56 protein-coding genes and 1 pseudogene (1 of these 57 running past the window's edge) are annotated in these 55,054 nt (G+C 59.0%); 30 read left to right on the plus strand and 27 right to left on the minus strand.

The annotated features are described in order from the left end of the window. On the minus strand, nucleotides 1-196 hold the beginning of the coding sequence (locus AC19YQ_RS00290; protein WP_133074997.1) for a PA0061/PA0062 family lipoprotein. It extends 221 nt beyond the left edge of the window; 196 of the gene's 417 nt are visible here — the first part of the coding sequence; it begins with the start codon at nucleotides 194-196; its stop codon lies beyond the left edge, outside the window. A gap of 169 nt (nucleotides 197-365) precedes the next feature. On the opposite strand from AC19YQ_RS00290, the gene AC19YQ_RS00295 reads away from it, so the two are divergent. After that, nucleotides 366-1,415 carry an aminopeptidase gene (locus AC19YQ_RS00295; RefSeq protein ID WP_500594350.1) on the plus strand — a complete coding sequence of 350 codons (1,050 nt, stop codon included), beginning with the start codon at nucleotides 366-368 and terminating at the stop codon, nucleotides 1,413-1,415. Here AC19YQ_RS00295 and AC19YQ_RS00300 read toward each other — a convergent pair whose 3' ends face one another. After that, complete coding sequence (locus AC19YQ_RS00300) at nucleotides 1,416-2,051, minus strand: dual specificity protein phosphatase family protein (protein ID WP_339475029.1); 636 nt, start codon at nucleotides 2,049-2,051, stop codon at nucleotides 1,416-1,418. Between the two features lie 289 nt (nucleotides 2,052-2,340). On the opposite strand from AC19YQ_RS00300, the gene AC19YQ_RS00305 reads away from it, so the two are divergent. From AC19YQ_RS00305 to AC19YQ_RS00315, 3 genes are read left to right on the plus strand one after another with little or no spacing between them, the layout of a single operon-like run. Further along, on the plus strand, nucleotides 2,341-3,078 hold the full coding sequence (locus AC19YQ_RS00305; RefSeq protein WP_133075000.1) for a gluconate 2-dehydrogenase subunit 3 family protein: 738 nt from the start codon (nucleotides 2,341-2,343) through the stop codon (nucleotides 3,076-3,078). Nucleotides 3,079-3,080: 2 nt separating this feature from the next. Next, nucleotides 3,081-4,865, plus strand: a complete 1,785-nt coding sequence (locus tag AC19YQ_RS00310) for a GMC family oxidoreductase (RefSeq protein ID WP_133075001.1) — start codon at nucleotides 3,081-3,083, stop codon at nucleotides 4,863-4,865. A gap of 12 nt (nucleotides 4,866-4,877) precedes the next feature. After that, nucleotides 4,878-6,134 carry a c-type cytochrome gene (locus AC19YQ_RS00315; RefSeq protein ID WP_500594351.1) on the plus strand — a complete coding sequence of 419 codons (1,257 nt, stop codon included), beginning with the start codon at nucleotides 4,878-4,880 and terminating at the stop codon, nucleotides 6,132-6,134. Nucleotides 6,135-6,235: 101 nt separating this feature from the next. Here the strand turns inward: AC19YQ_RS00315 and AC19YQ_RS00320 are convergent, their stop codons facing one another. Next, nucleotides 6,236-6,877, minus strand: coding sequence for a transporter substrate-binding domain-containing protein (locus tag AC19YQ_RS00320; protein WP_500594352.1), 642 nt, complete (start codon nucleotides 6,875-6,877; stop codon nucleotides 6,236-6,238). 139 nt (nucleotides 6,878-7,016) lie between these two features. On the opposite strand from AC19YQ_RS00320, the gene AC19YQ_RS00325 reads away from it, so the two are divergent. Then, entirely contained in the window at nucleotides 7,017-7,454 is a 438-nt protein-coding gene (locus tag AC19YQ_RS00325) for a DUF4399 domain-containing protein (protein WP_037032682.1), read from the plus strand. 58 nt (nucleotides 7,455-7,512) lie between these two features. Here AC19YQ_RS00325 and serA read toward each other — a convergent pair whose 3' ends face one another. Beyond that, nucleotides 7,513-8,742 carry a phosphoglycerate dehydrogenase gene (gene serA / locus AC19YQ_RS00330; RefSeq protein WP_133075005.1) on the minus strand — a complete coding sequence of 410 codons (1,230 nt, stop codon included), beginning with the start codon at nucleotides 8,740-8,742 and terminating at the stop codon, nucleotides 7,513-7,515. A 206-nt stretch (nucleotides 8,743-8,948) separates the two neighbouring features. On the opposite strand from serA, the gene AC19YQ_RS00335 reads away from it, so the two are divergent. From AC19YQ_RS00335 to AC19YQ_RS00365, 7 genes are all read left to right on the plus strand, one after another. Further along, nucleotides 8,949-10,343: a D-2-hydroxyglutarate dehydrogenase gene (locus AC19YQ_RS00335; RefSeq protein WP_019828298.1), complete on the plus strand. Its 1,395-nt coding sequence runs from the start codon at nucleotides 8,949-8,951 to the stop codon at nucleotides 10,341-10,343. A 133-nt stretch (nucleotides 10,344-10,476) separates the two neighbouring features. Further along, nucleotides 10,477-11,142, plus strand: a complete 666-nt coding sequence (locus AC19YQ_RS00340) for a fumarylacetoacetate hydrolase family protein (protein ID WP_339475033.1) — start codon at nucleotides 10,477-10,479, stop codon at nucleotides 11,140-11,142. A gap of 175 nt (nucleotides 11,143-11,317) precedes the next feature. Then, the gene (locus AC19YQ_RS00345) at nucleotides 11,318-12,358 is read left to right on the plus strand and encodes a DUF5924 family protein (RefSeq protein ID WP_219261996.1); all 1,041 of its coding nucleotides are present in this window, start codon (nucleotides 11,318-11,320) and stop codon (nucleotides 12,356-12,358) included. A gap of 79 nt (nucleotides 12,359-12,437) precedes the next feature. After that, nucleotides 12,438-13,568, plus strand: coding sequence for an ABC transporter permease (locus tag AC19YQ_RS00350; RefSeq protein WP_500594353.1), 1,131 nt, complete (start codon nucleotides 12,438-12,440; stop codon nucleotides 13,566-13,568). An 8-nt stretch (nucleotides 13,569-13,576) separates the two neighbouring features. Next, nucleotides 13,577-14,368, plus strand: a complete 792-nt coding sequence (locus tag AC19YQ_RS00355; protein ID WP_219262038.1) for an ABC transporter ATP-binding protein — start codon at nucleotides 13,577-13,579, stop codon at nucleotides 14,366-14,368. Nucleotide 14,369: 1 nt separating this feature from the next. Then, a complete protein-coding gene (locus tag AC19YQ_RS00360) occupies nucleotides 14,370-15,308 on the plus strand; it encodes an MlaD family protein (RefSeq protein WP_500594354.1) in 939 nt (312 codons plus the stop codon). Then, entirely contained in the window at nucleotides 15,305-15,931 is a 627-nt protein-coding gene (locus AC19YQ_RS00365; protein ID WP_326398839.1) for an ABC-type transport auxiliary lipoprotein family protein, read from the plus strand. Before AC19YQ_RS00360 ends, AC19YQ_RS00365 begins: the two co-directional genes overlap by 4 nt. Nucleotides 15,932-16,044: 113 nt before the next feature. Here AC19YQ_RS00365 and AC19YQ_RS00370 read toward each other — a convergent pair whose 3' ends face one another. The 3 genes from AC19YQ_RS00370 to AC19YQ_RS00380 are packed head-to-tail and all read right to left on the minus strand — an operon-like array spanning nucleotide 16,045 to nucleotide 21,259. Beyond that, on the minus strand, nucleotides 16,045-19,107 hold the full coding sequence (locus tag AC19YQ_RS00370; protein ID WP_133075012.1) for an efflux RND transporter permease subunit: 3,063 nt from the start codon (nucleotides 19,105-19,107) through the stop codon (nucleotides 16,045-16,047). After that, entirely contained in the window at nucleotides 19,104-20,171 is a 1,068-nt protein-coding gene (locus tag AC19YQ_RS00375) for an efflux RND transporter periplasmic adaptor subunit (protein ID WP_339475040.1), read from the minus strand. Before AC19YQ_RS00375 ends, AC19YQ_RS00370 begins: the two co-directional genes overlap by 4 nt. Continuing rightward, nucleotides 20,168-21,259, minus strand: coding sequence for an efflux RND transporter periplasmic adaptor subunit (locus tag AC19YQ_RS00380; RefSeq protein WP_500594355.1), 1,092 nt, complete (start codon nucleotides 21,257-21,259; stop codon nucleotides 20,168-20,170). The genes AC19YQ_RS00375 and AC19YQ_RS00380 overlap by 4 nt, the downstream gene beginning before the upstream one ends. A 117-nt stretch (nucleotides 21,260-21,376) precedes the next feature. Between AC19YQ_RS00380 and AC19YQ_RS00385 the strand changes: the two genes are divergently transcribed. Continuing rightward, a complete protein-coding gene (locus AC19YQ_RS00385) occupies nucleotides 21,377-22,540 on the plus strand; it encodes an AAA family ATPase (RefSeq protein WP_500594356.1) in 1,164 nt (387 codons plus the stop codon). A 53-nt stretch (nucleotides 22,541-22,593) separates the two neighbouring features. Here the strand turns inward: AC19YQ_RS00385 and AC19YQ_RS00390 are convergent, their stop codons facing one another. From AC19YQ_RS00390 to AC19YQ_RS00400, 3 genes are all read right to left on the minus strand, one after another. Beyond that, complete coding sequence (locus AC19YQ_RS00390; RefSeq protein WP_133075015.1) at nucleotides 22,594-23,376, minus strand: MetQ/NlpA family ABC transporter substrate-binding protein; 783 nt, start codon at nucleotides 23,374-23,376, stop codon at nucleotides 22,594-22,596. A gap of 134 nt (nucleotides 23,377-23,510) precedes the next feature. Continuing rightward, complete coding sequence (locus AC19YQ_RS00395; RefSeq protein ID WP_133075016.1) at nucleotides 23,511-24,419, minus strand: sigma 54-interacting transcriptional regulator; 909 nt, start codon at nucleotides 24,417-24,419, stop codon at nucleotides 23,511-23,513. A 49-nt stretch (nucleotides 24,420-24,468) separates the two neighbouring features. Beyond that, nucleotides 24,469-25,050, minus strand: coding sequence for an alpha/beta hydrolase (locus AC19YQ_RS00400; RefSeq protein WP_133075017.1), 582 nt, complete (start codon nucleotides 25,048-25,050; stop codon nucleotides 24,469-24,471). Nucleotides 25,051-25,171: 121 nt separating this feature from the next. Between AC19YQ_RS00400 and AC19YQ_RS00405 the strand changes: the two genes are divergently transcribed. Further along, nucleotides 25,172-25,651 (plus strand): Mpo1 family 2-hydroxy fatty acid dioxygenase, encoded by a 480-nt coding sequence (locus AC19YQ_RS00405; protein ID WP_500594357.1) that lies wholly within the window; start codon nucleotides 25,172-25,174, stop codon nucleotides 25,649-25,651. A 100-nt stretch (nucleotides 25,652-25,751) separates the two neighbouring features. On the opposite strand, the gene AC19YQ_RS00410 is transcribed toward AC19YQ_RS00405, so the two are convergent. Then, on the minus strand, nucleotides 25,752-26,399 hold the full coding sequence (locus AC19YQ_RS00410) for an HAD family hydrolase (RefSeq protein WP_500594358.1): 648 nt from the start codon (nucleotides 26,397-26,399) through the stop codon (nucleotides 25,752-25,754). 22 nt (nucleotides 26,400-26,421) lie between these two features. Next, on the minus strand, nucleotides 26,422-26,970 hold the full coding sequence (locus AC19YQ_RS00415) for a gamma carbonic anhydrase family protein (protein WP_500594359.1): 549 nt from the start codon (nucleotides 26,968-26,970) through the stop codon (nucleotides 26,422-26,424). 75 nt (nucleotides 26,971-27,045) lie between these two features. Here AC19YQ_RS00415 and prlC point away from each other — a divergent pair, with 75 nt between their 5' ends. Both prlC and AC19YQ_RS00425 read left to right on the plus strand, forming a co-directional pair. Then, the gene (gene prlC, locus AC19YQ_RS00420) at nucleotides 27,046-29,124 is read left to right on the plus strand and encodes an oligopeptidase A (RefSeq protein ID WP_500594360.1); all 2,079 of its coding nucleotides are present in this window, start codon (nucleotides 27,046-27,048) and stop codon (nucleotides 29,122-29,124) included. Beyond that, nucleotides 29,121-29,399: a YheV family putative zinc ribbon protein gene (locus tag AC19YQ_RS00425; protein WP_019828279.1), complete on the plus strand. Its 279-nt coding sequence runs from the start codon at nucleotides 29,121-29,123 to the stop codon at nucleotides 29,397-29,399. The genes prlC and AC19YQ_RS00425 overlap by 4 nt, the downstream gene beginning before the upstream one ends. Nucleotides 29,400-29,511: 112 nt before the next feature. Here AC19YQ_RS00425 and AC19YQ_RS00430 read toward each other — a convergent pair whose 3' ends face one another. The 5 genes from AC19YQ_RS00430 to oscA form a co-directional block, all read right to left on the minus strand. Beyond that, complete coding sequence (locus AC19YQ_RS00430) at nucleotides 29,512-30,492, minus strand: sulfate/molybdate ABC transporter ATP-binding protein (RefSeq protein WP_133075022.1); 981 nt, start codon at nucleotides 30,490-30,492, stop codon at nucleotides 29,512-29,514. 3 nt (nucleotides 30,493-30,495) lie between these two features. Next, on the minus strand, nucleotides 30,496-31,368 hold the full coding sequence (gene cysW / locus AC19YQ_RS00435; protein WP_133075023.1) for a sulfate ABC transporter permease subunit CysW: 873 nt from the start codon (nucleotides 31,366-31,368) through the stop codon (nucleotides 30,496-30,498). Between the two features lie 13 nt (nucleotides 31,369-31,381). Beyond that, entirely contained in the window at nucleotides 31,382-32,200 is an 819-nt protein-coding gene (gene cysT, locus AC19YQ_RS00440) for a sulfate ABC transporter permease subunit CysT (protein WP_133075024.1), read from the minus strand. 90 nt (nucleotides 32,201-32,290) lie between these two features. Continuing rightward, a complete protein-coding gene (locus AC19YQ_RS00445) occupies nucleotides 32,291-33,304 on the minus strand; it encodes a sulfate ABC transporter substrate-binding protein (protein ID WP_339475051.1) in 1,014 nt (337 codons plus the stop codon). Nucleotides 33,305-33,372: 68 nt separating this feature from the next. Continuing rightward, complete coding sequence (gene oscA, locus AC19YQ_RS00450) at nucleotides 33,373-33,555, minus strand: sulfur starvation response protein OscA (RefSeq protein WP_016782652.1); 183 nt, start codon at nucleotides 33,553-33,555, stop codon at nucleotides 33,373-33,375. 428 nt (nucleotides 33,556-33,983) lie between these two features. Here oscA and AC19YQ_RS00455 point away from each other — a divergent pair, with 428 nt between their 5' ends. Both AC19YQ_RS00455 and AC19YQ_RS00460 read left to right on the plus strand, forming a co-directional pair. After that, nucleotides 33,984-34,232, plus strand: a complete 249-nt coding sequence (locus AC19YQ_RS00455; protein ID WP_019828271.1) for a TIGR02647 family protein — start codon at nucleotides 33,984-33,986, stop codon at nucleotides 34,230-34,232. Between the two features lie 165 nt (nucleotides 34,233-34,397). Then, a pseudogene (locus AC19YQ_RS00460) lies at nucleotides 34,398-35,657 on the plus strand (class I adenylate cyclase domain-containing protein); the annotation flags it as partial. A gap of 13 nt (nucleotides 35,658-35,670) precedes the next feature. Here the strand turns inward: AC19YQ_RS00460 and rnk are convergent. The 3 genes from rnk to cyaY form a co-directional block, all read right to left on the minus strand. Continuing rightward, a complete protein-coding gene (gene rnk / locus AC19YQ_RS00465; protein WP_133075027.1) occupies nucleotides 35,671-36,084 on the minus strand; it encodes a nucleoside diphosphate kinase regulator in 414 nt (137 codons plus the stop codon). 304 nt (nucleotides 36,085-36,388) lie between these two features. After that, nucleotides 36,389-36,601: a DUF1289 domain-containing protein gene (locus AC19YQ_RS00470; RefSeq protein ID WP_445261378.1), complete on the minus strand. Its 213-nt coding sequence runs from the start codon at nucleotides 36,599-36,601 to the stop codon at nucleotides 36,389-36,391. A 2-nt stretch (nucleotides 36,602-36,603) separates the two neighbouring features. Further along, nucleotides 36,604-36,936, minus strand: a complete 333-nt coding sequence (cyaY, locus tag AC19YQ_RS00475) for an iron donor protein CyaY (RefSeq protein WP_339475054.1) — start codon at nucleotides 36,934-36,936, stop codon at nucleotides 36,604-36,606. A gap of 203 nt (nucleotides 36,937-37,139) precedes the next feature. On the opposite strand from cyaY, the gene lptM reads away from it, so the two are divergent. Genes lptM through AC19YQ_RS00505 form a run of 6 tightly spaced genes read left to right on the plus strand, consistent with a single transcriptional unit; the run spans nucleotide 37,140 to nucleotide 41,697 of the window. Beyond that, nucleotides 37,140-37,295 (plus strand): LPS translocon maturation chaperone LptM, encoded by a 156-nt coding sequence (gene lptM, locus AC19YQ_RS00480; RefSeq protein ID WP_133075030.1) that lies wholly within the window; start codon nucleotides 37,140-37,142, stop codon nucleotides 37,293-37,295. 9 nt (nucleotides 37,296-37,304) lie between these two features. Beyond that, nucleotides 37,305-38,552 carry a diaminopimelate decarboxylase gene (gene lysA, locus AC19YQ_RS00485; RefSeq protein WP_339475056.1) on the plus strand — a complete coding sequence of 416 codons (1,248 nt, stop codon included), beginning with the start codon at nucleotides 37,305-37,307 and terminating at the stop codon, nucleotides 38,550-38,552. Nucleotides 38,553-38,556: 4 nt separating this feature from the next. After that, nucleotides 38,557-39,387, plus strand: coding sequence for a diaminopimelate epimerase (gene dapF, locus AC19YQ_RS00490; RefSeq protein WP_133075032.1), 831 nt, complete (start codon nucleotides 38,557-38,559; stop codon nucleotides 39,385-39,387). A 13-nt stretch (nucleotides 39,388-39,400) separates the two neighbouring features. Next, nucleotides 39,401-40,117 carry a DUF484 family protein gene (locus AC19YQ_RS00495; RefSeq protein WP_339475058.1) on the plus strand — a complete coding sequence of 239 codons (717 nt, stop codon included), beginning with the start codon at nucleotides 39,401-39,403 and terminating at the stop codon, nucleotides 40,115-40,117. After that, on the plus strand, nucleotides 40,118-41,014 hold the full coding sequence (xerC, locus tag AC19YQ_RS00500) for a tyrosine recombinase XerC (RefSeq protein WP_133075034.1): 897 nt from the start codon (nucleotides 40,118-40,120) through the stop codon (nucleotides 41,012-41,014). After that, entirely contained in the window at nucleotides 41,011-41,697 is a 687-nt protein-coding gene (locus tag AC19YQ_RS00505) for an HAD family hydrolase (RefSeq protein ID WP_133075035.1), read from the plus strand. The genes xerC and AC19YQ_RS00505 overlap by 4 nt, the downstream gene beginning before the upstream one ends. Before the next feature lie 170 nt (nucleotides 41,698-41,867). Here the strand turns inward: AC19YQ_RS00505 and sutA are convergent, their stop codons facing one another. From sutA to glnK, 3 genes are all read right to left on the minus strand, one after another. Further along, nucleotides 41,868-42,194, minus strand: coding sequence for a dormancy-specific transcriptional regulator SutA (gene sutA / locus AC19YQ_RS00510; protein ID WP_095027614.1), 327 nt, complete (start codon nucleotides 42,192-42,194; stop codon nucleotides 41,868-41,870). Between the two features lie 481 nt (nucleotides 42,195-42,675). Next, nucleotides 42,676-44,013 (minus strand): ammonium transporter, encoded by a 1,338-nt coding sequence (locus AC19YQ_RS00515; RefSeq protein WP_133075036.1) that lies wholly within the window; start codon nucleotides 44,011-44,013, stop codon nucleotides 42,676-42,678. Nucleotides 44,014-44,047: 34 nt separating this feature from the next. Next, a complete protein-coding gene (glnK, locus tag AC19YQ_RS00520) occupies nucleotides 44,048-44,386 on the minus strand; it encodes a P-II family nitrogen regulator (RefSeq protein WP_002555808.1) in 339 nt (112 codons plus the stop codon). A 416-nt stretch (nucleotides 44,387-44,802) separates the two neighbouring features. Between glnK and AC19YQ_RS00525 the strand changes: the two genes are divergently transcribed. Continuing rightward, complete coding sequence (locus AC19YQ_RS00525; RefSeq protein WP_326398816.1) at nucleotides 44,803-45,063, plus strand: accessory factor UbiK family protein; 261 nt, start codon at nucleotides 44,803-44,805, stop codon at nucleotides 45,061-45,063. Between the two features lie 45 nt (nucleotides 45,064-45,108). After that, nucleotides 45,109-45,537 (plus strand): bleomycin resistance protein, encoded by a 429-nt coding sequence (locus tag AC19YQ_RS00530; protein WP_339475061.1) that lies wholly within the window; start codon nucleotides 45,109-45,111, stop codon nucleotides 45,535-45,537. Nucleotide 45,538: 1 nt separating this feature from the next. Here AC19YQ_RS00530 and AC19YQ_RS00535 read toward each other — a convergent pair whose 3' ends face one another. Then, a complete protein-coding gene (locus tag AC19YQ_RS00535; protein WP_048352553.1) occupies nucleotides 45,539-45,844 on the minus strand; it encodes a HigA family addiction module antitoxin in 306 nt (101 codons plus the stop codon). 7 nt (nucleotides 45,845-45,851) lie between these two features. Beyond that, the gene (locus AC19YQ_RS00540; RefSeq protein ID WP_339475063.1) at nucleotides 45,852-46,130 is read right to left on the minus strand and encodes a type II toxin-antitoxin system RelE/ParE family toxin; all 279 of its coding nucleotides are present in this window, start codon (nucleotides 46,128-46,130) and stop codon (nucleotides 45,852-45,854) included. 175 nt (nucleotides 46,131-46,305) lie between these two features. Between AC19YQ_RS00540 and AC19YQ_RS00545 the strand changes: the two genes are divergently transcribed. Beyond that, complete coding sequence (locus tag AC19YQ_RS00545) at nucleotides 46,306-47,799, plus strand: YifB family Mg chelatase-like AAA ATPase (RefSeq protein ID WP_500594361.1); 1,494 nt, start codon at nucleotides 46,306-46,308, stop codon at nucleotides 47,797-47,799. 9 nt (nucleotides 47,800-47,808) lie between these two features. Here the strand turns inward: AC19YQ_RS00545 and AC19YQ_RS00550 are convergent, their stop codons facing one another. Next, nucleotides 47,809-48,729: a LysR substrate-binding domain-containing protein gene (locus tag AC19YQ_RS00550; RefSeq protein WP_133075041.1), complete on the minus strand. Its 921-nt coding sequence runs from the start codon at nucleotides 48,727-48,729 to the stop codon at nucleotides 47,809-47,811. Nucleotides 48,730-48,881: 152 nt separating this feature from the next. Here AC19YQ_RS00550 and AC19YQ_RS00555 point away from each other — a divergent pair, with 152 nt between their 5' ends. Next, nucleotides 48,882-50,282, plus strand: coding sequence for a NorM family multidrug efflux MATE transporter (locus AC19YQ_RS00555; protein WP_326427669.1), 1,401 nt, complete (start codon nucleotides 48,882-48,884; stop codon nucleotides 50,280-50,282). A gap of 146 nt (nucleotides 50,283-50,428) precedes the next feature. Here the strand turns inward: AC19YQ_RS00555 and AC19YQ_RS00560 are convergent, their stop codons facing one another. After that, the gene (locus AC19YQ_RS00560; protein WP_326398758.1) at nucleotides 50,429-52,096 is read right to left on the minus strand and encodes a putative bifunctional diguanylate cyclase/phosphodiesterase; all 1,668 of its coding nucleotides are present in this window, start codon (nucleotides 52,094-52,096) and stop codon (nucleotides 50,429-50,431) included. Between the two features lie 261 nt (nucleotides 52,097-52,357). Between AC19YQ_RS00560 and rep the strand changes: the two genes are divergently transcribed. Continuing rightward, nucleotides 52,358-54,367: a DNA helicase Rep gene (rep, locus tag AC19YQ_RS00565; RefSeq protein ID WP_500594362.1), complete on the plus strand. Its 2,010-nt coding sequence runs from the start codon at nucleotides 52,358-52,360 to the stop codon at nucleotides 54,365-54,367. 56 nt (nucleotides 54,368-54,423) lie between these two features. Next, nucleotides 54,424-54,996 (plus strand): xanthine phosphoribosyltransferase, encoded by a 573-nt coding sequence (locus AC19YQ_RS00570; protein ID WP_326398755.1) that lies wholly within the window; start codon nucleotides 54,424-54,426, stop codon nucleotides 54,994-54,996. Nucleotides 54,997-55,054 lie beyond the last annotated feature (58 nt).

A 55,054-nucleotide genomic window follows, 5' to 3' on the forward strand; every position in this document is an offset into this window, starting at 1 on the left:
ATTCATGACTGCCCGGCGTGACTTGAAAATAGCGACCGTCGGTCATGCGCTGGTTGTCCAGGCGCTCGGCCATCACCAGCTTGCCGGTTTGCGTTTCAAGGTCGACCCAAGCCATTTTCGGGTCAGCCGAAGGCAATGGCGTGCTGGCGCAAGCGCTCAGCAGGCACGCGGTCAACACAAGCAAAAAAGTGCGCATGATGATTTCCAGATAATTTGTTACATAAGCATAGCGTGCAATGCGGCTTTGCTGCTCTGCCCTGTGTGGGTGCCAGGCGATGTGGTTTGCCTGAAGGACCGTGCTGCCTGTATCGCGGGCAAGCCCGCTCCCACACTATTTATTGTCACTTTACCGCCGGGATCGCTTTATGACGCCGCGTGTTCGCTGCCTGCTTGCCATCGCCCTGATACCGCTGATCAATGGCTGTTCCAGTGCGTCGTATTACTCGCAACTGGCGGGAGGGCAATGGCAGTTATTACAGGCCCGCGAGCCGGTGAGCACGGTCATTGCCGACCCGCAGCGCCCGGTTGTATTGCGTGAGCAATTGGTAAAAGCCCAGGCCGCGCGAAACTTCGCCAGTCAGCATTTGCACTTGCCGGATAACCAGAGCTATCGGCTGTACGCCGACCTGAAGCGGCCTTACGTCGTGTGGAATGTGTTCGCCACACCGGAGTTTTCCCTCACCCCCGTGACCCATTGCTTCCCGGTTGCCGGGTGCGTGGCCTACCGTGGTTATTACTCTCAGGGGGCGGCGCGAGGGGAAGCGGCCCTGCAGCGTCAGGACGGCAAAGACGTGTTTGTCAGCGGGGTTGAGGCCTACTCGACATTGGGCTGGTTCGATGACCCCATTCTCAACAGCATGCTCACCTGGGGCGATGAACGGCTGGCCACCCTGATTTTTCACGAACTGGCCCATCAGCGTTTTTATGTGAAGGACGACAGCGAGTTCAATGAGTCTTTCGCCAGCTTCGTCGAACAGGAAGGCACTCGCCAATGGCGCGCCCACCAGGGCCTTTCACCGGCCAGCGACAATGGTTTGCAGCAGCGAAAGCAACTTATCGCGTTGGTACTCGACACCCGCCAACGCCTGCAAGACCTCTACGCCCAGCCTTTGCCTGCCGATGAAATGCGTCAGCGCAAAGCGGCTGAATTTGAACGCATGCGCCGCGAGTACTGTCAGTTACGGGATCAGCAATGGGGTGGGAACAAGCGCTTCGATGGGTGGGTCAATTCGCCGATGAACAACGCCAAGCTGCTGCCTTTCGGGCTGTATGACCAGTGGGTGCCAGCATTCACCGCGCTGTTTGAATCCGTTGACGGCAATTGGCCGAACTTCTATCGCGAGGTAGAGCAACTGGCAAAACTGCCACTGCAACAGCGCAAGGCGGCGTTGCAGCAGTGGATTGCGCGCCACTAGTCAGCTGGACTTGAGCCAGCCCTTCACGGCGCAGATGGCAAAGGGGCTGGTGCTGCATGCACCGCTGCTCAGGGCTGCGCGCAATTGCGCGATATCAGCTTTCATCATGTAGCTCGCGCCGTCCTTGAAATGTGAGTTTTGTCCAAAGCCGCCTTCGGTCATTTCCTTCAGCGCGTCTTCTTTGCTCCAGTCCTGTACCACCACGCGGTACATCGCCGCCATCAGGCCGGTGCGGTCCACGCCGTGCTTGCAGTGCATCAGCACCGGGCCTTTGGCTTGTGCCGTCTGGATGGCGCGCAGGGCGGCCAGTACATCGGTGTCATCCACATGGTTGGTGCGATAAGGCAGCTGGACCTGTGCTACATCGGGGTTCTTGAGCCAGGAGGCATCGGCCTCAGGCAAGAAGTTGATCACCGTGGCGATCTGCAGTTTTTCCAGCAACGGCTGTGCAGCGCTGTCAGGCAAGGCGCTGCGGTACAGGGTTGGGGACATTTGATACAGGTTGTACTGCGCGGCGACAGGTTGAGCCCACTGTGCAGGGCGAGCCTGGGTTGTTTCGTCGGCCTGAGCCTGGGGCAATGCAAACGCTGCCAGCAATGTCAGGCACAGGGCGGGGAAAAACCGGGCTTTGGGCATATTCAGTTCGACCACTTCAACAGGGATTATCAGGAGGTGGCGGCAGATTGAGTGATTTGTGATCAAAACCCTGTGAGCCATTTGTTAAAAAAACGTGAAGGCGCCAAAGGCAGGTGCGGCAAAATTACGCATGAAACGATTCACCTGGGCGCCCGGCCTGTTAGTATTTGTAACCAAAGTTTGCAAGCGTGTTGTTTTCCTTCGGTCAACATCGACCCGTATCGCTGCCAAAACGAAAAGCTGCCCATGAGCGGCTGTAATCCGTGACTGCCTGATGAGGTGCCCCCGCATGTCTGAACAAGACAACCCCCGGCGTGAGTTTTTGCGCAAAACCCTGACCCTGATTCCAGTGGTCACTGTCGCCAGCACCGGTCTGGGTAGCACGGTGATGATGGCCACGCCTGCGGTCGCCGCGCCTGAACCTGCACAGCGCCCTTCGAGCCCTGGCAAAGCGTATGAGCCGACGTACTTCACGGCTGAGGAGTGGGCGTTCGTAAACGCCGCGGTCGCACGCCTGATCCCTGCAGACGAGCAAGGCCCCGGCGCTTTGGAAGCCGGTGTACCGGAATACATCGACCGCCAGATGAACACGCCTTATGCCAGCGGTGCGCTGTGGTTCATGCAAGGCCCGTTCAATGCCGACGCGCCACCCGAGATGGGCTGGCAGAGCAAACTGGTACCAAAACAGATCTATCGCCTGGGCATCGCTGCCACGGAGGAGCTCTGCAAAAAAGCCTATAACTCAACATTTGCTGGGCTAGACAGCGCTACCCGAGACGAAGTGCTCAAACAACTGGAGGCCGGTACGCCTAAATTCGATAGCGTTCCGGCCAAGATGTTTTTCAGCTTTTTGCTGCAAAACACCAAGGAAGGCTTCTTTTGCGACCCTATTCACGGTGGCAACAAAGGCATGGTCGGCTGGACCATGATCGGCTTCCCCGGCGCGCGCGCTGATTTCATGGACTGGGTCGAACGCAACGAGCAGTACCCCTTCCCGGCAGTTTCCATTCGCGGCGAGAGGGCTTGAGCATGTCGACCGTTATGAAAAAAGTTGATGCAGTTATCGTCGGTTTCGGTTGGACCGGCGCGATCATGGCCAAAGAGCTGACCGAAGCTGGCCTGAATGTTGTGGCCCTTGAGCGCGGCCCAATGCAGGACACCTACCCGGATGGTAACTATCCACAGGTGATTGATGAGCTCACCTACAGCGTGCGTAAAAAGCTCTTTCAGGACGTCTCCAAAGAAACCGTCACCATCCGCCATAGCGTCAATGACGTGGCCTTGCCTAACCGCCAGCTGGGCGCGTTTTTGCCTGGCAACGGTGTGGGCGGCGCGGGTTTGCACTGGTCGGGCGTGCACTTTCGGGTCGACCCGATGGAGCTGCGCATGCGTAGTCATTACGAAGAGCGCTACGGTAAAAACTTTATCCCCAAGGACATGACCATCCAGGACTTCGGCGTCAGCTATGAAGAGCTGGAGCCGTTTTTCGACTACGCCGAAAAAGTCTTCGGTACTTCGGGCCAGGCCTGGACCGTAAACGGCCAATTGGTCGGTGAAGGCAAGGGTGGCAACCCTTATGCAGCGGATCGCTCCGATCACTTCCCGCTGGTGTCGCAGAAGAACACCTACTCGGCACAGCTGTTTCAGAAAGCGGCCAATGAAGTGGGCTACAAGCCTTACAACCTGCCGTCGGCCAACACCTCGGGGCCTTATACCAACCCCTATGGCGCGCAGATGGGCCCGTGCAACTTTTGCGGCTTTTGCAGTGGTTATGTCTGCTACATGTACTCCAAGGCATCGCCCAATGTAAATATTCTGCCAGCGCTCAAGCCGCTGCCGAATTTTGAGCTGCGCCCTGACGCCCATGTCATCCGGGTCAATCTGGACAGCACCAAGAGCAAAGCCACCGGTGTGACCTACATCGATGCACTGGGCCGTGAGATCGAACAACCGGCCGATCTGGTGATCCTGGGTGCATTCCAGCTGCATAACGTGCGTTTGATGCTGCTGTCGGGGATTGGCAAACCCTATGACCCGAAAACCGGTGAAGGTGTGGTGGGCAAAAACTTCGCCTACCAGAACATGGCCACCATCAAGGCGTACTTCGACAAAGACGTACACACCAACAACTTCATCGGCGCTGGCGGCAATGGCGTGGCAATCGATGATTTCAATGCGGATAACTTCGACCACGGGCCGCACGGCTTTGTCGGCGGTTCGCCGATGTGGGTCAACCAGGCGGGCAGCCGGCCGATTGCCGGGACTTCAAACCCGCCGGGCACCCCGGCGTGGGGCAGTGCCTGGAAGCGTGCAACCGCCGATTACTACACCCACCAAGTGTCGATGGATGCCCACGGTGCGCATCAGTCCTACCGTAGCAACTACCTCGATCTGGATCCGGTGTATCGCGATTCCTTCGGCCAGCCGCTGCTGCGCATGACGTTCGACTGGCAAGAAAACGACATCAAAATGAACCGTTTCATGATGGGGAAAATGGGCAAGATCGCCGAAGCGATGAACCCGAAAGCCATAGCCCGAATCGGCAAGCAAGTCGGTGATCACTTCAATACGGCCTCCTACCAGACCACTCACCTTAACGGTGGCGCGATCATGGGCACGAATCCGAAAACCAGTGCACTGAACCGTTACCTGCAGAGCTGGGACGTGCACAACGTGTTTGTGCCGGGTGCGTCTGCCTTCCCGCAAGGCTTGGGATACAACCCGACAGGTCTGGTTGCTGCGTTGACCTATTGGTCGGCTCGGGCGATCCGCGAGCAGTACCTGAAAAACCCCGGCCCACTGGTTCAGGCATAAGGAGCGATGACCATGAAAGCATTTGTTATCGCGACCCTGACACTCTTCGCCAGCCTCTCGGCGGTGGCTGCAGACAGTGACCCGCAAGCGTTGGTCAAGCAAGGTGAATACCTGGCTCGCGCCGGTGACTGTGTGGCCTGCCACACCGCCAAGGACGGCAAGCCGTTCGCCGGTGGCCTGGCGATGGAAACCCCGATCGGTACGATTTATTCGACCAACATCACGCCGGGCAAAAGCGGCATTGGCAGCTACAGCTTTGAAGATTTCGACAAAGCCGTGCGCCACGGCGTCGCGCAAAATGGCAGCACCTTGTATCCGGCCATGCCGTATCCGTCCTATGCGCGGGTCAACGAGGCCGATATGCAGGCGTTGTATGCCTACTTTATGAAGGGCGTGAAACCTGTCGAGCAAGTGAATCAGGAGGCCGATATTCCGTGGCCGCTGAGCATGCGCTGGCCGTTGGCGATATGGCGCTTGCTGTTTGCTCCGCAGGTTGAAGACTTCAAGCCGCAAACCGGGCAAGACGCGGTGACGAGTCGCGGCGCGTATCTGGTGGAAGGCCTTGGGCACTGCGGTGCGTGCCACACGCCACGGGCACTGACCATGCAGGAAAAAGCCCTGAGTGCCAGCGACAGCCCGGCGTTTCTGTCAGGCAGCGCACCACTGGAGGGCTGGATCGCGAAGAACCTGCGCGGTGATCACAAGGACGGTCTGGGCAGTTGGAGCGAGGCGCAACTGGTGCAGTTCCTCAAGACCGGGCGCAGTGATCGCAGTGCTGTATTTGGTGGCATGAGTGATGTGATCGTGCACAGCATGCAGTACATGTCCGAGGATGATCTGACCGCTATCGCTCGATACTTGAAGTCGTTGCCTGCGGTTGATCCGGCTGACGTGCCCCATCAGTACGATCCGGCGGTAGCGGATGCCCTGTGGAACGGTGACGACAGCAAGCGCGGCGCGGCGGTGTACATCGATAACTGCGCGGCCTGCCATCGTACTGACGGTCACGGCTACACCCGAGTGTTCCCTGCCCTGGCGGGTAATCCGGTGTTGCAGTCGGCGGACCCGACGTCGCTGATTCATATCGTGCTTAAAGGTGGGACGTTGCCTGCGACGCATACGGCGCCGTCGACCTTCACCATGCCTGCTTTCGACTGGCGTTTGTCGGATCAGGAAGTGGCCGATGTGGTCAATTTCATCCGCACCAGTTGGGGTAACAAGGCGGGTGAAGTGAAGGCCGGGGATGTGAAGGCGATTCGCACACCCTGAGTATCGGGTGGGAGCGGGCTTGCTCGCGATGCAGTTGACCCGGTATGCCTGAATGACCGATTCGATCCCATCGCGAGCAAGCCCGCTCCCACAGTGGGTATTCAGGGTTGTTTTGCACCCATCCCGAACCATTTCTGCGACAGGGCCTCCAGCCGGCCATCGGCCTTGATCCGCTGCAGTGCCTTGTCCAGGCTGGCCTGGAACGCCGGGTTGCCTTTCTGGAAGGGAATGGCCAGGGCAACTTCCTCATCCGTGACCGGCGTTTTCTGCGCCACGGTTACCAATGGCCCGCGGTCGACAAACGCGTTGCCCTGAACTACGCCTAATGTCTGGCCCTGCAACATGGCAAGGCTGTTGGGTGAGCGCGGCGGTTCCTGCCGGGCTATCGTCTGCGCTTGCAGGTGGCTGTAAGGCTCGCTGAAGTCGAAACGATCCTGAAGTTCGGGAGTCAAAGCGATGTGGTTGATGGCAACGTCGTATTTGCCGCTCTCAACGCCCGGCAACAGGTCATTGCTGTCCGTCACAAGAATGGAGGGATGCACGTCCAGTTCCTGAGCCAGCAGTTCGCCCAATTCCACGTCAAAGCCGGTCAGGCGCCCGTCTTGCTTGAAGCTGAACGGGGGCATATCGGCCTCAAGGGCGATGCGCAGTTCGCCCCGGTCGTTCACGTCGTCGATCAGTTCGGCTTGAGCAAAAGGGCTCGCCAATGGCAGTAAAAGCATCAGGCCTGGCAGGAAACGCATGGACACTCCTTGGAATTTGTTGCAAGCGATTCGCAATTGGCGTCCGCTTTGCTTTATGTTGGTCAGTTGCGGCGTTGGACAACAGATTGGCTCAAAGTTGTCCGGCGTCGAAGAATTTTGCAAAAAACCGGAGAAAAAAATGAAAGCTCTACTGTCTCGTGTTGCGTTGGCTTCTGTGTTGATGGGCGCTTCGGTCATGGCGACTGCGGCTGGCCTGGAATCGGAACCGGCTCCAAAAGGCGCCAAGGTTTTCATCGTCGAACCTAAAGACGGTGCCACCGTTGATCAAACGTTCACCGTTAAATTCGGTATCGAAGGCATGCCTCTGGCGCCTATCACCGAAGCCACTCCCCATGCTGGCCACCACCACCTGCTGATTGACGTCGACCAGTTGCCAGCCGAGAACGCACCGATCCCGGCCGATGCCAACCATATCCACTTCGGCAAGGCCCAGACCGAAACCCAGGTAACCCTGCCACCCGGCAAGCACACCCTGCAACTGGTGCTGGGCAATCAGGTACACGTGCCGTTCAAGCCAAGCATCGTGTCGAAGAAAATCACGGTTGATGTGAAATAAGTATTTTCGACCCACAAAAAAGGGAGACCCGAGGGTCTCCCTTTTTAGTAGCGCGCGTTTAGAACAAAACGCGGCAACGGATCGTGCCGTTGACGGTCTGCAACTTCTCTTGCGCCAGGTCCGAAGACTCGGCATCCACGTCGATCACTACATAGCCAACTTTTTCGTTGGTTTGCAGGAACTGACCGGAGATGTTGATCCCGTTTTCGGCGAAGATCTTGTTGATCTCGCTCATCACACCCGGGATGTTCTCGTGGATGTGCAGCAGACGGTGCTTGCCAGGGTGAGCCGGCAGGGCCACTTCAGGGAAGTTCACGGACGATACCGAGGTACCGTTGTCGCTGTACTTGACCAGTTTTTCTGCCACTTCCAGACCGATGTTGGCTTGCGCTTCAGCGGTGGAACCGCCGATGTGCGGGGTCAGGATCACGTTGTCCAGGCCGCGCAGCGGGCTTTCGAACACGTCGTCGTTGGAGCGCGGCTCAACCGGGAACACGTCGATGGCGGCGCCGATCAGGTGCTTGTCCTTGATCGCGTCAGCCAGGGCGTCCAGCTCAACCACGGTGCCACGTGCGGCGTTGATCAGAATCCCGCCCTTTTTGATGGCGCGGATTTCTTTCTCACCGATCATCCACTGGGTGGCTGCGGTTTCAGGAACGTGCAGGGTGACGATGTCGGACATGCCCAGCAGTTCGTGCAGATTGCCAACCTGGGTTGCGTTGCCCAATGGCAGCTTGGTCACGGTGTCGTAGAAGAACACTTGCATGCCCAGGCCTTCAGCCAGTACCGACAGCTGAGTGCCGATAGAGCCGTAACCGACGATACCCAGCTTCTTGCCACGGATTTCGAAGGAGTTGGCCGCGCTTTTGATCCAGCCACCACGGTGGCAGGAAGCGTTTTTCTCAGGGATGCCACGCAACAACAGGATCGCTTCAGCCAGCACCAACTCAGCCACCGAACGGGTGTTGGAGTACGGGGCGTTGAAAACAGCGATACCGCGTTCGCGAGCAGCGTTGAGGTCGACCTGGTTGGTGCCGATGCAGAAACAACCAACAGCGACCAATTTCTTGGCGCAGTCGAACACTTCTTCGGTCAGCTGGGTACGAGAACGGATGCCGATAAAGTGGGCATCAGCGATCTTTTCCTTCAGCTGGGCTTCAGGCAAGGAACTGGTGATGTACTCAATGCTGGTGTACCCGGCAGATTTGAGCACTTCAACAGCGGATTGGTGGACGCCTTCCAAAAGAAGGAACTTGATCTTGCTCTTATCGAGAGAAGTCTTGCTCATCTGCGTAAACCTGTGTCCCAGAGAAAAAATGGCAGGGAATGGACAGCGAGAGCTGACCTGGCCGGCGTGAAGACCGGCACCGAGAATCGTCCTACGGCTCGATTCTGCGGGGGGGTCGTATGCTAGCATAAGCGCCCCGCTAAACACCCATTCCTGCGACGTGAAGCGTTCTCAGGATGACCATGAATTGTTCGAGAGTTCTGTTGATGACCCATCCTGCCTTGATTGATGAGCTGAAGACCCTGGTAGAGCCTGGCAAGGTCCTGACCGATGCCGACTCCCTTAATGCTTACGGCAAGGACTGGACCAAGCATTTCGCCCCGGCCCCGCTGGCCATTGTGTTCCCGAAAACCACTGAACAAGTGCAGGCCATCGTGCTGTGGGCCAACGCCCATGACGTGGCGCTGGTGCCATCGGGTGGCCGTACCGGTTTGTCCGCCGCCGCCGTGGCCGCCAATGGCGAAGTGGTTGTGTCGTTCGACTACATGAATCAAGTGCTGGACATCAACCTGACCGACCGCACCGTGGTCTGCCAGCCGGGTGTGGTTACCGAGCACCTGCAAAACCTGGCCGAAGAAAACGGCCTGTACTACCCGGTGGATTTTGCTTCGGCAGGTTCCAGCCAGATTGGCGGCAACATCGGCACCAATGCTGGCGGGATCAAGGTTATTCGCTACGGCATGACCCGTAACTGGGTTGCGGGCATGAAAGTCGTGACCGGCAAGGGCGACGTGCTGGAGCTGAACAAGGACCTGATCAAAAACGCCACCGGCTACGACATGCGCCAGCTATTCATCGGCGCTGAAGGCACCCTGGGCTTTGTGGTGGAAGCCACCATGCGCCTGGATCGCGCACCGAAAAACCTGACGGCGATGGTGTTGGGTACTGCCGATTTCGACTCCATCATGCCGGTGTTGCATGCCTTCCAGAGCAAGCTGGATCTGACGGCTTTTGAGTTCTTCTCCGACAAGGCGCTGACCAAAGTCATGGACCGTGGCGACGTGCCTTCGCCGTTCGAGACCGACTGCCCGTTCTACGCGCTGTTGGAATTCGAAGCGACCACCGAAGAAGTGGCCAACGCTGCGCTGGAAACCTTCGAACATTGCATGGAAGAAGGCTGGGTGCTTGATGGTGTGATGAGCCAGAGTGAAACCCAACTGCAGAACCTGTGGAAACTGCGCGAGTACATCTCCGAGACGATTTCCCACTGGACGCCCTACAAAAACGACATTTCGGTCACTGTGTCGAAAGTCCCGGCATTCTTGAAGGAAATTGACGCGATCGTCGGCGAACACTACCCGGATTTCGAAATTGTGTGGTTCGGTCACATCGGTGATGGCAACCTGCACTTGAACATTCTCAAGCCTGAAAACCTGAGCAAGGACGAGTTCTTCGCCAAATGCGCGACGGTGAACAAGTGGGTGTTTGAAACCGTTGAGAAGTACAACGGTTCGATCTCTGCCGAGCACGGCGTGGGCATGACCAAGCGTGATTACCTGACCTACAGCCGCTCGCCGGTCGAGATCGAATACATGAAAGCCCTCAAGGCCGTGTTCGACCCGAAGGGCATCATGAACCCCGGCAAGATTTTTGCGGTTTAAACCCTAGCGTGTAGTCGCTGCCGCAGGCTGCGAAGGATTGCGGAGCAATCCGTTTTCCTGAAGCCCTTGCGATTCCTTTCGCAGCCTGCGGCAGCGACTACACACAATCAGCATCCATCAGCGGAGTCGGTCAATGAGCTATCAGCACCAGTATGTCGACGGTACCCGGATTCACTTTCCTATCGGTAAAGTGGTGTGCATCGGCCGCAACTATGCCGAACACGCCAAGGAACTGGACAACCCGATCCCGTCTGAACCCCTGCTTTTCATCAAGCCGGGCAGTTGTGTCGTACCGCTGGACGGTGGTTTCGCGATTCCAACCGAACGCGGTTCAGTGCACTACGAAGCAGAAATTTCAGTGCTGATCGGCAAGCCTCTGTCGAATAACCCAAGTGCTGAAGAAGTGCTGGACGCCATCTCCGGTTTTGCCCCTGGCCTGGACTTGACCCTGCGCGACAAGCAGACCGAGCTCAAGGGCAAGGGTTTGCCCTGGGAAATCGCCAAGTCGTTCGACGGCGCCTGTGTACTGGCCCCGTTCGTACAGAGCAGCACCTTTCCTGATCTGGCCGATATCGGCATTCGCCTGACCATCAATGGTGAAGTGCGCCAGGATGGCAACAGCGCCCTGATGCTCAACCCGATTGTGCCGATGATCCAGCACATGGCTGCGTGCTTCTCGCTGCAAGCCGGTGACGTCATCATGACCGGCACTCCAGTAGGCGTTGGTCCGCTGAATGTGGGCGACGAACTGGTACTGGAACTGACCGGCGCCAGCCGCTTCGAAAGCAGCGTACGTTAAGCGTGCGTTGTAGGAGCGGGCTTGCTCGCGATGGTCTCAGCACGGTTTGCCTGACAGACCGCAGCGACTCAATCGCGAGCAAGCCTACTTCCACAGTGTCATGAAGTCCCGGACGCGGAGCGCCTAAAACGCTATTCTGTCGAGGATATTTCCTATACAGAATGTGAACTGCCGAATGCCTAACTGGAACCTCCTCATACAGCGCGTCCTTGAGTTGATGAAGCGCTATCCGGGGCTCATTGCGGCGTTCGGTTTTTGCTCGGGCGTGGGCAGTTTTATCCTGGTGGACCGTCAACAGGGCATGGCCCGCTGGATCGCCGTGATCCTGCTGGTGAGCTGGGTCTGGTTGATGCTGGAAAACAGTTTTACCCAGCTGTTCAGCCGGGTGTTCAAACGCGAGATACCCCCGCCGCTGCTACGTTATGCGACCCAGATGATCCATCAGGAAAGTCTGTTTTTCGTGTTGCCGTTTTTCTTTATCACCACCACCTGGAACAGCGGGCAGCTTGTCTTTACCGGGCTTTTAGGGGTGTGCGCCCTGATCACCATCACGGACCCGCTGTATTACAAATGGCTGGCCCCCCGACGCTGGCTGTTTTTGGCGATGCACACCCTCGCCCTGTTCGCGGCGATGCTGACGGCGCTGCCGATCATCCTCAACCTCACCACTTCCGAGAGCTACAAGCTGGCGCTGGGCACTGCTGTGTTGCTTTCAATCCCCAGCCTGGCCGTGAGCCTGCCGCTCAAGACCTGGCGCGGCTGGCTGGTGCTGCCGCTGATTGTCCTGGCCCTGGGCGGCACCGGCTGGCTGCTGCGCTCCTGGGTGCCGCCTGCCACGCTGTGGATGACCGAAGTGGCGGTCACCACGCAACTGCAAGACCGCACGCCGGGCGAGAGCATTAAAGAAATCAGCGTCAGCGAGTTGCGTGGCCGTGGTCTGTACGCTTACACCTCGGTCAACGCGCCGCGGGGTTTGAACGAGCGGATTTACCACGTATGGCAACTCAACGGCCAGGAGGTCGACCGTATCGCGCTCAATATTCAGGGCGGGCGCAAAGAGGGCTACCGCGCCTGGACCCACAAGCAGAATTTCCCGCCCAACCCGGTGGGTCGCTGGCAAGTTCGGGTATTGACTGAAGATGGGCAATTGATCGGTGTTTTGCGCTTTCGGGTTAACCCAGATCAATCCGCGCCTGTGCCTGTTCAGGCAAACTGAAACACTTTTGCAGGATTGTGCTATTACATAAGGTCTGTGTTCAAACGTACTTAGCTGGGAGCTTAAGACTATTACGGCCATGGCGGGCAATGCCCAACTAGACACTTCCAGTAACCCGGCGCGGCTGTTGATCAGCGGCGACTGGACGCTTGCCCATTACACCCGCCTCAAGCAACAGACCGAGCAACTGATGGGCAAGTACGACGCCCAGACCGCTATCAACCTGGATGACGTGACCAGTATCGATACGGCAGGTGCGTCACTGCTGGTGGAGCTGCTGGGTGCCGAGCGGGTCGGCCAGTTGACCGACACGGCACAAAAACTCCCCGCCGCAGACCGCGCCTTGTTGCAGACGGTCTATTCCTCGATGCGCGACTTTTGTGTGCCGGTCAAAGCCGCCCCGCAGAACGTCGCGATCCTGTTGCTCAGCCGCATCGGCAGCGCGGTCTACAAGCTGTGGCAAGACGCCCTGCAATTGCTCGGCTTTATCGGCCTGATCCTGCAAACCCTGGCGCGTAACCTGTTCAGGCCCAAGCAATGGCGCATCACGCCGGTAGTGGCACACATCGAGCAGATCGGCCTCAACGCTGCCCCGATTGTGATGCTGCTGACCTTTATGGTGGGCGCCGTGGTGGCATTTCTGGGGGCCACGGTGCTGGCCAGCTTTGGTGCGGGGATCTTCACCGTCGATCTGGTGGCGTTTTCCTTCCTGCGTGAATTCGGCGTGCTGCTGACCGCCATCCTGCTGGCGGGCCGTACCGCCAGTGCCTTTACGGCGCAAATCGGCTCAATGAAAGCCAACGAAGAAATCGACGCAATCCGCACCCTGGGCCTCGATCCGATGGACTTGCTGGTGCTGCCACGGGTGCTGGCCCTGTTGATCGCCCTGCCGCTGCTGACCTTCCTGGCCATGATGTCGGGCATCATCGGCGGCGCCGTGGTGTGCGTGATCTCGCTGGGTATTTCTCCCGACATGTTTATTTCGATGTTGCACTCTGACATCGGCGTTAAGAACTTTCTGGTAGGCATAGTCAAGGCACCGTTTTTTGCCTTTCTGATCGCTGCGGTGGGCTGCCTTGAAGGTTTTAAAGTCAGCGGCAGCGCCGAATCGGTCGGTGCCCACACCACGTCCAGCGTGGTGCAATCGATCTTTATCGTGATCGTCCTCGACGCCGTGGCCGCGTTGTTCTTCATGGAGATGGGCTGGTGAGTACTTCCCTGCGCAAGCCCGGCGAGGCGGTGATCGAGGTGCGTGATCTGTGCAACCGCTTTGGCAGCCAGAGCGTGCACGAACACCTCGACCTTGATGTGTACAAAGGCGAAATCCTGGGAGTGGTTGGCGGCTCCGGTACCGGTAAATCGGTACTGCTGCGCAGCATTGTCGGCCTGCGTCGACCCACTGAAGGCCAGGTGCGGGTGTTTGGCCAGGACTTGATGAGCCTGCAAGAGGCCGAGCGCTCGTTGATCGAACGTCGCTTTGGCGTGTTGTTCCAGCGTGGCGCGTTGTTTTCGTCGCTGACCGTGACGGAAAACATTGCCCTGCCCCTGATTGAACACGCGGGCCTGAGCCGCCCTGACGCCGAGCACCTGGCGTGCGTCAAGCTGGCGCTGGCCGGGTTGCCGTTGTCGGCAGCCGATAAATACCCCTCTTCGTTGTCGGGGGGGATGGTCAAGCGCGCCGCGCTGGCGCGGGCACTGGCACTGGACCCGGACATCCTGTTTCTTGATGAGCCCACCGCCGGGCTTGACCCGATAGGCGCGGCGGCGTTTGACCAACTGATTCTGACCCTGCGCGATGCGCTGGGCCTGAGCGTGTTTCTGGTCACCCATGACCTGGACACGCTGTACACCATCACGGACCGGGTGGCTGTGCTGTCGCAAAAACGGGTGCTGGTGGCGGCACCCATCCGGGAGGTCGAAGACTTCGACGACCCGTGGATTCACGAATATTTCCATGGCCCCCGTGGCCGCGCCGCATACGAAGCGGCAACCCAGCTTAAGGAGCAATGACATGGAAACCCGTGCCCATCATGTATTGATCGGCTTGTTCAGCGTCCTGGTCGTCGTCGGGGGCATGCTGTTCGGTCTGTGGCTGGCCAAGGCGAGCATGGACAGCACGTTCAAGGACTACGAAGTGGTGTTCAACGAAGCCGTCAGCGGCCTGTCCAAAGGCAGTTCGGTGCAATACAACGGCATCAAGGTGGGTGACGTCATTGAGTTGCGACTGGATGACAAGGATCCGCGCCGCGTGCTGGCCCGCATCCGCCTGGCCGCCAGCACCCCGGTCAAGGTCGACACCAAGGCCAAGCTGGCCCTGACCGGCGTGACGGGCACCTCGATCATCCAGCTCAGTGGCGGCGACCCGAACAGCCCGGACCTCAAGGGCAAGGACGGCAAGCTGCCGGAAATCGTGGCCTCTCCGTCTCCGATTGCCCGGCTGCTCACCGACGGCTCCGACCTGATGGCCAACGTCAACATGCTGCTGCATAACGCCAACAGCCTGTTCTCGGAAGAGAACGTCAGCCGCGTCAGCAAGACCCTGGACAACCTTGAGCAAACCACCACGGCCATTGCCGGTCAGCGTGGCGACATCAGCCAGACGCTGAAACAGCTGGCCCAGGTTGGCAAGCAGGCCAGCGCCACCCTTGAGCAGACCACCGCGCTGATGCGCAATGCCAACGGCCTGCTGAGCACCGATGGCAAGCAGATGTTCAGCAGCGCAGAGCGCGCCATGAAGTCGCTGGAACATAGCAGTGCGACCATCAACACGCTGATCGACAACAATGAGGACTCGCTCAATAGCGGCCTGCAAGGTCTGAATCAACTGGGCCCTGCGGTCAACGAGCTGCGCGAAACCCTCGGCACACTGCGCTCGATCTCGCGGCGCCTGGAAGCCAATCCAAGCGGTTACTTGCTGGGCCGCGAACAGAACAAGGAATTCACTCCATGAAGCGTACCTATCGCCTGGCAGGCTCCATCGTGCTTGCGACAAGCCTGAGTGTGCTCAGCGCCTGTTCGATACTGCCCAAGCCCGAGATGGTCGACGTGTACCGGCTGCCGGCTGCGCAAGCGCCCATGGCTGCGAGTCACAGCGCGCCGGTGAAGTGGTCGTTGCGCCTCGACAAGCCGATGGCCAGTGGAGCCCTGAACAACCAGAACATCGCCGTGGTGCCCGAGGGCAACCTGATCAGCAACTACAAGGGCGCACGCTGGACTGACACCGCGCCCGTGTTGATGCGCAATCGTCTGCTTGATGCCTTCTTGCAGGATGGCCGAATCCAGGGCCTGAGCACCGACGACAGTAACTTGCAGGCCGATTACGAGTTGGGTGGAGAGTTACTGGCGTTCCAGACGCACTACAACGGCAAAAGCCCTGAAGTGCTGATCCAGTACAACGCCCGTCTGGTTCGCAGCAGCGATCAGCGTGTGATTGCCTCCAAACGGTTCGAAGCACGTCAGCCCCTGAGCAATCCATTGGTGCCGGGCGTGGTTGCAGGGTTTGGCCAGGCCAGTGATGTGCTGATGCCGCAAGTGGTGCAGTGGGTCATGCAGCAAGGGCAAGCGCAGCGCTGATTGACCTTGCTTCAGATCTTGTGGGAGCGGGCTTGCTCGAGATAGGAATGACGCGGTTTACCGGGTAAACCGCGCCGTCTCAATCGCGGGCAAGCCCGCTTCCACAGGGGTCATCAAACATGGGCTGGCGGCGGCTCTTTGTTCTCCTTGATCTTGTACGAGGCCACATACAGCGCTGGCAGGAACAGCAGCGTGAGTAAGGTGGCCGACAGGATGCCGCCAATCATGGCGTAAGCCATTGGTCCCCAGAACACGTCGCGGGCAATCGGGATCATCCCCAGGCTGGCCGCTGCCGCCGTCAGCAGGATCGGTCGGCGACGGTGCTGGGTGGCTTGCATCACGGCATGCCACGGGTCATAGCCGTCGCGTTCGTACTGGTCGATCTGGGTCACCAGAATCACCGAGTTGCGCACGATGATGCCCACCAGCGCCAAAATCCCCAGAATCGCCACAAAGCCCATCGGCGTCCCGGTGGGCACCAGCGCCAGCACCACCCCGATCAGCCCCAGCGGCGCCACACTCACCACCAGGAACATCTTCTTCACGCTTTGCAGCTGGATCATCAGGAAGGTGGCCATCAGGAACAGCATCAACGGCACCACCTTGGCGATCGGGCCCTGGGCCTTGGCGCTTTGTTCCACCGTACCGCCGGTTTGCAAGGTGTAGCCCTGGGGCAGGCTTTCGGCGAACTTGTCGATCTCAGGCTTGAGTTGCGCCACCAGGTCGGTCGGTTGCATCGAGCCACGCACCGAGGCCTTGAGGGTCAGGGTGGGGATCCGGTCCCGGCTCCATATCAACGGTTGCTCCAGCTCGTAACGTACCGTGGCAAAGGCCAGGAGCGGAATCGAAGTGCCGCTGGGGGTGGTGATCTGCAGGTTGAGCAGGGTTTCAGGGGTGCCGCGCTCACTGCTGTTGGCCCGCCCGACGATGTTGACCAGGTAGATGTTGTCCTTGACCTGGCTGATGGCGGCACCGCTGACGATGCTGTTCATCACATGGGCCACGTCCTCGGACGACAGTCCGAACTGGCGGGCCTTGTCCTGGGCAATGTCGATGCGCAAGACCTTGCCGGGTTCGTTCCAGTTGAAAATGGTTTCGCCGACGTTGGGGTTGGCGTCGAGCACGGTGGCCAGGTCGATCGAATACTTGCGCACCAGGTCGATGTTTTTGCCGCTGACCCGGTACTGCAACGGTTGCCCCACCGGAGGCCCCAGTTCCAGGGTATGGACGAAGCTGCCGACCCCCACGAACTCTTCGCGCAGACGCTTGTTGAGACGCTCCATCAAGGCGTCGCGGCTATCAAGCCCGGTACTGACGATGACCAGTTGGGCGTAGAAGGGGTTTTGCAGTTGCTGGTCCAGCGGCAGGTAGAAACGGATTGCACCTTCGCCGATGTACGAGCTCCAGCGCACGATATCCGGATCGCCCTTGAGTGACTCTTCAAACCGCTGGGTAACTTTGAGGGTTTCCTGAATTGAAGCGTTTTGCGGCAGGTTCAGGTCGACCAGGATTTCGGGGCGATCGGAGGCCGGGAAAAACTGGTTCTGCACCAGCCCCATGCCGAACACCGACAGCACAAACATCAGCACCGTGGCGCCGATGGTCCACCAGCGATTACGCATGCACCACAGCAGGGCAGTGTTGAAAGCCCGGGCCAGGCGCCCGGGTTCTTCGGACTTGGGTTTAACCTTGGCACTCAGAATATGCACACCCAGCACTGGCGCGAACAGTACCGCCACCACCCACGACACCAGCATCGCCACGGCAATCACCGCGAACAGGGTGAAGGTGTATTCCCCCGCCGAGCTGTTGTTCAGACCGATGGGAACGAAACCTGCCACCGTCACCAGGGTGCCGGTCAGCATCGGGAAGGCCGTGGAGTGATAGGCAAAGGTGGCGGCCTGCTCCTTGGTTTCCCCCAGTTCGAGGCGCGTGATCATCATCTCCACCGTGATCATCGCGTCATCCACCAGCAGGCCCAGGGCGATGATCAGCGCACCCAGCGACACCCGCTGCATGGCAATGCCGGTGAATTCCATAAACACGAACACCAGCGCCAGTACCAGCGGGATCGAGATCGCCACCACCAGGCCGGCTCGCAGGCCCAGGCTGATGAAACTCACCGCCAGCACGATGACCACGGCTTCAAACAGCGCACTGGTGAAGCCGCTCACGGCTTCTTCAACCACCTGCGCCTGATCGGACACCATGTGTACGCCCACTCCCACCGGCAACTCTGCGGTCAGTTCATCGATGCGTTCCTGCAGTTGCTTGCCGAACTCCTGAATGTTGCCGCCATCAATCATGGCGATTGCCAGACCAATGGCGGGCTTGCCGTTGTAATGAAACATGGGGGCCGCCGGGTCAACGTAGCCCCGGGTGATGTCGGCGATGTCGGCCAGGCGGTAAAAACGGTCGTTGACCCGCAGGTTCACCGCGGCCAGGTCTTCAACACTGTGGAATTGCCCAGAGGTACGCACCGACATGCGTTCGGGACCCGCCTCGATGACGCCCGCAGGGGTAACGGCGTTCTGGGCTTGCAGGCTTTCCAGTATTTGCTGTTGATCAAGGCCCAGCGCTGCCAGCTTGCGGGTCGAAAAATCCAGGTAGAAGGTTTCTTCCTGCTCGCCAATGGTCATCACCTTGCCGCGATTGGGTACATCGCGAATGCCGGTGCGAACCTGCTCCACGTAATCGCGCAGCTGGCGCATGGTGAAGCCGTCGCCGGTGAAGGCGAAGATGGTGCCGTAGACATCACCGAACTCATCGTCGAACCCCGGGCCTTGAATGCCCTGGGGGAAGTCGCCGCGAATGTCGCCGATTTTCTTGCGCACCTCGTACCAGATATTCGGGATGGCATCGGCCTTGGTGGTGTCCTTGAGGAACACAAACACCGTGGACTCGCCAGGGCGGGTATAGCTTTGCACGTAGTCGAGGGAATCCAGCTCCTCGAGCTTTTTCTCGATGCGGTCGGTGATTTGCAACCGGGTTTCATCGACCGTGGCGCCGGGCCAGCGGGTCTGGATCACCATGGTTTTGATGGCAAAGGACGGGTCTTCGGCCCGGCCCAGATTGATGTACGAGAAAATCCCGGCGACCACCGCCACAAACATCAGATACCAGACGAATGACTGATGTTTCAGGGCCCACTCGGACAGGTTGAACTTCCCATTCATTGCGAGCTTTCCTTATCGAGTCTGACTTTCTGCCCAGGGGTAAGGCTATGCACGCCTGCACTGACCACCATGTCGCCGGTTTTGATGCCGCCAGATAACAACACGCTTTTGGCATCGCGCCGCAGAACCGTGACGTCACGGGGGCTGACGGTCTGGGTTGCGGCGTCGATGATCCACACGCGGGTGTGGCCGTCGGTTTCCTGCATGGCGGTCAGTGGCAGTTGAAAGTGCTCGGCGGTCGGGCTGCTGACGGTCACGCTGACCGAGCTGCCAAGTCGAAACGCCGCCGGGGTCGAGTCCAGTGTCAGGCGGGTGCGTCGTGTGCGGGTTGCACTGTCGGCCTGTGGAGCGATTTCGCGGATATGGGCGCTGGTGTTGATGTTCGGGTCGAGCTGGCCGGCAACGCGGAACTCGATGCCTTTGGGCAACGCCTCGGCCAGCGGTCCCGGCAGGTCGATCACCGCCTCTTTGATTTCAGGTCGCGCCAGGGTGACGACTTCCTGGCCGATGCTCACCACTTGCCCGGCCTCGGCCTGCCATTGCGTGATCACGGCGTCATGGTCGGCGCGCAGGTTGCAGTAACCGAGCTGATCCTGGGCCTGATTCACCGCCGCCTGTGCCTGTTGCACCGAGGCCTGGGTGGTCTTGAGGTCGGCTTGTGCCGTGTCCAGTTGGGCCTGGGCGCCCACACCACGGTCGAACAGCTCTTGCTGGCGGCGGGCGTTGGCTTTGGCGTTGATCAATTGCGCTTGTACCTTGGCCAGGTCGCCCTGTGCCGAACGCAACTGATTTTGCTGATCGGTGGGGTCGAGGTTGGCCAGAATGTCGCCCTGTTTGACCACCGTTCCCACGTCGTAATAACGGCGCACGATGCGCCCCGGCACACGAAAGCCCAGGGTACTTTCGTAGCGGGCTTCGATATTGCCGGCAAAGCGTCCCAGATCTTGCGCCAGCTCTGGCTGTGCCACCACATACAGTGCGGGCCGAATGGGTTCGGGGGGCTGTTTTTCAGAGCATCCCGCCAGCAGTGCGGCGGCCAAGGGCATCATCCACAAACGCCTCATAGTTGAGCTCCCTGGGCTGGAGTGGGGACGATTTCAACCTTCATGCCGGGGTGTAGCAATTGCCCGCCTGCGACCACGACTTTTTCTCCATCCTTGAGCCCTTCGCTGACGATGACGCTGCCGGTCAGGTAGCGCCCGACCTTGACACGCTGCAGGCGCACGTTGTTTTGTTCGTCGGCGATCCATACGGCGGGCTCGCTGATGTCCTTGGTCAGGGCTGACCACGGCAACTCAATGCTGGGGCTGGAGGGCGGGGTCAGGTTGACGCTGACAATCGAACCCAGGTCCATGCCTTTGGGCAGTGCATCCAGTTGCACCTTTATTTGCAGCGTGCCGCTTTGTGCCGCCACGGTGGGGGTGATTTCGCGGATCTGGCCGTTGACCTTGATCGCCGGATTACTCAAGAGCGTGACCTGAACCGTGGGGTCCTTGGGCGGCTCGATAAACAGCGATTCGTACACGTTGAACACCGCATCCCTTGCACCATCGCGAGCCAGGGTGAATATCGGCATGGTGGCCTGCACCACTTGGCCTACCTCGGCCTGGCGCGCCGTAATAATGCCGGGCGCCTCGGCTTCAAGGTTGCTGTAGCTCAATTGTTCACGGGCGTTGGCCAACTGCGCCTGGGCAGCAGTCAAGGCACTTTTGGCGCTGAGCTGGGCGGCGTTGGCAGCGTCGTATTCGCTTTGGCTGGTGTAGCCTTTTGGCAGCAGCTTTTGCTGGCGAATAAACGCAGCACGGGTTTGCACCACTTGTGCCTGTTGCGCATTGACGCTGGCCTGGGCGGTTTCGACCTGGATCTTCAGGTCCTTGGGATCGAGGCGGGCGAGCACCTGATTAGCCTGGATGTGGTCCCCCACATCCACCTTGCGCTCGATAATCTTGCCGCCTACGCGAAATGACAGCTGGGTTTCGATCCGGGCCTGAATATCACCGCTGAGTTGAATGGGCGCAGCGAACGCTCGAGTGCTTACCTGCTGCACATACACCCTTGGGGACAAAGGCTCCTTAGGACCCTCTTTGCCGCACGCGGTGAGAAACGCCAACAGGCTCAAGCCCAAAATGCCCGTGTTCAGTGGACCTGCCATGCAAGCTCCTTTGCGTGATGCCGATTAACATGCGGATACGGGTGATAGCGTAGAACAGTGTTCAGCGTCTGTGGGACTCTATTGCCGCCTATCAGCTTCACGAAATGAGGTCATACCATGCTCACCACCCTGGCCGTGGCCAACTATCGTTCGATCAATCAGTTGGTGGTGCCTTTGGGCAGGCTGAACCTGATCACTGGCCCCAATGGTAGTGGCAAATCCAACCTTTACCGTGCGCTGCGGTTACTGGCCGAAACCGCCCAGGGTGGCGTGGTGAATGCATTGGCCCGTGAAGGCGGGCTGAGCTCGACGTTCTGGGCGGGACCTGAAGTGATCTCCCGGCGCATGAAGTTGGGCGAAGTCGATGTACATGCCAGCGTGCGTCAGGAAACCAAGCGCCTGCGCCTTGGATTTGCCGGAGAGGATTTCAGCTACGCCATCGCCCTGGGCTTGCCGATACCCGGACGCACGCAGTTCAACCTCGACCCTCAGATCAAGCACGAGAGTATCTGGGCAGGGCCTTTTTACCGGCCGGCCAGTGAATTGATCGAGCGTAAAGGCCCGATGGTCCGCGCGCGTAATGGCCGTGACTGGCAGGTGCTGGCACAGCACACGCCGCTGTTCGACAGTCTGTTTGATCAGGTTGGCAGCTTGCAGGCTTCGCCCGAAGTGTTGCAGCTGCGCGAATCGATCCGTGGCTGGCGCTTTTACGATCACTTTCGCACCGACCCCCAAGCACCTGCGCGTCAACCGCAACTGGGCACTCGCACGCCGGTGCTGCATCACGACGGCCGTGACCTGGCGGCTGCGTTGCAAACTATCATCGAGGTCGGCAACCCCGAAGTCTTGCATGCCGCAATCAGCGATGCATTCCCTGGCGCCCGGTTGAAAATCGAGTGCGTGCCCGGCGGGCATTTTTATATCGAGTTTTATCAAGAGGGGCTGTTGCGCCCGTTATCGGCCGCCGAGTTGTCGGACGGTACCTTGCGATACCTGCTGTTGGTCGCAGCTTTGCTGACTCCGCGCACGCCCAGCATGATGGTGCTCAACGAACCCGAGACCAGCCTGCACCCTGACCTGCTGCCCGCGTTGGCGCGGTTGATCACCCGCGCCTCGCAACACACCCAGATCTGGGTCGTGTCCCATGCCCGACGGTTGATTGCTGTGTTGCAGCAGGATGCGGACTGCAATTGCATCGTGCTGGAAAAAAACCTTGGCCAGACTGAAGTGGTCGGTCAGCGCTTGCTGGACCAGCCCGCCTGGCATTGGCCAGACAAATAAAAACGCCGACGGCCCTATAAGCCGTCGGCGTTTTCAGTGGAACGTGTGCTTGATCAGAACGCTGGCAGCACCGCGCCTTTGTATTTTTCAGCGATAAAGGCTTTAACTTCCGGGCTGGTCAGGGCTTTGGCCAGCTTCTGGATGGCCGGGCTGTCCTTGTTGTCCGGACGGGCGACCAGGAAGTTCACGTACGGTGAGTCAGCACCTTCGATGATCAGTGCGTCGGTGGCCGGGTTCAGGCCAGCTTCCAGCGCGTAGTTGGTGTTGATCATGTCCAGGTCGACCTGGTCCAGTACCCGTGGCAGCAGTGCCGACTCAAGCTCTTTGAACTTGAAGTTGTGCGGGTTCTTGGCGATGTCTTTTGGGGTGGACACAGCGTTGGTCGGGTCTTTGAGTTCGATCAGGCCGGCCTTTTGCAGCAGGATCAACGCACGACCGCTGTTGCTGCCTTCGTTAGGGATGGCGATGGTTGCGCCGTCTTTAAGCTCGGACAGGTGTTTGATTTTTTTCGAGTAGCCGCCGAACGGTTCAACGTGAACGCCGATCACGGTTTGCAGATTGGTGCCTTTACCTTTATTGAAGCTTTCGAGGTAAGGCAGGGTCTGGAAGTAGTTGGCATCCAGGTGTTTCTCGGCAACCTGGACGTTAGGTTGCACGTAGTCGGTGAACACTTTGATTTCCAGATCCACGCCTTCTTTGGCGAGGGTCGGTTTGATCAGCTCAAGGATTTCGGCGTGGGGAACAGGGGTGGCAGCCACCACCAGTTTTTCGCCAGCCTGTGCCAGGCCTGCCGTCAGAGCAGCCGCCAATGCGGTAAACAACAGAACCTTTTTCATGCAATACCCTTAAGTGTGTGACCGTTCGCAGGACGGTTTTATTGGAAGACGAAACAGACAATACCGAGATTCTTTATTCCAGAACAATAACTTTTATTCAGCTTGTTATGCCTTTTTGTTCACTTGAGTTTTATTCAGCTCAAGGCCTGTGGGAGCAATTGCTTGATTGCCGCCAACTCCTGTCCTGTCGCCCCCTTGATAAACAGCTCAATCTGGCTCAGTGCGTCGGGCAGGTTCAGGTGCTCGGGCTGGATCTCGTCGCCGGTGCTGACCAACAGCGCAAAATGAATCACGTTTTCCAGCTCCCGGGTGTTGCCCGGCCAGCTGTAGCGCTCAAGGACCCGCTGCGCGCCGTCGCTGATAAACGGTACGGGCAGGTTCAGGCGCTGGCTGTAGATGCCTAAAAAGTATTCGGCCAGCGACAGGATGTCACCGGGCCGTTCGCGCAAGGCGGGTAACTCCAGCCTTCCTTCGCTGAGGTAGTGATACAGCCGCTCGTGGAATTTGCCGGCACTGACCGCCTGCGCCAGATCGATGCTGGTGGCCGCCACCAGACGCACGTCCACAGGGCTGGGTTGATGGGCGCCTACGCGAGTGACTTCGTGGGTTTCCAGAGCCGCCAGCAGCTTGATCTGAATCGCCAGGGGCAAGTCGCCAATTTCGTCCAGATACAGGGTGCCGCCATTGGCCGAGCCAAACCAGCCGGCGCGGCTGCTGGCCGAACTGTTGTGTGCTCCGGCGGCATAGCCGAACAGTTCGGCGTCTGCGTAGGTGGGGCTGATCGCGCCGCAGTTGACCGACACGAACAAGCCGGTGCGGTCGCTGGCGCGGTGGATATGCCGGGCCAGCAGTTCCTTGCCGCTGCCGGTTTCGCCACGAATCAACACCGGTAGCGCACGGGGCGCCAACAGTTCCAGATCGTTGCGCAGTGTGCGTGAGCGAGGGTCGACAAACACCAGCGCCTTGGCGCGAATGCTCAGCGGGCTTTTTTCCGCGTCGGGAAAGGTCAGCAATGGCTGGCCAAAAGTTTCATGCAGGCTCATGACAGGCTCCCACCCGCAGCCGTTGGGTGGGCGCGGGCGTTTCAGAAATTCATGCTCGGCGCAGGGCACCGTGCTCGATGCGGGTTTGCAGGCGGTACAAAAAGGCGAAGCCTTGCTCCCAGCGCTGGTGTCCGGATTTGACGTTGATATGCCCAGCGCCGCTGATCACGCCAATTTCGGCGCCCCACTGGCGGGCGAACTCCATCGCCCGTGGCGCACTGACCGCCCCATCGTTATCTGAGGTGACAATCTGGCTGGGGAACGGCAAAGGCTGGCTCGGGATAGGAGCAAAGTTGCGCAAGGCGGGCGCACAGGCGGGACGTTCGACATCTGCCGGGGCCACCAGCAACGCGCCGCGCACTTGGCCAAGCAGGCTTTCTGGCGCACGCTCGGCCCAATGGGCTACCGTGATGCAACCCAGGCTGTGGGCAATCAGAATCACGGGGGTGCTGTCGGCGGCAATGGCTTCGGCCAAGGCAGCGATCCAGTCTTCGCGCCGAGGCGTGAGCCAGTCGGCCTGCTCCACCCGGGCACTGTTCGGTAAGCTGTTTTGCCAGTGGGTTTGCCAATGATCGTCGGACGAACCTTGCCAGCCCGGCACTATCAAATAGCGAATCGAATCGTTGCCCATGGGTCTGCGCCTCCAGCGGTATGTGTGTTACCGAGTCAGTATAGGGACGGTTTTTAGATTCGCTAAGGAATAAGAAGCTATTTGTTTATAACCAAAAATAAGATAGTGAGGGTTCTGCACCATGAAAAGCCTGGTCGACCATCTGAGCCAATATGCTGCCTATCACCGTGATCCGCACAATATCGCCACCCATTTCGTGGGTATTCCGCTGATTGTGATTGCCGTGGCGACGCTGCTATCGCGTCCGCAATGGGCAGGTATTTCCCCGGCGGTGTTGGTGATGCTGGCCAGCGCGGTATTTTATCTGCGCCTTGAGCTGCGTCTGGGGGTATTGATGACGGTGCTGCTGGGGTTGAGCGTCTGGCTGGGGCATACGCTGGCGGCGTTGAGCACCGCCGCCTGGCTGGGCTGGGGCGTGGGTTTATTTGTCGTGGGCTGGGTGTTCCAGTTTGTGGGGCATTACTACGAGGGGCGTAAACCGGCGTTTATCGATGACGTGACCGGGCTGATCGTGGGGCCGCTGTTTGTGGTGGTGGAGCTGGGTTTTCTGCTGGGCTGGCGCGAAGATTTGCGCCGCGCGATCGAGCTGCGCGCCGGTTAGCGTGTTGTGGGAGCGGGCTTGCTCGCGATTGAGCCGGCGCGGCGTGACAGATTCACCGCGTCGTGGCCATCGCGAGCAAGCCCGCTCCCACAAGGGCAGGTCAGTGTTTGAACGCCTGATGCAGCTGCGCCAGCGTTTCAAAGTGGTATTTGGGCGCAAACGAGTTCAGTTCTTCGAAACTGCCAAAGCCATAACCCACAGCCGCTGCGTCCATGCCGTTGTCGCGGGCACCGATCAAATCGTGCTTGCGGTCGCCGATCATCAGGGTCTGGGCGGGGTCCAGTCCTTGCTCGCTGATCAAGTGAGCAATCAGCTCGACCTTGTTGGTGCGGGTGCCATCCAGTTCGCTGCCGTAAATCACGTTGAAGTACTTGGCGAAGTCAAAGTGACGGGCGATTTCACGGGCATACACATGGGGTTTTGACGTGGCGATAAACAGTTGGCGACCCTGTGCCACCAGCTCTTCAAGCAAGGGTGTGACGCCCTCGAATACGTGGTTTTCATACAACCCGGTCACGGCAAAACGCTCGCGGTAGAACCCCATCGCTTCCCACGCCTTTGCCTCGTCAAAGCCATAGGTGGCCATGAACTGCTGCAGCAGCGGCGGCCCGATAAAGTGCTCAAGCCGGGTGAGGTCAGGCTCGTCAATGCCCAGCTTGCCCAGGCCGAACTGGATCGAACGGGTGATGCCTTCCCGTGGGTCGGTCAGGGTGCCGTCAAGGTCGAACAATACGTTTTGGTAATGCATGCAGAGCTCCAGAATAGGTGACTTAAACGGGCTGGTCGTAGCCTTCGGCCAAATGCTGGTCCTTGAGCTTTACGTAATTGCCCGCGCTGTAGGTGAAGAAGGCTTTTTCTTTTTCGGTCAGTTCGCGCACCTGTTTGACCGGGCTGCCCACATACAGAAAACCGCTGGCCAGTCGCTTGCCTGGTGGCACCAGGCTGCCTGCACCCACGATCACGTCATCTTCAATAATGGCGCCGTCCATCACGATGCTACCCATGCCGATCAGGATCCGGTTTCCCACGTGACAGCCGTGCAGCATGACTTTGTGGGCGATGGTCACGTCATCGCCGATCAGCAGCGGGAAACCCTCTGGGTTGAACGGGCCTGCGTGGGTGATGTGGAGCACGCAGCCGTCTTGAACGCTGGTGCGTGCACCGATGCGGATGCGGTGCATGTCGCCGCGAATCACGGTCAGCGGCCAGATAGAACTGTCGTCGCCGATCTCGACGTCGCCGATCACCACTGCCGAGCGGTCAACAAAGGCGCGCTCGCCCTGGGTCGGTGTGTGCTGCTGGAACGGACGAATGGACACGAATAGCTTCCTTCTTTAGCAGTGATAGCGGGGCTGATTGCTGCGCAGTGCGTCGATTGTAATTAAGATGGCCCAATGTTTCTTCAAGCCAAGGTGCCAAACGTGAGCGAGAACAACCCTCTTTTGCAGCCCTACGACCTGCCGCCGTTCTCGGCGATCCGTCCTGAGCACGTACAGCCGGCCATCGAACAGATCCTCGCCGACAACCGTGTCGGCATTCAAAACATCCTCAAAGACCAGGGCCAGAACCCGACATGGGCGGGTCTGGTGTTGGCGATGGATGAGCTGAATGACCGACTGGGCGCGGCCTGGAGCCCGGTCAGCCACCTTAACGCGGTGTGCAACAGCAGCGAACTGCGTGAAGCCTATGAGGCTTGCTTGCCTGCCTTGAGCGCCTATTCCACCGAGATGGGCCAGAACCGCGAACTGTTCCAGGCTTTCGAAGCGTTGGCCCACAGCCCGCAAGTGGCTGGTTTCGACCAGGCGCAAAAAACCATTCTTGAGCACTCGCTGCGTGACTTCCGCCTGTCGGGTATTGACCTGCCGGAGGCTGAGCAAAAGCGTTATGCCGAAGTCCAGAGCAAACTGTCGGAGCTGGGCAGCAAGTTCTCCAACCAGTTGCTGGACGCGACCCAGGCCTGGACCAAGCACATCACCGATGAAGCCGCACTGGCGGGCCTGACCGATTCGGCCAAGGCGCAAATGGCCGCTGCTGCACAGGCCAAAGGCCTGGACGGCTGGCTGATCAGCCTGGAGTTCCCGAGCTACTTCCCGGTCATGACCTACGCACAGGACCGCGCCCTGCGCGAAGAAGTCTATGCCGCGTATTGCACCCGGGCGTCAGATCAAGGCCCGAATGCCGGCAAGTTCGACAACGGCCCGGTCATGGAAGAAATCCTCGACCTGCGTCAGGAACTGGCAAAACTTCTGGGTTTTGGCAGCTTTGCAGAGCTGAGCCTGGCCACCAAAATGGCCGAGACACCGGATCAGGTGCTGACCTTCCTGCGCGATCTGGCCAAGCGCAGCAAGCCATTTGCCGCTCGCGACCTTGAGCAGCTGCAAGCCTACGCCGCCGAGCAAGGCACCCCGGAGCTTAAAAGCTGGGACACAGGCTTCTTCGGCGAGAAACTGCGCGAGCAGCGCTACAGCGTGTCGCAAGAGGCACTGCGTGCCTACTTCCCGATCGACAAGGTACTGGGCGGCCTGTTTGCCATTGTGCAGAAGTTGTACGGGATCGAGATTGCCGAGATCAAAGGCTTCGACACCTGGCACCCGGATGTTCGCCTGTTCGAAATCAAGGAAAACGGCCAGCACATCGGGCGCTTCTTCTTTGACCTCTATGCCCGTGCCAACAAGCGCGGCGGTGCCTGGATGGACGGCGCCCGCGACCGTCGTCGCACGGCAGCCGGCGCGCTGCAAAGCCCGGTGGCGAACCTTGTGTGCAACTTCACCCCGGCGGTTGCGGGCAAGCCTGCGCTGTTGACCCACGATGAAGTGACCACCCTGTTCCACGAGTTCGGCCACGGCTTGCACCACATGCTGACCGAAATCGAACACGCGGGCGTATCGGGCATCAACGGCGTGGCCTGGGATGCGGTCGAGTTGCCGAGCCAGTTCATGGAAAACTGGTGCTGGGAGCCTGAAGGCCTGGCGCTGATTTCCAGCCATTACGAAACCGGCGAAGCATTGCCCAAAGACCTGCTGGACAAGATGCTCGCCGCCAAGAACTTCCAGTCCGGGCTGATGATGGTTCGCCAGCTGGAGTTCTCCCTGTTCGACTTCGAGCTGCACGCCACCCACGGTGACGGTCGCAGTGTGGCGCAGGTGCTGGACGGCATCCGCGACGAGGTTTCGGTCATGCGCCCACCGGCGTACAACCGCTTCCCCAACAGTTTTGCGCATATTTTTGCCGGTGGTTACGCAGCGGGTTACTACAGCTACAAGTGGGCTGAAGTGCTGTCGGCCGATGCGTTCTCGCGCTTTGAAGAAGAAGGCGTATTCAACCCGTACACGGGCAAGGCGTTCCGTCAGGCGATTCTGGCCCGTGGCGGTTCGAAGGCTCCAATGGAGTTGTTCAAGGACTTCCGTGGTCGTGAGCCGTCGATTGACGCGCTGTTGCGCCACAGCGGCCTGACTGAGGATTCGGCGGCATGAGTGATGCACCTGTGAATGTGACCAAAAAACGCTTTATCGCCGGGGCTGTCTGCCCGGCGTGCAGCGAGCCCGACAAGTTGATGATGTGGAACGAAGACGAAGTGCCGCACCGCGAATGTGTGGCCTGCGGTTATTCGGATACGTTGAATGAACAAGGTTTGTCGGTGCCCAAGGAATTGGGTACGCGGGTCAATGTTTCGGCGTTGAAAAAAGCACCGGACCCTAAAGTGCAGGCGGTGCAGTTTTTTCCGAATCCGAAGCTGAAAAAGCCTTAGATCCACTCTGAAACTGTGGCAGCGGGCTTGCTCGCGATGCAACCGACGCGGTTTATCTTGAAACCACGTTGCTGCCATCGCGAGCAAGCCCGCTCCCACAAGTGCAGTGGGCTTACGCCTTCTGCCATACCTTCGGCTTGAAGAACAACGTCTCGCCGCGCGCCAGATTGGTCAGGCTGTCGTGGTCCTTGACCACTTCAACTTCGATCAACTCGCTTTGCCCTTCAACTTTCAATGTCACCCGGGTGGTCGCGCCCAATGGGCGGATGTCGCGTACCTGCGCGGCATGGTGGTCTTCGATCTCGTGACGGGACAACGACACTTCGTGCGGACGGAACAGCAGGTGCTGATCTTCACCGATGTGCAGGCGGTTGGAGTCGCCCAGGAAGTGGTAAACAAAATCGCTGGCCGGGTTTTCGTAGACTTCGCCCGGTGAGCCGATCTGCTCGATCACGCCCTTGTTCATCACCACGATACGGTCGGCCACTTCCATGGCTTCTTCCTGGTCGTGGGTCACGAATACCGAGGTCAGGTTGATGTCTTCGTGCAGGCGCGCCAACCAGCGGCGCAGCTCTTTACGGACCTTGGCGTCCAGCGCGCCGAACGGTTCGTCCAGCAGCAGTACCTTGGGTTCTACGGCCAGTGCGCGGGCCAGGGCGATACGCTGGCGCTGACCGCCTGAGAGCTGCTCAGGGTAGCGATCCGACAACCAGTCCAGTTGCACCATGTTCAGCAGTTCGTGGACTTTCTCGGCGATGCGGGTTTCGCTCGGGCGTTCCTTTTTCGGCTTCATGCGCAGGCCGAAAGCGACGTTGTCGAACACCGTCATGTGGCGGAACAACGCGTAATGCTGGAACACAAAACCGACGTTACGATCACGCACGTCGTGCCCCGAGACGTCTTCACCGTGGAACACGATGTTGCCTTCGTCCGGGGTTTCCAGACCGGCGATGATGCGCAGCAAGGTGGTTTTGCCGCAGCCCGACGGGCCGAGCAGGGCGACCAGTTCGCCGCTGTGGATATCCAGGTTGATGCTGTTCAGCGCCTTGAAGGCGTTGAAGTTCTTGCTGACGTTACGGACTTCGATCGACATGGTTTATTCCTCCGCGGCGCTGGCGCGCAGGCGGTTAATACGGGATTCGCTCCACTGCTTAAGCAGCAGGATGAAGAGCGCCATAATCAGCAACAGGGTCGCCACAGCGAAGGCGGCAACGTGGTTGTATTCGTTGTAGAGGATCTCGACGTGCAACGGCAGCGTGTTGGTCACCCCGCGAATGTGCCCGGAAACCACCGACACCGCACCGAACTCACCCATCGCCCGTGCAGTACACAGCACCACGCCGTAGATCAGGCCCCATTTGATATTGGGTACGGTCACGTGCCAGAACATCTGCCAGCCGTTGGCGCCCAGCAGGCGTGCGGCTTCTTCTTCCTGGGTGCCCTGCTCCTGCATCAGCGGAATCAGTTCACGGGCCACAAACGGTACGGTGACGAAGATGGTTGCCAGCACGATGCCCGGCAAGGCGAAGACGATCTGGATGTCGTGCTCTTGCAGCCACTTGCCGAAGAAGCCCTGGGCGCCAAACATCAGCACGTAGACCAGACCGGCGATCACCGGCGAGACCGAGAACGGCAGGTCGATCAGCGTGACCAGGATACTCTTGCCGCGAAAGCTGTATTTGCTCACGCACCAGGCCGCGCTGACGCCGAATACCACGTTCAGCGGAACGGAAATCACCACCGCAATGATGGTGAGCTTCAGGGCTGACAAGGCGTCGGGTTCGATGATGGCGTCGACGAACGTGCCGATCCCCATTTTCAAACCCTGGGACACCACGATCAGCAGCGGCAGCAGCAGGAACAGGATGAAAAACAACCAGCCGAAACCGATCAGCAGGCGCCGCGACGTCGGGCTCCCCCGGCGGGCGGCGTTGGCTACGGATGAGGCACTTGGTGTTGAACTGGACATGGTCAGGCCTCCTTCACGGTTTTTCGATGCGGCGCTGAATCAAGTTGATGATCAGCAGCAAAATGAAGGAAACCACCAGCATCATCACGCCAATGGCCGTGGCACCGGTGTAGTCGTATTGGTCCAGCTTGACCATGATCAGCAACGGCAGGATTTCGGTTTTGAACGGCATGTTGCCCGCGATGAAAATCACCGAGCCGTACTCACCGACACCCCGGGCAAACGCCAGGGCAAAGCCGGTCAGCCAGGCGGGCAGCAGGGCTGGCACCAGAATGTAGCGGAACACCTGCAGCGGCTTGGCGCCCAGGCAGGCAGCCGCTTCTTCGATTTCTCGCGGAATATCGGCCAGTACCGGCTGCACCGTACGCACCACAAACGGCAGGGTGACGAAGGTCAGTGCCAGGGTGATACCCATCGGGGTGTAGGCGATCTTGAAGCCCAGGTCGGTGGCGAACTGGCCAATCCAGCCGTTGGGAGCGTACAGGGCGGTCAGGGCGATACCGGCGACGGCGGTCGGCAGGGCAAACGGCAGGTCGATCATGGCGTCGATGACCTTGCGTCCCGGGAAGGTATAACGCACCAGCACCCAGGCCAGCACGGTGCCGATGATGCCGTTGATGATAGCCGCGACAAAGGCGGTACCAAAGCTCAGTTGCAGCGCAGCCAGCACCCGTGGAGCGGTGATGATGGCCCAGAACTGGTCCCAGGTCAGTTGAGCGGCATGCACGAACATCGCCGCCAGTGGAATGAGCACAATCAGGCTGAGGTACACCAAGGTGTAGCCCAGCGTCAGCCCGAAGCCGGGTATGACGGGGGAGATACGACGCGACATAAAAGTCCTTGGGTTAACGCACGAGGCCCGCAACCAATTGCGGGCCTGATGTTCTAGCTTTAAGCGTGGCCCGAAGGCCCGCCCCGCAGGTTATTGCGCCTGGTAAATCTGGTCGAACACGCCGCCGTCATTAAAGAATTTCGGCTGCGCAGTTTTCCAGCCACCGAAGTCTTTGTCGATAGTCACCAGTTCCAGTTTCGGAAATTGTTTGGCGTATTTGGCTGCAACGGCCGCGTCACGTGGACGGTAGAAGTTCTTCGCCGCGATTTCCTGGCCAGCCGGGCTGTAGAGGTGTTCCAGGTAGGCTTTGGCGATTTCGGAGTTGCCTTTTTTCTCGGCGTTTTTGTCGACTACAGCCACCGGTGGCTCAGCCAGAATCGACAGCGAAGGCACGACGATATCGAACTTGTCACCGCCACCGTCTTCCTTGAGTGCCAGGAACGCTTCGTTTTCCCAGGCCAGCAACACGTCACCCTGACCGTTGTTGACGAAGGTGATGGTCGAACCGCGTGCGCCGGTATCCAGCACGGGTACGTGTTTGAACAGCTCTTTTACGTATTCTTTGGCTTTTTCCTCGTTACCACCGTTGGCTTTAAGGCCGTAGGCGTATGCCGCAAGGAAGTTCCAGCGAGCGCCGCCGCTGGTTTTAGGGTTCGGGGTAATGACCGATACGCCTTCTTTGGTCAGGTCGCCCCAGTCCTTGATGCCTTTAGGGTTGCCCTTGCGTACCAGGAACACGATGGTCGAGGTGTACGGGGTGCTGGCGTCCGGCAGGCGGGTTTGCCAGTTTTCCGGCAGCGAGCCTTTGTTGAGTTTGGCGATTTCGTCAATGTCACCGGCCAGGGCCAGGGTCACGACGTCGGCACGCAGGCCGTCGATCACACCGCGAGCCTGTTTGCCCGAGCCGCCGTGGGATTGCTGGATTTTGACGTTATCGCCGGGGTGGCTGGCTTTCCAGAAGTTGGTGAATTCGGTGTTGTAATCCTGGTACAGCTCGCGAGTCGGATCGTAGGAAACGTTGAGCAACTCATAATCTTTGGCTACAGCGGAGCCAGCAAAAATGGCACTGGCCAGCGCGGCCAAAGCGTAACGGCGTAGGGACATAGGTGAGGCTCCAAAGCTTTTTCTAGTTTTTTTATGAGGCGCACTCGCGTGAATGCGCTTTCTATTGATCAGGCGTTTTTTTGACTCGGGTTTTGCAGACGGAATTTTTCTTTACGTTCGATCTGAACCACTTGAGCGTTGTGCACAGTGATTTCAACAGCACCAAAGCGCAGGTCTCGCAGCGCGCTCTGGATTTCCCGAAGGATGGTTGCTTCGTCCTGGCCGTCAACGCTACGCAGAGATGCGCTCATGGTGCTGCTCCTGAAAATATGGGTGCCGACAGGGATGCTGGCGTAGGGCAATAGTAGTGAGGCAGGGATATTCTTAAAAATACTATTTAAGAATGTTTATATAACTGAAATGATAAAACGCGCCCTTGGCCCATGTATGACCTTGTGGGAGCGGGCTTGCTCGCGATGCAGGCCATGAAGTTTTACTGAAAGACGGTGTTGCCTGTATCGCGGGCAAGCCCGCTCCCACAGGTGCCGTGCCAGCCTCAAGCCGACTTTTCCCACAAGTTTTGTGTAATACCCCGGCATTTAGCCGACTACTGACTACACTCCAAATGCCTTACCACGACAGGCTGTTTTATAAAGGTGGGAACTGTCACTGGACAGTCAGCGCGAGTGCGATCACCTTAGAGCGGCTGTCGTCTTTTCCTGCATAGTCTGGAGTCTTTATGTCGTTTACCCCTGAGTTGGTTGCCGAGCTGGAAGTCCTTGCACTGTTTGACTTGGAAAGTACCCTTGAGGGCCTGAAGATCCATCAACACGCGGCACCCGAAAAAGTGGCTGCTGCACGTCGTTTGTATGACAAGAAGCTCATTGACCAACCCGATGGCGGTTACCTGACTAGCCTGGGCCGTGATGCTGCTCAGAGTGTTCAAGTACTGCTGACAATTCTTGTAGAGTCCAAAGAAATCGCCTGACGCCACGCCGCGCCCTCGGGATCTGAACGATCAATGATTCCGCGGGCACACTTCTTCGCGCAGTAAAATTCTGACCTCAAACACCCATTCCTCCTGAGTCTTTGATACGGCTGGCTGTAGACTCCCACTCCCTTTTGTCTTGTGGCGAGCCGGTCTGAGCGTGAAATGACGTGCCCTCCTGAAACACTCCCCATGCCGAGCGATGGAGTCGAGCGACAGACTCTCCTGCAACTTCGTGGGCGGTTTCTCACCGTCAATCAGGGTCGCATGGCGCGTGCAATGGAAGGCCTGGCACCCCATCAGCAATCGCTGCTGAGGCTGTTGGCGCTGTGCTTTCACGTGAATCACCCGCTGTTGCCCGGCTATGTTTCGGACTGCACCCCGGCCGGGGTGTCGGGCTATGAACCTGACGCCTCCACCCTTGGCGCAGCGCAGCAACTGATCCGGGACTTTTCCTGCAGAACGGGCCGCGCCTGCGCTTCAAAACCGATTCATGGGCTTTTTTTGATGGGCAGTCTGGGGACTTTGGCCCAGACCGATCAAAGCGATATGGACGTGTGGATTTGTCTGGGGCCGGACTTGAGCGACATGGCGGTGGCGGCGTTGCGCAAAAAATGTCGACGGCTGGAAGTCTGGGCGGCAAGCCTGGGGGTTGAAGCGCATTTTTTTCTGATTGATGCGCAGCGTTTCGCCCAGGGCGAATGTGACTCCCAACCGAGCAACGACGAGAGTGCAGAGCCTCGCAACAGGTTGTTGCTGGATGAGTTTTATCGCACCGCTATCTGGCTCGCGGGGCGTACGCCGATGTGGTGGTGGGTGCCAGCACATCAGGAGGCTCGCTACGCCGAATGTGCCCAAGGGCTATTGGCCAATGACGTTGTGGGTCGCGATGAAACCATTGATCTCGGGCATCTGGCGCAGATTGCCCCCGCAGAACTGCTGGGCGCCGGGCTGTGGCAATTGTTCAAGGGCATTGAGTCGCCGTACAAGTCAGTGCTCAAGCTGTTGCTGGTCGAGGTGTATGCCAGCGAGCGCCCACGGGTGAACTGTCTGAGTATGGGGTTCAAGAAGAGGGTGTACGCCGATCGGCTCGACCTGGATGAGCTGGACCCCTACGTGGTGGTGTACCGGCGAATCGAGCAGTACCTGCAGGGGCGCGGCGAGTTGCAGCGTCTGGAACTGGTTCGCCGCAGCCTGTACCTGAAGGTCGGCCACACGCTGAGCAGTGGCGCGACGGGTATGCAGTGGCAGCGGTTGCTGCTGCAGCGCCTGACCCGCGAGTGGGGCTGGGATGAGCAGCAATTGGCAATGCTCGACAATCGCTCGCAGTGGGGGGCGCAGCAGGTCAGTCATGAGCTGCGGGCATTGGCCCGTGAGCTGAGTGTCAGCTACCGGTCCTTGTGCACGTTTGCCCGCGACGAGAGGCCATCAATCGAACTTAAGCGTTGAAGTCACTTGCGGCTTTTGGCTGGTATTCAACTTCAAGCAGTTCCAGTTTCAGGGTTTTGCCGCCTGGAGCTGGCCAGTTGATGTGTTGACCGACCTGCAAACCCAGCAGTGCGCTGCCGACAGGGGCCAGAATCGAAACCTTGCCTTCGTCGGCGTTGGCGTCTTTCGGGTACACCAATGTCAGGCGGTAGTCCTTGCCACTGCTTTCTTCGCGGCAGTGCACACGCGAATTCATGGTCACAACACCAGCAGGCACCTCTTCGTGGCCGACGATGGTTTCGGCGCGATCGAGTTCGGCTTGCAATGCCTCAATGCCAGGAGTCGTTTCTGGCAAGCTGTCGATGAGTTGCTCCAGACGCTGTACGTCCAGGCGAGTGAGGATGAGTGGGGTTGGGGTGCTCATGACCTGGCAGACTCCTTTTTTCTGCACGAAAAAGCAAAACCCCGCCGGAAAATGGCGGGGTTTTGACGAACCTCGTTAGTGCGAGGCGTACCCGGACACTACCACAGCAAAATAAATACACAAGCCGGGTGGGGTTTTGCTGTTTGCCCCTGAACTGATTGCAACCGGCGATTATTCGTAGCAGCTGCCGCAGGCTGCGATCGGCGACGCAGTCGTCGTAAAGTCAGGTTGCGCGACGTGTCAGTTAAGCAAAGGACTCAGTTTTTACGATTGCTGCGCAATCGGACGCAGCCTGCGGCAGCTGCTACGGGAGCATTTGCCGCAGTTGAGCCTGTTCACAAATGACCCGACGCCGCTGGTCGTCTGCCGAACGCCATTCGCGAATATCTTCGACGTGGCGAAAACAGCCCAGGCAGACTTTGTGTTCATCCAGCCGGCAGGTGCTGATGCAGGGGGACGGCACTGCCGGACTGACGTTGCTGTAGAGCGGTTTTGCAGGTTTAGCAGGAGCGGTCACTATCAGATCTCTTCAAATTCCAGCTCGGCGCCAGCGTGTTCCAGTGTCAGGCGTTGAACCATTTCGCTGAGCAGTTCGTCGGATTTGTCGCACTTCCACGAGCTGCGCTTTTCATCGTAGTCGAAGTGGAAACCGCCGTTGGGAGCAGCCAGCCAGAGCTGTAGCACGGGTGCCTGACGGCTGAAGATCAGGGCTTTGCCATTCTCGAATTTGATCGTCAGGATTCCCGCGGAATTCTCCACATCTACATCCAGATCACAGTCGTCGAAGATGTCTTCCAGATTTTCCTGGGTGGCATCGACCAGATCGTGAAAACGGGCTTCAGTCAAACTCATGGTGGAACCTCGTAATATCTAGTCATGCTCGGAGCTCGCAAGATACGGGCGCTCCAGGCCGATTGCAAACCCCATGACAGCCTTGTGCCAACCACCACTGATCATCCAGACAGGGCGTTACGCTCGGCCGCTCTGCTGCATAGGCAAGCTGGTGGGTGCTCGGTATACTCGGGCGCAATTAATGCTTTTCAAAGGATTTCGCCATGAAGCGCCTGATCTCTTCTCTTGCTGCGCTCGTCGCGGTCGCCTGCCTTGTTTCTGCCTGTGGTCAAAAAGGACCGCTGTATCTGCCCGATGACAGCAAATCCCCTGAAGACCAAGCGAAGTCGTCGCAATCGCAATCGCACAAGCACCAATAAGGGAACACCATGGACGCTTTTAATTACCGGGACGGCGAGCTGTTCGCCGAAGGTGTTGCGCTGACGGCCATTGCCGAGCGTTTTGGCACGCCGACTTACGTTTACTCCCGGGCGCACATCGAAGCGCAATACAACGCTTACGCCGATGCTCTGGACGGCACGCCGCACCTGGTGTGCTTCGCCGTCAAGGCCAACTCCAACCTGGGTGTACTCAATGTCCTGGCGCGTTTGGGTGCCGGTTTTGACATCGTTTCCCGTGGCGAGCTGGAACGTGTGCTGGCTGCAGGCGGTTCGGCCGACAAGATCGTGTTTTCGGGTGTAGGCAAGACCCGTGACGACATGCGTCGCGCCCTGGAAGTGGGCGTGCACTGTTTCAACGTCGAGTCCACTGACGAGCTTGAGCGCCTGCAGGTTGTGGCCGCCGAAATGGGTGTTCGTGCGCCGATTTCCCTGCGCGTGAACCCGGATGTTGATGCGGGTACGCACCCGTACATCTCCACCGGCCTCAAGGAAAACAAGTTCGGTATCGCCATCGCTGACGCCGAGGATGTCTACATCCGCGCCGCGCAGTTGCCTAACCTGGAAGTGGTCGGCGTCGATTGCCATATCGGCTCGCAACTGACCACCCTCGAACCCTTTATCGATGCCCTGGACCGTTTGTTGGCCCTGATCGATCGCTTGGGCGATTGCGGCATTTACCTGCGTCACATCGACTTGGGTGGCGGCCTGGGCGTGCGCTATCGCGATGAAGAGCCGCCTCTGGCTGGCGATTACATCAAGGCCGTGCGCGAGCGCATCGAAGGGCGCGATCTGGCGCTGGTGTTCGAGCCGGGCCGCTTTATCGTGGCCAACGCGGGCGTGCTGCTGACTCAGGTCGAGTACCTCAAGCACACCGAGCACAAAGACTTTGCCATCGTCGATGCGGCGATGAACGACCTGATTCGTCCGGCGTTGTACCAGGCCTGGATGGACGTGACCGCGGTTCGCCCGCGTGACACCGAGGCTCGCAACTACGACATCGTCGGCCCGATCTGCGAAACCGGCGACTTCCTGGCCAAGGACCGCCAACTGGCACTGGCTGAAGGCGATCTGCTGGCGGTGCATTCGGCCGGTGCTTATGGTTTTGTCATGAGCTCGAACTACAACACCCGTGGCCGCGCCGCCGAAGTTCTGGTGGATGGCGATCAGGCGTTTGAAGTACGTCGTCGCGAGACCGTAGCCGAGTTGTTTGCTGGCGAAAGCCTGCTGGCGGAGTAAACCCATGTTGCTGCGTTTTACCAAAATGCACGGCCTGGGCAATGATTTCATGGTTCTCGACCTGGTCAGCCAGCACGCGCATATCCTGCCCAAGCACGCCAAGCAATGGGGTGATCGGCACACGGGCGTCGGTTTTGATCAACTGCTGCTGGTTGAGGCACCGAGCAACCCGGAAGTTGATTTCCGTTACCGGATCTTCAACTCCGACGGTTCGGAAGTTGAGCAATGCGGCAACGGGGCGCGCTGTTTTGCGCGTTTCGTGCTCGACAAGCGCTTGACCACCAAACGTCAGTTCAAGGTCGAAACCAAAGGCGGCATCATCGAACTGAACGTGCGCAGTGATGGGCAAATCAGTGTCGATATGGGCCCTCCGCGCCTGATTCCGGCCGAGATCCCGTTTGTTGCCGACGCTCAGGCGCTGAGCTACGAACTGGATGTCGACGGCCAGACCGTTGAGCTGGCGGCCGTGTCGATGGGCAATCCCCATGCGGTGCTGCGTGTCGACGATATCAACGCCGCGCCGGTGCATGAGCTGGGGCCAAAAATTGAACATCACCCGCGCTTTCCGGCGCGGGTCAATGTCGGTTTTCTTCACGTGATTGATCGCCAGCGCGGACAGCTACGGGTCTGGGAACGCGGCGCCGGGGAAACCCAGGCGTGCGGTACCGGGGCGTGTGCCGCCGCTGTGGCTGCGATCAGCCAGGGCTGGATGGACTCACCGCTGATCCTCGATTTGCCGGGTGGCCGTTTGTCTCTCGAATGGGCGGGTCCCGGCCATTCAGTGATCATGACCGGCCCGGCGATGCGAGTTTACGAAGGACAAGTCCGTTTATGAGCGAGCGCAACTGATGACCGACAAAACGCAGCCTGCAGCACTCGAAGTACCTGTGGATAACTCGCAAGCAGCAACGGTTGCGGCGTACCTGCAGGAACATCCGGATTTTTTCGGCCAGCGCGAAGAGCTGCTGCTGTCGCTGCGTATTCCTCACCAGCGTGGCGATACGATTTCGCTGGTGGAGCGTCAACTGGAGTTGCTGCGTGGTCGTAACATCGAGATGCGTCATCGCTTGTCGCAGTTGATGGACGTGGCCCGCGACAACGACCGCCTCTTTGAAAAAACCCGTCGTCTTAACCTCGCCCTGATGGACGCCACCAGTCTCGATGAGCTGGTGATTGCCGTCGAAGACAGCTTGCGTCAGGACTTCCAGGTGCCTTTTGTCAGCCTGGTACTGTTCGGTGACAACCCGATGCCGGTCGGACGCTGGGTCAGCAGCGCCGATGCGCAACGTGCACTGGGTGGCTTGTTGACGGAAGGCAAGACGGTCAGCGGCAGCCTGCGTGAGCATGAGCTGGACTTCCTGTTTGGCGAAGAACAGCGCAAGCAGATCGGCTCGACGGCCGTAGTCGCGCTCAATCATCTGGGGTTGCACGGTGTACTGGCGATTGCCAGTCGCGATCCGCAGCACTACAAAAGCTCGGTGGGCACGCTGTTCCTCGGTTATATCGCCGAGGTGCTGGGCAGGGTTCTGCCGCGCTTTACCAACGCTTTGCGCTCGGTACGTTAGATGGAACGGCAACTGGACGCTTACTGCATTCACCTGCGCAGTGAGCGCCAGGTGTCGCCCCATACGCTGGAGGCCTACCGCCGCGACCTGAACAAGGTGCTGGCGTTTTGCGCCAAGGAGTCAATCGTCAGCTGGACGGCACTGGATATCCAGCGCATGCGCCAACTGGTTTCGCGTCTGCATCAGCAAGGTCAATCCTCGCGCAGCATTGCCCGTCTGTTGTCGGCGGTGCGCGGGCTTTATCACTATCTCAACCGCGAAGGCTTGTGCGACCACGATCCGGCAAACGGTCTGGCGCCGCCCAAAGGCGAGCGCCGCCTGCCCAAGACCCTGGATACCGATCGTGCCCTGCAATTGCTGGAGGGGGGTGTCGAGGACGACTTTCTGGCGCTGCGGGACCAGGCCATTCTGGAGTTGTTCTATTCGTCGGGGCTGCGTTTGTCGGAGTTGACCGGGCTTGACCTGGATCAGCTGGATTTGGCCGATGGGCTGGTCGAGGTGCTCGGCAAGGGCAGCAAGACCCGGGTTTTGCCCGTCGGTCAAAAGGCCCGAGAGGCGCTACAGGCCTGGTTACCCTTGCGGGCACTGGCCAACCCCGGGGATGGCGCCGTGTTCGTCAGCCAGCGCGGTACACGCCTTGGGCCGCGGGCCATTCAAGTGCGGGTCAAGGCAGCCGGTGAGCGCGAGCTGGGGCAGAATCTGCACCCCCATATGCTGCGCCATTCATTTGCCAGCCACTTGCTGGAGTCCTCCCAGGATTTGCGTGCCGTGCAAGAGTTGCTCGGGCATGCGGACATCAAAACCACGCAAATCTATACTCATCTGGATTTCCAGCATCTGGCATCGGTCTACGACAGCGCCCATCCACGGGCCAAACGCAGTAAGGACAGTGAATGACGATTGAGCTGATTACCTTCGACCTCGACGACACCCTGTGGGATACCGCCCCGGTGATTGTCAGCGCCGAAGCCGTTTTGCGTCAGTGGCTTGGCAATAACGCACCAAAACTGGGCGTCGTCGAGGTCGGGCATTTCCAGGCGATTCGCGAACGGGTGTTAAGTGAGGAGCCCCAGCTCAAGCACCGGATCAGCGCGCTGCGTCGGCGGATCCTGTTTCATGCGTTGAACGAAGCAGGTTACGTGAACGCAGCAGCCTTGGCTGATGACGCCTTTGAAGTCTTTATTGAGGCGCGTCACGCATTGGACGTGTTCCCGCAGGCTGAGCCGACCCTGATTGCACTGGCCCGTGATTACAGCTTGGGTGTGGTCACCAATGGCAACGCCGATGTGCGGCGAATCGGTTTGGGGCACCACTTCAAATTTGTGTTGTGTGCTGAAGATATCGGCATCGCCAAGCCGGATGCGCGACTGTTCCACGAAGCGTTGTTGCGCGGTGGTGTGGTAGCGGGTGCAGCGGTACACGTGGGCGACCATCCGGGGGACGACATCGCCGGTGCCCAACGGGCGGGCCTGCGAGCGGTGTGGTTCAACCCTGGCGGCAAGCACTGGGACGGCGAGAAGGCCCCGGATGCGGAAATTGGCTGCTTGAGTGAGTTGCCGGCGGTGTTGAAGCACTTGTAAGTGTGGGAGCGGGCTTGCTCGCGATGCAGACAACGCGTTTTGCCTGTCAAACCGCGTCGCTAACATCGCGAGCAAGCCCGCTCCCACAGGGTCATGTCAGTCTTCTTTCCGTCACCCACAAAAAAACCCGCAGCGACGGCGGGTTTTTTCTTCAAGCAAACAGCTGGCCCTTAGATAGGACGGCTGCCGTACTTGTTGTCAGGCTTCTTGGGTGGGTCAGCCACCACGTTAGCCTCAACTTCCTGCACTTTGCCGCCTTTGGACAGAAATTCTTCCATGGCGCGAGCCAGAGCATCACGCTCTTTGTTCTTGGCTTCTACACTGGGCAGGTCGTCAACTGACACGGCAGCCTTGGATTTGCCTTTGGCCGCAGGGGCCGGCACATCGTCGCCACCATCGTCGTCTGCAACGTCCTCGGCGGCCGTTTCCAGGCCCTCTTCGGTATCGTCGTCTTCGCCTACTTCGAGGTCATCATTTTCCAGATCGTCGTCGCTCATGTTCTACCCCATGACATACGTAAAGCAGATTAGTTATAGACCAGTTGTGGCAACTGTCGACCACCGCTGGTGAAAAAGTAGCCTTGGGCAAACCGCGGCTTACACCTCTTCATCGTTGTAAGGTGAAGAGGGTTTGACGCACACCGCTATCATCACGGCGCGCGTCTGAATAAACACCTTGCCAGGCGCCCAGTGCCAGATACCCCGGCAGCACGGATCACGGGCCTTGAAAGCGTCGGGAGATCATCCTCGCCTTCGTCGTACTCGAGCATTGTTTCCTGCCCTTGGGCGCGCATTCTAGCGTGCTGAATAAAAAAGCAAAGCAGCTAATAGTCGAGTTGTGTCGCAAGTACGGGTGGCATTCACAAGCGTAGAACTTGGTGAACCCTTTAACCTGTAGGGCAAATCATTCCATTGCCGAGAATATCGTCTTTTTATGAGCAAAAAAAAACCCGGCACGCCGGGTTTTTTATAGGGATATTTACAGGTTGTAGCCACGCTCGTTGTGCTGAGCCAGATCGAGGCCCACAGCCTCTTCCTCTTCAGTCACTCGCAGACCCATCACGGCATCCAGCACTTTGAGAATGATGAACGTCACAATCGCGGTGTAGACCACGGTGAAGGCGACGCCCTTGAACTGGATCCAGACTTGGGCCGGGATGTCGGTCACGGTGCCGAAGCCACCCAGTACAGGGGCGGCAAACACGCCAGTCAGGATGGCGCCGACGATGCCGCCGATGCCGTGTACGCCGAACGCATCCAGTGAGTCGTCGTAGCCCAGTTTGCGCTTGAGGCTGGTGGCGCAGAAGAAGCAGATCACGCCAGATGCCAGACCGATCACGACCGAGCCCATTGGGCCTACGGTGCCAGCGGCCGGGGTGATTGCCACCAGGCCTGCGACTACGCCCGAAGCAATACCCAGTGCGCTTGGCTTGCCGTGGGTAATCCACTCGGCAAACATCCAGCCCAGTGCCGCGGCAGCGGTTGCGATCTGAGTGACCAGCATCGCCATGCCGGCAGTGCCGTTGGCGGCCGCTGCGGAGCCGGCGTTAAAGCCGAACCAGCCGATCCACAGCATGGCAGCGCCCATCAGGGTGTAACCCAGGTTGTGCGGAGCCATTGGGGTGGACGGGTAGCCTTTACGCTTGCCAAGCACGATGCACGCGACAAGACCTGCGATACCGGCGTTGATATGCACCACTGTGCCGCCTGCGAAATCGAGGACGCCCCAGTCCCACATCAGGCCGCCGTTGCCGCTCCATACCATGTGCGCGATCGGCGCATAGACCAGGGTGAACCACACGCCCATGAAAATCAGCATGGCCGAGAACTTCATGCGCTCGGCAAAGGCACCGACGATCAGCGCCGGGGTGATGATGGCGAAGGTCATCTGGAAGGTAATGAACACGGCTTCCGGGAACAGCGCGGTAGGTGAGGTCAGGCTTTCAGGCGTTACACCCGCCAGGAAGGCTTTGCCGAACCCGCCGATGAACGAATTGAAATTGGTGACGCCCTGCTCCATGCCCGTGGTGTCGAACGTGATGCTGTAGCCATAAATGACCCACAGAATGCTGATCAGACCGGTAATGGCGAAGCATTGCATCATCACGGAAAGAATGTTTTTGGAGCGCACCATGCCGCCGTAGAACAGCGCCAGGCCGGGAATGGTCATGAACAGCACCAAAGCGGTAGCAGTCAGCATCCAGGCGGTATCGCCCGAGTTGAGGACTGGAGCAGCCACTTCGTCTGCCGCCATGGCCAGGCCAGGCATTACGACAGACAGCAGGGCTCCGAGCCCTGCGATTTTACGCAGAGTCATAGTGTTTTCTCCTGGGGCGTTGGGGTTTGGCGGCTTAGATAGCGTCGGTATCGGTTTCGCCGGTACGGATGCGAATAGCCTGTTCCAGATTGACCACGAAAATCTTGCCGTCACCAATCTTGCCGGTGTTGGCAGCCTTGGTTATCGCCTCGATAACCCGATCAAGATCCTTGTCGTCAATGGCGACATCAATCTTCACTTTTGGCAGAAAATCGACCACGTATTCCGCGCCGCGATACAGCTCGGTGTGACCCTTCTGCCGGCCGAAGCCTTTGACCTCAGTAACAGTAATGCCTTGTACGCCGATCTCAGACAGCGATTCGCGCACGTCATCCAACTTGAACGGCTTGATAATGGCGGTGACTAGCTTCATGAAACTTCTCCCGAATTGGTGGACTTGCCCCAGGAAAACAAACCCGGCTCAAGTCTAAGCGCAGTGTCTGGCTTTGTAACGCATCGTCAGCCTTCTTCAGGCTGTACAACGTGTGTAAATCGCTGGTGACGAAAACACTCCCTGAACCACCTGCCGCACTGCCTTCGTCACAGCTACTGCATCAGTGCATGAGTCATATACGCCTAAGCAGAAACCTTGCCATGTCTGGAAAAATCAACAATTACAGCGGTTTAGAAGAAGTTGATGGCTTTTGGCCTGATTTGTCGGGATGTTTGTGCTCGATGATGGTGCGCAGCCTGCAGGGAAGGTGCGCGAAAAACGTGCAGAAAGCCGTCGGCAGTGAGCGCCAACCCCCCGTGATACACTCGCCGCCATCAGTTTTAAGGACTTTATCCATGCTCGCGCCCAAAGATTTTCTCGACGCCCTTGGTGGCCACGCCTCCCGTTTGTTCAGTGGCGAAACCGCGCTGCCGCGCAACGAAATCGAAAGCCAGTTCAAAGCCTTGCTGCAAAGTGGTTTCAGCAAGCTGGATCTGGTGAGCCGCGAAGAGTTCGACAGCCAAATGGTGGTTCTGGCCCGTACCCGTGCTCGTCTTGAGAGCCTGGAGGCCAAAGTGGCCGAACTGGAAGCCAGGCTGTTGCCGCCGACGCAATAACGCTCGAAGGCGGTGCGTCGATCATTGAAACAAGGATGTTTTAGTATGTTGGTGATGAACCCGCTGGTACCCGAGATGATCGTCTCGGACCTCTCGCGCAGCCTGGGCTTTTACTGTGAAGTGCTCGGATTCAAGATCGAGTACCAGCGCCCCGAGCATCTTTTTGCGTTTTTGTCGTTTCATGGCAGCCAGTTGATGCTGGAACAGGATGACCTTGAAGAGTCTTCCTGGCGTGTCGGGCCGCTGGAGCCGCCGTTTGGTCGCGGCATGAACCTGTCGATCAAATGCCCGGATGCCCAGGGGCTGATCCAGCGCCTTGAAGCTGCAGGTCACAGCTTGCGAAAACCCCTGGAAGAACGCTGGTACCGCAGTAACGACGTGTTGTTCGGCGAGCACAATTTTTTGGTGCTCGACCCCGATGGCTACCTGTTGCGCTTTGCTGAAGATCTGGGCACCAAGGCGCTGGGGGCGTGAATCAGGCGCAGTGATGAATGGGTTCAACCTGCTCGCGAATCGCTGCACCCCGTTCGATTTGTGCTTTGCGCAGATCGTAAGTGGTTTGCAGGTTTAGCCAGAACTCAGGCGTCGTCTCAAGGCAAATCGCCAGCCGCAAGGCCATATCGGCACTGACACCACGGCGCTGCAGCACGATATCGTTCACCGTCGGTGTGGACACCTTGAGCGCTCTGGCCAGCGCAGCGGCCGAGAGGCTCAGTGGCTCCAGGTATTCCTCTTTAAGGATTTCACCCGGATGAACCGGGCGCATGCCGTTCTTGATCATGATGACCTCAGTGATAATCAACGATTTCTACCGCTTCAGGGCCATTCGCGCCCCAAATGAAGCAGATTCGCCATTGTGCGTTGATGCGAATGCTGTGTTGGCCTTTGCGGTTGCCGCCCAACGCTTCGAGCCGATTGCCAGGAGGCGACAGTAAATCGGCCAGCACGGATGCAGCATCTAGCAACGTTAGTTTGCGTTCTACCACATTGATAATGTCTGACCATGCGCGGGTCTTGCCACTTCGGAACAGACGTTCAGTTCTGCAGCACTTGAAGTTTATTATCATGGTTAATGGATAACGTTATTCGTTAACTTTAGAGGGTTGTGCGTTTTATGCAACCGCACTTTGGCAGCTCGCCGGTCGTGTTTGCATGCACATTCACATCCCGTATCCATTACACCCCTGCCCTCGGCTCCTGATTCGCGCAGGATGAGTTTTTTGCGAACTCAAGGAATGAGTCATGGCTCTGGCTATCGTTTACAGCCGCGCCCAGGTGGGTGTCGAGGCGCCTGCCGTCATGGTCGAGGCGCATCTGGCCAATGGATTACCCGCGTTAACACTGGTCGGCTTGCCTGAAGCCGCCGTCAAGGAAAGCAAAGACCGGGTGCGCAGCGCGATCCTCAATTGCGGGCTGGATTTCCCGGCCAGGCGCATCACTCTTAATCTGGCGCCCGCCGATCTGCCCAAGGACGGCGGGCGTTTTGATGTGGCCATTGCCCTGGGAATCCTGGCGGCCAGCGGGCAAATACCGGCGGCAGCGTTGGAGCACGTGGAGTGCCTGGGCGAATTGGCGTTGTCGGGTGCAATCAGGTCTGTCCAGGGCGTTTTGCCAGCGGCGTTGGCGGCCCGTGCTGCGGGACGGGCCCTGGTGGTGCCGCTGGCCAATGCTGAAGAGGCCTGCCTTGCATCCGGGCTTGAAGTGATCGCGGTCGAACACTTGTTGCAGGTGGTGGCACATTTCGCAGCGCGTGAGGTGATTGAGCCTTATGTCGCCAGCGGTTTATTGCAGTTGAGCAAACCTTATCCTGATCTGATCGATGTCCAGGGGCAGCTCTCGGCAAAGCGGGCGTTATTGATTGCCGCCGCAGGCAGCCACAATCTGTTGTTTTGCGGCCCGCCCGGTACCGGCAAGACCTTGTTGGCCAGCCGCCTGCCCGGGTTGTTGCCGCCGCTCAACGAACAAGAGGCGCTTGAGGTTGCGGCCATTCAGTCGGTGGTCAGCCATGTGCCGCTGAACTGCTGGCCACAGCGCCCGTTTCGTCAGCCTCACCACTCGGCCTCCGGCCCTGCACTGGTGGGGGGCGGCTCAAAGCCACAGCCCGGCGAGATCACGCTGGCGCATCACGGCGTGTTGTTTCTTGATGAGCTTCCCGAGTTTGATCGCAAGGTGCTGGAAGTCCTCAGGGAGCCAATGGAGTCAGGCTTTATCGTGATTGCCCGCGCCCGGGATCGAATGCGCTTTCCGGCGCGCTTCCAACTGGTCGCGGCCATGAACCCCTGCCCCTGTGGATATCTTGGTGAGCCCACAGGCCGCTGCCGCTGTACCCCGGAGCAGATCCAGCGGTATCGCAACAAACTTTCCGGACCGTTGCTCGACCGCATTGATTTGCATCTGACCGTGGCGCGCGAGATCACGTCGCTCAACCCGCCCCTTGCCTCTGGCGATACCACGGCCATCTCGGCGGCATTGGTGGCAGCAGCACGTGAGCGCCAGTTACAGCGTCAGGGGTGTGCCAATGCTTTTCTCGATCTGCCGGGAGTGCGTACACAGTGCCGGCTGAGTGAGGTGGACAACGCCTGGCTGGAGACCGCCTGCGAGCGGATGACGTTGTCGCTGCGGGCGGCACACCGGATATTGAAGGTGGCAAGGACCTTGGCCGATCTGGAGCAGCTGCAAGGCATTGAGCGCAGGCACCTGGCGCAGGCGTTGCAGTATCGGCCGGTAACAGGGTGATGGGCCCGGCTACTTCATTCGTTCCACCTCTGGCAGCTCCATCGCGGCGACTTCATGTTGCAGAAAGTCGCTCAGACGGCGCAGGCGCTCACCACCAGGGCGGGTTTTTGGCCAGACCAGATAGTAATTTTCGCCGCTGGCCACGGCGGCCGGGAATGGCAGGCTAAGGCGACCCTGAGCAACGTCTTCGGCAACCATCAGCAAGTCGCCCATGGAGATGCCATACCCCCGGGCGGCAGCGATCATGCCCAGCTCCAGGGTGTCAAAAACCTGCCCGCCCTTGAGTGAAACCTGCCCGCTCAGGCCCATGCAGTCGAGCCAGCGGCGCCAGTCACGGCGATCGGGAGTGGGGTGCAGCAGTTCGGTGGCGGCCAGGCGCGTGACGTCCCAAGGCGTGTCGTCCTGCACGGTGGGCGCGCCGACCGGGATCAGCATCTCGGGAAACAACAGCGTGGCCTCCCAGTCAGGCGGAAAGTGTCCATTGCTCAGCAGCACGGCGCAGTCGAATGGCTCCTGATTGAAGTCCACATTGTCGATGTCCATCCAGGCGCTGGTCAGTTGCACCTCGTTACCGGCCTGCAGGTGGCGAAATCGGCTCAGGCGGGCCAGTAGCCAACGCATGGTCAGGGTCGAGGGGGCTTTCATGCGCAAGGTGTCATCTTCGGCGCGCAAAGTGGTGCAGGCACGTTCCAGGGCGGCAAAGCCTTCGCGCACACCCGGCAGCAGCAAGCGGGCAGCTTCGGTGAGTTGCAGGCTGCGGCCATTGCGCTGGAACAACCGGCAGGCGAAGTGCGCTTCCAGGGTCTTGATATGTCGGCTGACGGCGCTTTGGGTGATCGACAGCTCTTCTCCCGCTCGGGTAAACGAGCTATGGCGAGCTGCCGCTTCAAAGGCGCGCAAGGCATAAAGAGGAGGAAGGCTACGAGACATTGAGATTGTTCCTATCGTGTCACAGTCGGTGGTGAGAACTATAAGCTTACACATGAGTTTTAGTCATGCTACGGATCGTTTTTATCCCTTTGCTTAAAACACTCAACGCGCCGAGAATCAGGCCTTTCAACGCACCTATAGAAATCTGACTGATGACCAAACAGCATCCTGCACGTATCGAACTCTGGGCAATCATGCGGCTGGCAGGGCCGCTGATCGCCTCTCAGTTGGCTCACATGCTGATGGTGCTGACCGATACGCTGATGATGGCGCGCCTGAGTCCAGAGGCTCTGGCTGGCGGGAGTCTGGGTGCGGCCAGCTACTCGTTCGTGTCGATTTTTTGCATTGGTGTCATTGCTGCCGTGGGTACGCTGGTGTCGATTCGCCAGGGCGCGGGTGACATTGAAGGCGCGACCCGTCTCACACAGGCGGGTCTGTGGCTGGCCTGGGGGCTGGCGCTGGGGGGCGCGGTGATGCTGTGGAATATCAAGCCGCTGTTGCTGTTGTTCGGCCAGACGCCCACCAACGTTGAGGCCGCTGGCCAGTTCCTGATGCTGTTGCCGTTCGCTTTGCCCGGCTACATGACGTTTATGGCCCTGCGCGGTTTTACCAGTGCAATGGGCCGGGCCACGCCAGTGATGGTAATCAGCCTGATCGGCACCGTGGCTAACTTCCTGCTCAATTACGCACTGATTACCGGCATGTTCGGCCTGCCTAAGCTGGGCTTGATGGGCATCGGCCTGGTCACGGCGATTGTGGCGACCTTCATGGCGCTGGGCCTGGCCTGGCATATCCACCGTCATCCGGCCTACGACGCGTATCCGATCAGCAAAGGCCTGTCGCGGATCAATCTGACTTATTTGCGTGAGCTGTGGCGCCTCGGCCTGCCGATTGGCGGTACGTACGCGGTGGAGGTCGGGCTGTTTGCGTTCGCGGCGCTGTGCATGGGCACCATGGGCAGCACGCAACTGGCTGCGCACCAGATTGCGCTGCAAATCGTATCGGTGGCGTTTATGGTGCCGGCGGGCATGTCGTACGCAATCACCATGCGTATTGGTCAGCACTATGGGGGCGGAGACTTGCTGCGGGCGCGCCTGGCGGGCCGGGTCGGGATCGGCTGCGGTGCGGTGATCATGCTGGGCTTCTCTGTGGTGTTCTGGTTCTTGCCGACCCAACTCATCGGTTTGTTCCTGGATTACAACGATCCGGCGTTCCGCCCGGTATTCGAGTTGGCGGTGAGCTTGTTGGCGGTGGCTGCCTGGTTTGAGCTGTTTGATGGAGCACAGACCATCGCGATGGGTGCCATTCGCGGGCTCAAGGATGCCAAGACAACGTTTCTGGTGGGGCTGTTTTGCTATTGGGTGATTGGTGCGCCGATGGCCTGGATGCTGGCGTTTACTTTCGAGTGGGGCCCGACCGGCGTGTGGTGGGGCCTGGCACTGGGCCTGGCCTGTGCCTCGATCAGCCTGACGCTGGCGTTCGAATGGAAGATGCGGCGCATGATCAAGCAGGAGCGCAAGGCGGCGAAAGTGGCGGGCTTGAGTGCGGCATAACCGCTTGGGAGAGGGTCAGGCTTTTGTGGGCGCGGGCTTGCTCGCGCTGCAGGACCCGCGGTCTGTCAGTTAAGCCTGGGTGAGGCCATCGTGAGCAAGCCCGCTCCCACAGATAGATCCCACCGTTTCACAGGTTATGTTGTGGGCTAGATCGCCTGCGGCACCTGCTGCTGAGCCCCAAACGTCAAGTATTCCACCAGATCCGCCAGCGGCAGCGGTTTGCTGATGAAGTAACCCTGTACCTGATCGCAGCCAAAGTCGCGCAAAAGGGCAAGTTGTTCAGGGGTTTCGACGCCTTCGGCGACTACTTCCAGCTTCAGGTTATGGGCCAGGTTGATCATGGCGTGGACCAGCTTGCGGTTCTCTTCGCGGCCTTCCATGCCGCCAACAAAGCTTTTGTCGATCTTGAGCAGCGCAATCGGCAGGCTGTTGAGGTGCACAAACGATGAGAACCCCGTACCAAAATCATCCAGCGAAAAACGCACGCCGAGTCGGCCCAGTGCATCCATCGTCTGCTTGACCAGGTCACTGCGACGCATCACGGCTGTTTCTGTCAGCTCGAACTCCAGCCATTGCGCTTCAACACCGCGCTCGATGATCAAGCGGCTGAGGGTCGAGAGCAGCTGGCTGTCCTGAAACTGGCGAAACGACAGGTTGACCGCCATGTGCAACGGCTCCAGCCCGCGTTCACGCAGCGACTGCATATCGCGAAGAGCCCGGGAGATGACCCAGTAACCCAGCGGTACAATCAGCCCGCTCTGCTCTGCAAGAGGCACAAACTCACTGGGCGCCAGCAGGCCACGCTCGGTGTGGCGCCAGCGCACCAACGCCTCCAGCCCGACGATCTGCCCCGTGCCCAGATCCAGACGCGGCTGGTAATGCAGTTCCAGTTCATCGCGGCGCAGGGCGCGGCGCAGCTCGCTTTCGAGGTCGGCCAGGCTGCGGGCATTGCGATTGATGCGTTCGTTGAAGACGTGGAAGGTGCAGCCCTGGGTGCTTTTGGCCTGCTGCATGGCGATATGCGCGTGCCACATCAGCGGGTCGGCCCCGGCGTTGGCCCGCGCATGGGCGATGCCCAGGCTGCAGCCAATCAGCAGACTTTCGCCGTCGACCCAGTAGGGCTCAGCCATCACCTCGGTGATCCGCTCGGCCATCCACTCGGCACGCTCGGGCGCACGATGGGTATTGATCAAGAGCGCGAACTCGTCGCTTCCCAGCCTCGCCAACTGGTCGCCGGCTTCGAGCTGGCTTTTGAGGCGCGCCACCACTTGCAGGATCAGGCGATCGCCAGCCTGATGGCCCAGTGCATCGTTGGCGTGGCGAAAGTTGTCCAGGTCCAGATGGCCGAGGGCGATGCCGCGACCGTCACTTTCGGCCAGGCGCACTGCCAGCAGGGTCTGGAAGCCCTGACGGTTGGCGATGCCGGTCAGCGGGTCTTCTTCGGCCAGACGTTGCAGCGTGTGTTCGAGCAAGCCGCGTTCGCGTACATGGCGCAGGCAACGGCGCAGGACATCGGGAGTCAGGCTGGTGCTGACCAGCCAGTCGCTGACACCGTGGGGTGACGTTGCAGGTTCGGTGTCGAGCAGCAAAACCGTGGGCAAGCGGCAGCGGCCCGCTGAAGGCTGCAGGTCCGCCGTGGTCAGGAGCAGCGCATTGCGATCGTTCTCGAACAGATGGCTGACAGATTCCCAGCTCGGCGCGGCTATCATGACGGCCGCACTTCCCATAGGCGCCAGACATTCACGTAATAACGTTGCCCATGATGGCTCTTCGGCCAATAGCAGTAAACGCAAGGGTTCGACAGGCGTAGACAAGCTAGCTCCCTAGACTCTGCAAAAATTCGGGCGGTGGGCATTATGACGTGCCAGCAACCAATGGCAATGACACTGGTTATCAAATACGTATTTGCTGTATTAATCCTACGGTAGCTGCAAATACTCATGGCATCCTGCGCGAAAGTAACAAAAGCGGCAAATTAAGATGATGTGGCATGTCACACCGTCGCACAGAGGCAGCAATATTTGCTCAGCCTGTTAAAATGCCCGCCCTTTTTACACACGACCCCTGATCTCGTCATGTCCCGACTCAATCCCCGGCAGCAAGAAGCCGTGAGCTATGTCGGCGGCCCTCTATTGGTGCTCGCCGGCGCGGGCTCCGGCAAAACCAGCGTGATTACCCGCAAAATCGCGCACCTGATCCAGAACTGTGGCATCCGTGCCCAGTACATCGTCGCCATGACGTTTACCAATAAAGCCGCTCGCGAGATGAAAGAGCGTGTCGGCACCCTGCTTAAAAAGGGTGAAGGTCGTGGCTTGACGGTGTGCACGTTCCACAACCTGGGGCTGAACATTATCCGCAAGGAGCATGCGCGGCTGGGTTACAAGCCGGGTTTCTCGATCTTTGACGAAGCTGACGTCAAAGCGCTGATGACCGACATCATGCAGAAGGAATACTCGGGCGACGACGGGGTCGACGAAATCAAGAACATGATCGGCTCGTGGAAAAACGACCTGATCCTGCCGCCCCAGGCGCTGGAAAATGCGCGCAACCCCAAGGAGCAGACGGCAGCCATCGTCTACACCCACTACCAGCGCACGCTCAAGGCCTACAACGCAGTGGACTTTGACGACCTGATCCTGCTGCCGGTGAAGTTGTTCGAAGAGCACGCCGACATTCTTGAGAAGTGGCAGAACAAGGTTCGTTACCTGTTGGTGGATGAATATCAGGACACCAACGCCAGCCAGTACCTGCTGGTCAAATACCTGATCGGCAAGCGCAATCAGTTCACCGTGGTCGGTGACGACGACCAGTCGATCTACGCCTGGCGCGGCGCCCGTCCTGAAAACCTGATGTTGCTCAAGGACGATTACCCGTCCTTGAAAGTGGTGATGCTGGAGCAAAACTATCGCTCCACCAGCCGTATCCTGCGCTGCGCCAACATCCTGATTGCCAACAATCCGCACGAGTTCGAGAAGCAACTGTGGAGCGAGATGGGCCACGGCGACGAAGTACGGGTGATTCGCTGTCGCAACGAAGACGCCGAAGCCGAGCGCGTAGCCGTCGAGATTCTGACTCTGCACCTGCGTACCGACCGGCCGTACAGCGACTTTGCGATTCTGTACCGCGGTAACTATCAGGCCAAATTGATCGAGTTGAAGCTGCAACATCATCAGATTCCCTATCGTCTGTCGGGTGGTAACAGCTTCTTCGGGCGTCAGGAAGTAAAAGACCTGATGGCGTATTTCCGTCTGATTGTGAACCCGGATGACGACAACGCCTTCCTGCGCGTGATCAACGTCCCGCGTCGCGAGATCGGTTCGACCACGCTGGAAAAGCTGGGTAACTACGCGACCGAACGCAAAATCTCGATGTATGCCGCCACCGATGAAATCGGCCTGGGTGAGCATCTGGATGCCCGCTTTACTGATCGCCTGGGACGCTTCAAGCGTTTTATGGACCGTGTGCGTCAACAATGCTCAGGCGAAGACCCGATCTCTGCACTGCGCAGCATGATCATGGACATCGACTACGAGAACTGGCTGCGCACCAACAGCTCCAGTGAAAAGGTGGCGGACTACCGCATGTCCAACGTCTGGTTCCTGGTCGAGGCGTTGAAAAACACCCTCGAGAAAGACGAAGACGGTGCCATGACCATCGAGGAAGCCATTGGCAAGCTGGTGTTGCGCGACATGCTTGAGCGCCAGCAGGAAGAGGAAGACGGTGCCGAAGGCGTGCAGATGATGACGTTGCACGCGTCGAAGGGCCTGGAATTTCCTTACGTATTCATCATGGGCATGGAAGAAGAAATCCTGCCGCACCGCTCCAGCATTGAAGCGGACACCATTGAAGAAGAACGGCGTCTGGCCTACGTGGGTATTACCCGTGCCCGTGAGACGCTGGCGTTTACCTTCGCCGCCAAGCGCAAGCAATACGGCGAGATCATCGATTGTGCGCCGAGTCGCTTCCTCGATGAGTTGCCCCCGGACGATCTGGCCTGGGAAGGCAACGACGATACCCCCACCGAAGTGAAGGCGGTTCGCGGAAATACGGCATTGGCCGATATACGCGCGATGCTAAAACGCTAGAATTGACTATTTTTTACTCTACCTTCAGCGCATAAGCGCTATTTGAGGACGTTACGTTGGAAGCACTGCACAAGAAAATTCGCGAAGAAGGCATCGTGCTTTCCGATCAGGTTTTGAAGGTCGACGCCTTCTTGAATCATCAGATCGACCCTCAGTTGATGAAAGAAATCGGCGACGAATTCGCGCGTTTGTTCAAGGATTCGGGCATTACCAAGATCGTCACCATTGAAGCGTCGGGTATTGCTCCTGCCGTGATGACTGGCTTGAACTTGGGTGTGCCTGTGATTTTTGCGCGTAAGCACCAGTCCCTGACCCTGACTGAAAACCTGTTGTCGGCCACGGTGTACTCGTTCACCAAGCAGACAGAAAGCACTGTTGCGATCTCCCCGCGTCACCTGCAAAGCAGCGACCGCGTGTTGGTCATCGACGACTTCCTGGCCAACGGCAAAGCCTCGCAGGCACTGATTTCGATCATCAAGCAAGCGGGCGCCTCCGTTGCCGGTCTTGGCATCGTGATCGAGAAGTCGTTTCAGGGCGGCCGTGCCGAACTGGACGCACAGGGCTATCGCGTCGAGTCCCTGGCCCGGGTTCAATCCCTGGCTGGCGGTAAAGTGACCTTTATCGAGTAATACCTCGACCACCCAACCCGGGCTTGCTCAGCCCCGTAGTCGCTGCCGAAGGCTGCGA

The sequence above is a fragment of the Pseudomonas sp. MF06569 genome, assembly GCF_059862735.1.

Bases quoted from the DNA above. Each gene is read 5' to 3' on its own strand.
- AC19YQ_RS00295 (WP_500594350.1), top strand. From the start codon at position 366: ATGACGCCGCGTGTTCGCTGCCTGCTTGCCATCGCCCTGATACCGCTG.
- AC19YQ_RS00300 (WP_339475029.1), bottom strand. From the start codon at position 2,051: ATGCCCAAAGCCCGGTTTTTCCCCGCCCTGTGCCTGACATTGCTGGCA.
- AC19YQ_RS00305 (WP_133075000.1), top strand. From the start codon at position 2,341: ATGTCTGAACAAGACAACCCCCGGCGTGAGTTTTTGCGCAAAACCCTG.
- AC19YQ_RS00310 (WP_133075001.1), top strand. From the start codon at position 3,081: ATGTCGACCGTTATGAAAAAAGTTGATGCAGTTATCGTCGGTTTCGGT.
- AC19YQ_RS00315 (WP_500594351.1), top strand. From the start codon at position 4,878: ATGAAAGCATTTGTTATCGCGACCCTGACACTCTTCGCCAGCCTCTCG.
- AC19YQ_RS00320 (WP_500594352.1), bottom strand. From the start codon at position 6,877: ATGCGTTTCCTGCCAGGCCTGATGCTTTTACTGCCATTGGCGAGCCCT.
- AC19YQ_RS00325 (WP_037032682.1), top strand. From the start codon at position 7,017: ATGAAAGCTCTACTGTCTCGTGTTGCGTTGGCTTCTGTGTTGATGGGC.
- serA (WP_133075005.1), bottom strand. From the start codon at position 8,742: ATGAGCAAGACTTCTCTCGATAAGAGCAAGATCAAGTTCCTTCTTTTG.
- AC19YQ_RS00335 (WP_019828298.1), top strand. From the start codon at position 8,949: ATGACCCATCCTGCCTTGATTGATGAGCTGAAGACCCTGGTAGAGCCT.
- AC19YQ_RS00340 (WP_339475033.1), top strand. From the start codon at position 10,477: ATGAGCTATCAGCACCAGTATGTCGACGGTACCCGGATTCACTTTCCT.
- AC19YQ_RS00345 (WP_219261996.1), top strand. From the start codon at position 11,318: ATGCCTAACTGGAACCTCCTCATACAGCGCGTCCTTGAGTTGATGAAG.
- AC19YQ_RS00350 (WP_500594353.1), top strand. From the start codon at position 12,438: ATGGCGGGCAATGCCCAACTAGACACTTCCAGTAACCCGGCGCGGCTG.
- AC19YQ_RS00360 (WP_500594354.1), top strand. From the start codon at position 14,370: ATGGAAACCCGTGCCCATCATGTATTGATCGGCTTGTTCAGCGTCCTG.
- AC19YQ_RS00365 (WP_326398839.1), top strand. From the start codon at position 15,305: ATGAAGCGTACCTATCGCCTGGCAGGCTCCATCGTGCTTGCGACAAGC.
- AC19YQ_RS00370 (WP_133075012.1), bottom strand. From the start codon at position 19,107: ATGAATGGGAAGTTCAACCTGTCCGAGTGGGCCCTGAAACATCAGTCA.
- AC19YQ_RS00375 (WP_339475040.1), bottom strand. From the start codon at position 20,171: ATGAGGCGTTTGTGGATGATGCCCTTGGCCGCCGCACTGCTGGCGGGA.
- AC19YQ_RS00380 (WP_500594355.1), bottom strand. From the start codon at position 21,259: ATGGCAGGTCCACTGAACACGGGCATTTTGGGCTTGAGCCTGTTGGCG.
- AC19YQ_RS00385 (WP_500594356.1), top strand. From the start codon at position 21,377: ATGCTCACCACCCTGGCCGTGGCCAACTATCGTTCGATCAATCAGTTG.
- AC19YQ_RS00390 (WP_133075015.1), bottom strand. From the start codon at position 23,376: ATGAAAAAGGTTCTGTTGTTTACCGCATTGGCGGCTGCTCTGACGGCA.
- AC19YQ_RS00395 (WP_133075016.1), bottom strand. From the start codon at position 24,419: ATGAGCCTGCATGAAACTTTTGGCCAGCCATTGCTGACCTTTCCCGAC.
- AC19YQ_RS00400 (WP_133075017.1), bottom strand. From the start codon at position 25,050: ATGGGCAACGATTCGATTCGCTATTTGATAGTGCCGGGCTGGCAAGGT.
- AC19YQ_RS00405 (WP_500594357.1), top strand. From the start codon at position 25,172: ATGAAAAGCCTGGTCGACCATCTGAGCCAATATGCTGCCTATCACCGT.
- AC19YQ_RS00410 (WP_500594358.1), bottom strand. From the start codon at position 26,399: ATGCATTACCAAAACGTATTGTTCGACCTTGACGGCACCCTGACCGAC.
- prlC (WP_500594360.1), top strand. From the start codon at position 27,046: ATGTTTCTTCAAGCCAAGGTGCCAAACGTGAGCGAGAACAACCCTCTT.
- AC19YQ_RS00425 (WP_019828279.1), top strand. From the start codon at position 29,121: ATGAGTGATGCACCTGTGAATGTGACCAAAAAACGCTTTATCGCCGGG.
- AC19YQ_RS00430 (WP_133075022.1), bottom strand. From the start codon at position 30,492: ATGTCGATCGAAGTCCGTAACGTCAGCAAGAACTTCAACGCCTTCAAG.
- cysW (WP_133075023.1), bottom strand. From the start codon at position 31,368: ATGTCCAGTTCAACACCAAGTGCCTCATCCGTAGCCAACGCCGCCCGC.
- cysT (WP_133075024.1), bottom strand. From the start codon at position 32,200: ATGTCGCGTCGTATCTCCCCCGTCATACCCGGCTTCGGGCTGACGCTG.
- AC19YQ_RS00445 (WP_339475051.1), bottom strand. From the start codon at position 33,304: ATGTCCCTACGCCGTTACGCTTTGGCCGCGCTGGCCAGTGCCATTTTT.
- oscA (WP_016782652.1), bottom strand. From the start codon at position 33,555: ATGAGCGCATCTCTGCGTAGCGTTGACGGCCAGGACGAAGCAACCATC.
- AC19YQ_RS00455 (WP_019828271.1), top strand. From the start codon at position 33,984: ATGTCGTTTACCCCTGAGTTGGTTGCCGAGCTGGAAGTCCTTGCACTG.
- rnk (WP_133075027.1), bottom strand. From the start codon at position 36,084: ATGAGCACCCCAACCCCACTCATCCTCACTCGCCTGGACGTACAGCGT.
- cyaY (WP_339475054.1), bottom strand. From the start codon at position 36,936: ATGAGTTTGACTGAAGCCCGTTTTCACGATCTGGTCGATGCCACCCAG.
- lptM (WP_133075030.1), top strand. From the start codon at position 37,140: ATGAAGCGCCTGATCTCTTCTCTTGCTGCGCTCGTCGCGGTCGCCTGC.
- lysA (WP_339475056.1), top strand. From the start codon at position 37,305: ATGGACGCTTTTAATTACCGGGACGGCGAGCTGTTCGCCGAAGGTGTT.
- dapF (WP_133075032.1), top strand. From the start codon at position 38,557: ATGTTGCTGCGTTTTACCAAAATGCACGGCCTGGGCAATGATTTCATG.
- AC19YQ_RS00495 (WP_339475058.1), top strand. From the start codon at position 39,401: ATGACCGACAAAACGCAGCCTGCAGCACTCGAAGTACCTGTGGATAAC.
- xerC (WP_133075034.1), top strand. From the start codon at position 40,118: ATGGAACGGCAACTGGACGCTTACTGCATTCACCTGCGCAGTGAGCGC.
- AC19YQ_RS00505 (WP_133075035.1), top strand. From the start codon at position 41,011: ATGACGATTGAGCTGATTACCTTCGACCTCGACGACACCCTGTGGGAT.
- sutA (WP_095027614.1), bottom strand. From the start codon at position 42,194: ATGAGCGACGACGATCTGGAAAATGATGACCTCGAAGTAGGCGAAGAC.
- AC19YQ_RS00515 (WP_133075036.1), bottom strand. From the start codon at position 44,013: ATGACTCTGCGTAAAATCGCAGGGCTCGGAGCCCTGCTGTCTGTCGTA.
- glnK (WP_002555808.1), bottom strand. From the start codon at position 44,386: ATGAAGCTAGTCACCGCCATTATCAAGCCGTTCAAGTTGGATGACGTG.
- AC19YQ_RS00525 (WP_326398816.1), top strand. From the start codon at position 44,803: ATGCTCGCGCCCAAAGATTTTCTCGACGCCCTTGGTGGCCACGCCTCC.
- AC19YQ_RS00530 (WP_339475061.1), top strand. From the start codon at position 45,109: ATGTTGGTGATGAACCCGCTGGTACCCGAGATGATCGTCTCGGACCTC.
- AC19YQ_RS00535 (WP_048352553.1), bottom strand. From the start codon at position 45,844: ATGATCAAGAACGGCATGCGCCCGGTTCATCCGGGTGAAATCCTTAAA.
- AC19YQ_RS00540 (WP_339475063.1), bottom strand. From the start codon at position 46,130: ATGATAATAAACTTCAAGTGCTGCAGAACTGAACGTCTGTTCCGAAGT.
- AC19YQ_RS00545 (WP_500594361.1), top strand. From the start codon at position 46,306: ATGGCTCTGGCTATCGTTTACAGCCGCGCCCAGGTGGGTGTCGAGGCG.
- AC19YQ_RS00550 (WP_133075041.1), bottom strand. From the start codon at position 48,729: ATGTCTCGTAGCCTTCCTCCTCTTTATGCCTTGCGCGCCTTTGAAGCG.
- AC19YQ_RS00555 (WP_326427669.1), top strand. From the start codon at position 48,882: ATGACCAAACAGCATCCTGCACGTATCGAACTCTGGGCAATCATGCGG.
- rep (WP_500594362.1), top strand. From the start codon at position 52,358: ATGTCCCGACTCAATCCCCGGCAGCAAGAAGCCGTGAGCTATGTCGGC.